The 57,671-nt window shown below is 68.5% G+C and carries 36 protein-coding genes (2 of these 36 only partly in view); 19 read left to right on the top strand and 17 right to left on the bottom strand.

Annotated features, from left to right (window positions below):
* From ACH4TG_RS09040 to ACH4TG_RS09060, 5 genes are all read right to left on the bottom strand, one after another.
* Positions 1 to 2,095, bottom strand: partial view of a glycoside hydrolase domain-containing protein gene (locus tag ACH4TG_RS09040; protein ID WP_398241505.1) — the 5' portion only. It extends 1,775 nt beyond the left edge of the window; the window shows 2,095 of its 3,870 coding nt (coding positions 1–2,095); it begins with the start codon at positions 2,093 to 2,095; its stop codon lies off the left edge, out of view.
* A gap of 413 nt (positions 2,096 to 2,508) precedes the next feature.
* Positions 2,509 to 6,480 carry a glycoside hydrolase domain-containing protein gene (locus tag ACH4TG_RS09045; RefSeq protein ID WP_398241506.1) on the bottom strand — a complete coding sequence of 1,324 codons (3,972 nt, stop codon included), beginning with the start codon at positions 6,478 to 6,480 and terminating at the stop codon, positions 2,509 to 2,511.
* Positions 6,481 to 6,758: 278 nt separating this feature from the next.
* Positions 6,759 to 7,739, bottom strand: coding sequence for a substrate-binding domain-containing protein (locus ACH4TG_RS09050; RefSeq protein WP_398241507.1), 981 nt, complete (start codon positions 7,737 to 7,739; stop codon positions 6,759 to 6,761).
* A gap of 73 nt (positions 7,740 to 7,812) precedes the next feature.
* Positions 7,813 to 8,859 carry an ABC transporter permease gene (locus ACH4TG_RS09055; RefSeq protein WP_398241508.1) on the bottom strand — a complete coding sequence of 349 codons (1,047 nt, stop codon included), beginning with the start codon at positions 8,857 to 8,859 and terminating at the stop codon, positions 7,813 to 7,815.
* On the bottom strand, positions 8,856 to 9,719 hold the full coding sequence (locus tag ACH4TG_RS09060) for an ATP-binding cassette domain-containing protein (protein ID WP_398241509.1): 864 nt from the start codon (positions 9,717 to 9,719) through the stop codon (positions 8,856 to 8,858). The genes ACH4TG_RS09055 and ACH4TG_RS09060 overlap by 4 nt, the downstream gene beginning before the upstream one ends.
* A 363-nt stretch (positions 9,720 to 10,082) precedes the next feature.
* On the opposite strand from ACH4TG_RS09060, the gene ACH4TG_RS09065 reads away from it, so the two are divergent.
* The 3 genes from ACH4TG_RS09065 to ACH4TG_RS09075 all read left to right on the top strand — a co-directional run bounded on the left by ACH4TG_RS09065 (position 10,083) and on the right by ACH4TG_RS09075 (position 13,865).
* Positions 10,083 to 11,717, top strand: coding sequence for a class I mannose-6-phosphate isomerase (locus ACH4TG_RS09065; RefSeq protein ID WP_398241510.1), 1,635 nt, complete (start codon positions 10,083 to 10,085; stop codon positions 11,715 to 11,717).
* On the top strand, positions 11,714 to 12,682 hold the full coding sequence (locus ACH4TG_RS09070) for an ROK family protein (protein ID WP_398241511.1): 969 nt from the start codon (positions 11,714 to 11,716) through the stop codon (positions 12,680 to 12,682). Before ACH4TG_RS09065 ends, ACH4TG_RS09070 begins: the two co-directional genes overlap by 4 nt.
* A gap of 124 nt (positions 12,683 to 12,806) precedes the next feature.
* Positions 12,807 to 13,865, top strand: coding sequence for a LacI family DNA-binding transcriptional regulator (locus tag ACH4TG_RS09075; RefSeq protein ID WP_398241512.1), 1,059 nt, complete (start codon positions 12,807 to 12,809; stop codon positions 13,863 to 13,865).
* Here the strand turns inward: ACH4TG_RS09075 and ACH4TG_RS09080 are convergent.
* Genes ACH4TG_RS09080 through ACH4TG_RS09090 form a run of 3 tightly spaced genes read right to left on the bottom strand, consistent with a single transcriptional unit; the run spans position 13,769 to position 16,486 of the window.
* Positions 13,769 to 14,791 carry an aldose 1-epimerase gene (locus ACH4TG_RS09080; RefSeq protein WP_398241513.1) on the bottom strand — a complete coding sequence of 341 codons (1,023 nt, stop codon included), beginning with the start codon at positions 14,789 to 14,791 and terminating at the stop codon, positions 13,769 to 13,771. The two genes, ACH4TG_RS09075 and ACH4TG_RS09080, sit on opposite strands and share 97 nt — an antisense overlap.
* 18 nt (positions 14,792 to 14,809) lie before the next feature.
* The gene (locus tag ACH4TG_RS09085; RefSeq protein ID WP_398241514.1) at positions 14,810 to 15,670 is read right to left on the bottom strand and encodes an SMP-30/gluconolactonase/LRE family protein; all 861 of its coding nucleotides are present in this window, start codon (positions 15,668 to 15,670) and stop codon (positions 14,810 to 14,812) included.
* Positions 15,671 to 15,718: 48 nt separating this feature from the next.
* Entirely contained in the window at positions 15,719 to 16,486 is a 768-nt protein-coding gene (locus tag ACH4TG_RS09090) for an SDR family oxidoreductase (protein ID WP_398241515.1), read from the bottom strand.
* An 86-nt stretch (positions 16,487 to 16,572) separates the two neighbouring features.
* Here ACH4TG_RS09090 and ACH4TG_RS09095 point away from each other — a divergent pair, with 86 nt between their 5' ends.
* The 6 genes from ACH4TG_RS09095 to ACH4TG_RS09120 are packed head-to-tail and all read left to right on the top strand — an operon-like array spanning position 16,573 to position 22,258.
* Positions 16,573 to 17,298, top strand: a complete 726-nt coding sequence (locus ACH4TG_RS09095) for a GntR family transcriptional regulator (RefSeq protein ID WP_398241516.1) — start codon at positions 16,573 to 16,575, stop codon at positions 17,296 to 17,298.
* Positions 17,285 to 18,301: a phosphotransferase family protein gene (locus ACH4TG_RS09100; protein ID WP_398241517.1), complete on the top strand. Its 1,017-nt coding sequence runs from the start codon at positions 17,285 to 17,287 to the stop codon at positions 18,299 to 18,301. Before ACH4TG_RS09095 ends, ACH4TG_RS09100 begins: the two co-directional genes overlap by 14 nt.
* Entirely contained in the window at positions 18,301 to 19,584 is a 1,284-nt protein-coding gene (gene eno, locus ACH4TG_RS09105) for a phosphopyruvate hydratase (protein WP_398241518.1), read from the top strand. The genes ACH4TG_RS09100 and eno overlap by 1 nt, the downstream gene beginning before the upstream one ends.
* Positions 19,581 to 20,318, top strand: a complete 738-nt coding sequence (locus tag ACH4TG_RS09110; RefSeq protein ID WP_398241519.1) for an SDR family NAD(P)-dependent oxidoreductase — start codon at positions 19,581 to 19,583, stop codon at positions 20,316 to 20,318. Before eno ends, ACH4TG_RS09110 begins: the two co-directional genes overlap by 4 nt.
* A gap of 57 nt (positions 20,319 to 20,375) precedes the next feature.
* Positions 20,376 to 21,227: a fumarylacetoacetate hydrolase family protein gene (locus ACH4TG_RS09115; protein ID WP_398241520.1), complete on the top strand. Its 852-nt coding sequence runs from the start codon at positions 20,376 to 20,378 to the stop codon at positions 21,225 to 21,227.
* A complete protein-coding gene (locus tag ACH4TG_RS09120) occupies positions 21,224 to 22,258 on the top strand; it encodes a mannonate dehydratase (protein WP_398241521.1) in 1,035 nt (344 codons plus the stop codon). The genes ACH4TG_RS09115 and ACH4TG_RS09120 overlap by 4 nt, the downstream gene beginning before the upstream one ends.
* Before the next feature lie 251 nt (positions 22,259 to 22,509).
* On the opposite strand, the gene ACH4TG_RS09125 is transcribed toward ACH4TG_RS09120, so the two are convergent.
* Together ACH4TG_RS09125 and ACH4TG_RS09130 are read right to left on the bottom strand one after the other, a co-directional pair.
* Positions 22,510 to 25,728: a family 20 glycosylhydrolase gene (locus ACH4TG_RS09125; RefSeq protein WP_398241522.1), complete on the bottom strand. Its 3,219-nt coding sequence runs from the start codon at positions 25,726 to 25,728 to the stop codon at positions 22,510 to 22,512.
* Positions 25,729 to 25,956: 228 nt separating this feature from the next.
* On the bottom strand, positions 25,957 to 28,488 hold the full coding sequence (locus tag ACH4TG_RS09130) for a CBM35 domain-containing protein (RefSeq protein WP_398241523.1): 2,532 nt from the start codon (positions 28,486 to 28,488) through the stop codon (positions 25,957 to 25,959).
* A 1,271-nt stretch (positions 28,489 to 29,759) separates the two neighbouring features.
* On the opposite strand from ACH4TG_RS09130, the gene ACH4TG_RS09135 reads away from it, so the two are divergent.
* Complete coding sequence (locus tag ACH4TG_RS09135; RefSeq protein WP_398241524.1) at positions 29,760 to 32,819, top strand: hypothetical protein; 3,060 nt, start codon at positions 29,760 to 29,762, stop codon at positions 32,817 to 32,819.
* A 260-nt stretch (positions 32,820 to 33,079) separates the two neighbouring features.
* On the opposite strand, the gene ACH4TG_RS09140 is transcribed toward ACH4TG_RS09135, so the two are convergent.
* From ACH4TG_RS09140 to ACH4TG_RS09155, 4 genes are all read right to left on the bottom strand, one after another.
* Entirely contained in the window at positions 33,080 to 35,488 is a 2,409-nt protein-coding gene (locus ACH4TG_RS09140) for a hypothetical protein (protein ID WP_398241525.1), read from the bottom strand.
* On the bottom strand, positions 35,485 to 36,390 hold the full coding sequence (locus ACH4TG_RS09145; RefSeq protein ID WP_398241526.1) for a carbohydrate ABC transporter permease: 906 nt from the start codon (positions 36,388 to 36,390) through the stop codon (positions 35,485 to 35,487). Before ACH4TG_RS09145 ends, ACH4TG_RS09140 begins: the two co-directional genes overlap by 4 nt.
* On the bottom strand, positions 36,387 to 37,277 hold the full coding sequence (locus ACH4TG_RS09150; protein WP_398241527.1) for a carbohydrate ABC transporter permease: 891 nt from the start codon (positions 37,275 to 37,277) through the stop codon (positions 36,387 to 36,389). Before ACH4TG_RS09150 ends, ACH4TG_RS09145 begins: the two co-directional genes overlap by 4 nt.
* Before the next feature lie 76 nt (positions 37,278 to 37,353).
* Positions 37,354 to 38,631, bottom strand: a complete 1,278-nt coding sequence (locus ACH4TG_RS09155) for an ABC transporter substrate-binding protein (protein WP_398241528.1) — start codon at positions 38,629 to 38,631, stop codon at positions 37,354 to 37,356.
* Positions 38,632 to 38,817: 186 nt separating this feature from the next.
* Here ACH4TG_RS09155 and ACH4TG_RS09160 point away from each other — a divergent pair, with 186 nt between their 5' ends.
* The 3 genes from ACH4TG_RS09160 (at position 38,818) to ACH4TG_RS09170 (ending at position 46,130) form a co-directional block, all read left to right on the top strand.
* Entirely contained in the window at positions 38,818 to 39,840 is a 1,023-nt protein-coding gene (locus tag ACH4TG_RS09160; protein WP_398241529.1) for a LacI family DNA-binding transcriptional regulator, read from the top strand.
* Positions 39,841 to 40,143: 303 nt separating this feature from the next.
* The gene (locus ACH4TG_RS09165; RefSeq protein ID WP_398241530.1) at positions 40,144 to 42,987 is read left to right on the top strand and encodes a glycosyl hydrolase family 95 catalytic domain-containing protein; all 2,844 of its coding nucleotides are present in this window, start codon (positions 40,144 to 40,146) and stop codon (positions 42,985 to 42,987) included.
* Positions 42,988 to 43,196: 209 nt separating this feature from the next.
* Entirely contained in the window at positions 43,197 to 46,130 is a 2,934-nt protein-coding gene (locus ACH4TG_RS09170; protein WP_398241531.1) for a glycosyl hydrolase family 95 catalytic domain-containing protein, read from the top strand.
* Between the two features lie 280 nt (positions 46,131 to 46,410).
* Here the strand turns inward: ACH4TG_RS09170 and ACH4TG_RS09175 are convergent, their stop codons facing one another.
* The 3 genes from ACH4TG_RS09175 to ACH4TG_RS09185 all read right to left on the bottom strand — a co-directional run bounded on the left by ACH4TG_RS09175 (position 46,411) and on the right by ACH4TG_RS09185 (position 51,515).
* Complete coding sequence (locus ACH4TG_RS09175) at positions 46,411 to 49,047, bottom strand: right-handed parallel beta-helix repeat-containing protein (protein ID WP_398241532.1); 2,637 nt, start codon at positions 49,045 to 49,047, stop codon at positions 46,411 to 46,413.
* Positions 49,048 to 49,446: 399 nt separating this feature from the next.
* Entirely contained in the window at positions 49,447 to 50,499 is a 1,053-nt protein-coding gene (locus ACH4TG_RS09180) for an alcohol dehydrogenase catalytic domain-containing protein (RefSeq protein ID WP_398241533.1), read from the bottom strand.
* Between the two features lie 182 nt (positions 50,500 to 50,681).
* Entirely contained in the window at positions 50,682 to 51,515 is an 834-nt protein-coding gene (locus ACH4TG_RS09185; RefSeq protein ID WP_398241534.1) for an SDR family NAD(P)-dependent oxidoreductase, read from the bottom strand.
* A gap of 73 nt (positions 51,516 to 51,588) precedes the next feature.
* On the opposite strand from ACH4TG_RS09185, the gene ACH4TG_RS09190 reads away from it, so the two are divergent.
* The 6 genes from ACH4TG_RS09190 to ACH4TG_RS09215 all read left to right on the top strand — a co-directional run.
* On the top strand, positions 51,589 to 52,389 hold the full coding sequence (locus tag ACH4TG_RS09190; RefSeq protein ID WP_398241535.1) for a FadR/GntR family transcriptional regulator: 801 nt from the start codon (positions 51,589 to 51,591) through the stop codon (positions 52,387 to 52,389).
* A gap of 41 nt (positions 52,390 to 52,430) precedes the next feature.
* Positions 52,431 to 53,243, top strand: a complete 813-nt coding sequence (locus ACH4TG_RS09195; protein WP_398241536.1) for an ATP-binding cassette domain-containing protein — start codon at positions 52,431 to 52,433, stop codon at positions 53,241 to 53,243.
* Entirely contained in the window at positions 53,240 to 54,250 is a 1,011-nt protein-coding gene (locus tag ACH4TG_RS09200; protein ID WP_398241537.1) for an ABC transporter permease, read from the top strand. Before ACH4TG_RS09195 ends, ACH4TG_RS09200 begins: the two co-directional genes overlap by 4 nt.
* A 160-nt stretch (positions 54,251 to 54,410) precedes the next feature.
* Positions 54,411 to 55,457, top strand: a complete 1,047-nt coding sequence (locus ACH4TG_RS09205) for a substrate-binding domain-containing protein (protein ID WP_398241538.1) — start codon at positions 54,411 to 54,413, stop codon at positions 55,455 to 55,457.
* A gap of 135 nt (positions 55,458 to 55,592) precedes the next feature.
* Positions 55,593 to 56,795: a mandelate racemase/muconate lactonizing enzyme family protein gene (locus ACH4TG_RS09210; RefSeq protein WP_398241539.1), complete on the top strand. Its 1,203-nt coding sequence runs from the start codon at positions 55,593 to 55,595 to the stop codon at positions 56,793 to 56,795.
* A gap of 29 nt (positions 56,796 to 56,824) precedes the next feature.
* A protein-coding gene (locus ACH4TG_RS09215) for a fumarylacetoacetate hydrolase family protein (RefSeq protein ID WP_398241540.1) crosses the window boundary here: on the top strand, positions 56,825 to 57,671 show its 5' portion. Its footprint extends 59 nt past the window's final position; only the first 847 of its 906 coding nucleotides appear in the window; the start codon lies at positions 56,825 to 56,827; its stop codon lies beyond the right edge, outside the window.

The raw sequence follows: 57,671 nt of genomic DNA on the forward strand, positions 1-57,671 counted from the left end.
ACCAGGTGGCCTGCCAGGCGTTGGCCTCCACGAAGTCGTTGTCGGAGAGCGGGTCGAAGCCTGCGAGCCACTTTCCGTCGGATGCCCTTGGCCGGATGAACCCGGTGGTCCGGTCGAACAGGTTCTGCCAGTTGCCGGACCGCTCGATCAGGTAGGCGCCAGTGTCGGTGTCGTCCCAGACCTCGATCTCGTTCAGCCCCACGTTCTCACCGGTGCCGCCGGTCACGTCGAACCGTACCCAGCTCACGCGCCTCGGCCGGAAGTGCACCACCTTGTTCGTGCCATCGGTGGGAATCCTGTCCACCGTGACCGTCGAACCGTCACTGAACGTCAGAACCCCGGAGTTCGCGTTCGACGTCGGATCCGCCCGATCGCTGATCACCACCATGCGGACACGCTTGTCCTCACGCCAACTCAGCTTGATCCACGGCCTCTGCTCCGTGGACGCCCACTCCACGCACTGCGCCGGCACGATACTTGAGCGGATCGGCCTTCCGTCCACCGCCCGGACAGCACCGAAATTCGTGGCGTTCACCTGCGAGGACGCCGACACCTCCGCGAACTGCGAGACATTGAGCCCCGACTTGCCCAACTTCCGGGCCAACCGCCCCAACGACCAGTCCTGGAATGCGAACTCCAGAGTCTCCCCGGCGCCACGCGACTTCCAACTCGTACTGTCCGGCATGTTGTGCGGCACATATCCGTGATCAAGGTACGGTCGTGCGGTCCAGCCGTCTCCCAGCCAGGACGCGTTCTCGTAGGGGGCCTTGTCGAAGAGGCCGCCGATCGAGTGGGCGTCGAGCATCGCCTCGTAGGCCAGGTCGACGTCGAAGTCGCGGATCCCCTTGTTCCAGGCACCTGTGATGAATGACGTCACCGGTGAGCTGGTCATCACGAACGAGTAGTCGCCAGCGCGTGGGCCACGCGGCAGCAGGCCACCATCCTTGTACATCTGCAGTTGCGAGTGGACGAAGCTGCTGTAGACGTCCGGATACGCCAGGCCGAACATCGTGTTGATGTTCCACTGGGTCAACCAGATCGCGTCGTAGTTGAACATCGCATACTTCGGCACGCCATGACGGTCCAGCGGAATCTGCTTGACCTTGCCGTTCCGCCAGGTGTTGTCCAGGTACTTGCCGTCCACGTCGCTGATCGTGCTGCGTCCGCACAGCAGGTGGAACAGGTCCGTGTAGAACTTCACCTGCTGCTGATCGGTGCCGCCCTCGACATCGATACGTCCCAACATCGCGTTCCAGCGCGCCTGGGACGCCTGCTTCACCGCCTCGAAGTCCCAGCCCGGCAACTCCGCTTCGAGGTTCTTGCGCGCCCCCGCCGCCCCGGTGAACGACAGCCCCACCTTCATCTGCACGACCGCGCCGGCAGCCAGCTGCTCGTAGCAGACGTACACGCCCATGGTGTCGCCGGACAACTCATCAATCGCCGCACCGCCGCTGGCCAGGCTCCCGCCCGCCCATCCACGCATCGCATCAAAGGGCTTGTCGAAGCGGATGGTGAAGAAGAGCCGGTTCTTCTCCGGCGGTGTCTCGGGCCAGTAGAGGCCGTCGGTGAGCATTCCGCCCTGGTCGACGTAGCCCTCGATCGTGTCGTTGGCGACCCTCGTGACGTGGGCGCCCTTCATCCTCGCTTCGCCCAGCACGCCTCCGAGGTTGACGATGATCTCACTCCGGCCGGCCTCGTCATAGGTGTAGCGGTGCATACCCACCCGGTCGGTGCACGTCAGCTCGGCCGTGATGCCATACCGGTCCAGATGCAACCGGTGGTAGCCGGGCTGGACGACCTCACTCGCATCGTGCTTCACATACGACTGCCAGCCGCTATCGCCCTGGAGCTTCGACACACCCGCGCCGGTGGTGGGCATCACCTGGACGCCGGCGATCTGCCAGCAATGCAGATGACTGAAACCCTTGACGTTGTTCTCCTTGTGGAGATAGCCCGTTCCCCACAGCGTGTTCGTGCTCGTGTCCGGCCGCAGCTTCACCAGGCCGAACGGGTTGCTCGCCGACTGGAAGAAGAAGAACCGGCCCCGATCCGCCTCCACCCACGGATTGACCAGGCCCACATAGTCCCGGCCCACGTTGACCGGGACCGCACCTTCCGGGGCCGCTGCCCGCGCGAGGCCGCCTGCGCCCACTGTCCCCACCACCTCTGCGGCCACTACTCCGCTGGCGGTCCACAGAAGTTGACGACGGGACAGACCACTCGAATTCGAGTCGTTCATTACGCACTTCCCTTCGTTCTTGATACGTGGCATCAGGGCGAGGCCAGGCCGCGTCACCCGCCGGGACGGTGCCGCCCCCAAGTTGCGACGCACGGTGCGCCTACTTGTACAGGGCGGCCTGCGACTGGAGATCGTTCAGATTTCCTTGGTGTTCACCACTGGGTGAGCGGCTGGACCTGGGGAATGCTCTTGTCCCCGCCGAGGTACTTGAAGCGCGGGTGCACCGTGCCGGTCGTCCTACCCTGCGCCGACCGGCGTGTGCGTGCTGGTCAGGAGGCGGTATCGCGGACGGCGATGGCGTCGTAGGCGAGCCATGAGCCGGTCTGGGTGGTGAGGGTGATGACGTTCTGACCGGTGCGGAGTTGGCCGGCGGGCAGGGCGAAGTCGACGGTGGTGGGGACGATGGCGGCGCTCTTTCCGTCACCCCAGTGGTAGCCGCCCCCGCCGCCCGCGGGGAGTTGGACGGTGGTGGCGGTCTGTCCGTTCAGGCTCAAGGCGAGCGCGGGGGGATTGGCCTGTTGGGTGTCGATCAACCATGCGGTCAGAGCGAGATCGCTCGTGGGGGCCTGGGGCAGGTCGAAGCGCAGGGTGAAGGTATGCGGCCGGCTCCCGCCCCAGGTGTCCGCGGGGCCGGGGTGGATGTAACTCCATGCGGTCGCGGGGTCGCTGCTGCCGACGGTGACGTCGACGTCGTCGGGAAAGGTGCTGGGGTAGCTGGTGTAGCGGTTGGGGCTGAGGGCGAATCCCGTGGTCGCCAGGTCGATGGCCCCGACGAGGGCGATCGCGTGGTGGACGGTGGCGGGGACGTCGTGGCCGGACGTGCCTGCCTCACTTGTGACCGCCATGGTGAGGGTCTGGGTTCCGGTGGCGTTCGCCGGCGGGGTGACGGTGAAGGTCGTGGTGGCGGTTGCGGAGCTGCCGAGTTGCACGGTTCGGGTGGCGGGGTCGACCTGCCAGCCCTGTGGGGCTTGCAGGGAGACGTCGGCGTTGTGGGTTTGGGTGTCGTTGTTGACGAGCGTGACCTGGAACGTGGCTGGGACACCCTGCAGCAGGCGCAGTTCGGCAGGTGCGGTCGTCACCGAGATGGCCGGCACGTCGCGGACGTAGAGGATGCCTTCGGGGAGTTCGGTTCCGTCGGCGGCGCTGGCGGTGAACGTGATGCGGTGCAGCTCTTCCGGGGTACCTTCGGCGACCGACAGGGTGAGTTGCTGGTCGGTGGTGCCGTTGGCCGGGACGCTCAGGGTGCCGCTGGCGGGTTCGGTGCGCAGACCGGCGGGGGCGTTGGCCCGCCACTTTACCGTGACTGCCTGGTCGGTGATGTTCTGCGCGGTCAATGTGACGGTGCCGGTCTCGCCGGGCCCCGTTCGAATCGTGTCCGGGGCGGCGTAGAGGACCGCGGGCGCCTGTGGCGAGTGGGAGAACGGCAGGTTCTTGACACCCCACGCCTTGTTCGGCTGCTCGCCCAGCCACAGCTCCAGCGTCCCGCCGCGGGTCAACTGGTCGTGGTAAAACCATGACTGGTCCAGCTCCTTGCCATTAAGGGTCGCGTGCTGGATGTAGATGTTGGCCGCGGAATTGTTGTGGGTGATGATGCGGAACTGCCGACCCTTGTAGTAGTCGGTGTCGAGATTGATCGTGACCTTGTCGAAGATCGGCGAGGTGATGTCGTAGAACGGCCGCGACAGACTCGCGCCGGTGACCTCGAACAGACCCATCGACATCAGGGCACTCAGCGACCCCATCTGCCCCTGGTCCTCGTCGTGGTGACCGTACCCGTCGGTGGTGGAGGTTGCGGAATAGACCTGTTCCTTCACCTGCCGTACCCAGTACTGGCTCAGCCACGGCTTGCCGACATAGTTGAACAGGTGCGCCATTTCCAGACCGGGCTGGTTGCCGTAGTTGATGTAGGCGCCCTGCTCGCCGTTTGCCCCCTCGCCGATGAAACCGGCGCTCTTGGAGTTTTCGAAGGCGTAGTTGAGTTTGTCGGCGTAGGCGGACGTGCCGCCCAGCCGGTTGGCCAGACCCATCACATCGTGCGGGGTGTAGAACGTGCCCTGCCAGGCGTTGCACTCCACGAAGCCATCGCCCGCCATCGGGTCGAACCCCGAGCGCCACCGCCCGTCCGATTGCCTTGGCCGCACGAACCCAGTGGTCCGGTCGAACAGGTTCTGCCAGTTGCCGGACCGCTCGATCAGGTAGGCGCCAGTGTCGGTGTCGTCCCAGACCTCGATCTCGTTCAGCCCCACGTTCTCACCGGTGCCGCCCGTCACGTCGAACCGTACCCAGCTGACCCGCCTCGGCCGGAAGTGCACCACCTTGTTCGTGCCATCGGTGGGAACCCTGTCCACCGTGACCGTCGAACCGTCACTGAACGTCAGAACCCCGGAGTTCGCGTTCGACGTCGGATCCGCCCGATCGCTGATCACCACCATGCGGACACGCTTGTCCTCACGCCAACGCAGCTTGATCCACGGCCTCTGCTCCGTAGACACCCACTCGACGCCTTGCGTCGGCACGGTAGCGGAACGGATCGGCCTGCCGTCCACCGCCCGAACAGCACCGAAATTCGTGGCGTTCACCTGCGAGGACGCCGACACCTCCGCGAACTGCGAGATGTTGAGCCCCGACTTGCGCAGCTTCTTGGCCAACTGCCCCAACGACCAGTCCTGGAACGCGAACTCCAGCGTCTGCCCAGCGCCACGCGAGTCAACCTGCATTGGCACATACCCGAAATCAAGGTATGGCCGGGCCCTCCCACCGTTGCCCGACCAAGTCGTCTCGTACTCGGCCTTGTCGAACAGGCCGCCGATGGAGTGGGCGTCGAGCATCGCCTCGTAGGCCAGGTCGATGTCGAAGTCGCGGATTCCCTTGTTCCAGGCGCCTGTGATGAATGACGTCACCGGTGAGCTGGTCATCACGAGCGTGTCGTCGCCAGCGCGTGGGCCACGCGGCAGCAGGCCACCATCCTTGTACATCTGCAGTTGCGAGTGGACGAAGCTGCTGTAGACGTCCGGGTACGCCAGACCGAACACGGTATTGATGTTCCACTGGGTCAACCAGATCGCGTCGTAGTTGAACATCGCGTACTTCGGCACACCATGACGGTCCAGCGGAATCTGTTTGACCTTGCCGTTCTCCCAGGTGTTGTCCAGGTACTTGCCATCCGCGTCGCTGATCGCGCTGCGCCCGCACAGCAGGTGGAACAGGTCCGTGTAGAACTTCACCTGCTGCTGATCGGTGCCGCCCTCGACATCGATACGTCCCAACATCGCGTTCCAGCGCGCCTGGGACGCCTGCTTCACCGCCTCGAAGTCCCAGCCCGGCAACTCCGCTTCGAGGTTCTTGCGCGCCCCCGCCGCCCCGGTGAACGACAGCCCCACCTTCATCTGCACGACCGCGCCGGCAGCCAGCTGCTCGTAGCAGACGTACGCCCCCATGCTGTTGCCGGACAACTCATCAATCGCCGCACCGCCGCTGGCCAGGCTCCCGCCCGCCCACCCGCGCAGCGAATCAAACGGCTTGTCGAACCGGATGCTGAAGAACAGCCGGTTCGTCGGGGTGGTGATGTGTGATCCGACTTGCTCGACGTAGCCCTCGATCGTGTCGTTACCGACCCTGGTGACGGAGGCGCCCTTCATCACCGCTTCGCCCATTGTGCCGCTGAGGTTGATGATGATCTCACTCCGGCCGGCCTCGTCGTAGGTATAGCGGTGCAGGCCCACGCGATCGGTGCACGTCAGCTCGGCCGTGATGCCGTACCGGTCCAGATGCAACCGGTGGTAGCCCGGCTGGACGACCTCAGTCGCGTCGTGGTTCACATGGGACTGCCAGCCGTTACTGCCCTGGACCTTCGGCACACCCGCGCCGGTGGTGGGCATCACCTGCACGCCGGCGATCTCCCAGTCATGCAGATGACTGAAACCCTTGACGTTGTTCTCCTTGTGGAGATAGCCGCAGCCCCACGGGCTGCCCGTGCTCGTGTCCGGCCGCAGCTTGATCATGCCGAAGGGGTTGCTCGCGGACTGGAAGAAGAAGAACCGGCCCCGGTCCGACTCCACCCACGGATTGACCAGGCCCACGTAGTCCCGGCCCGCAGGGGTTGAAGCCGCATCTCCCGGCGTGGCTGCCCAGGCGAGGCCACCGGAACCGCCGACTCCCGCAACGCCGGCGGCCAGAGCCCCGCCGGCCGACAACAGAAGACGACGACGGGCGAACCCACCACTTGCCTGTGACTCGGTCACTTAACGCTTCCCTTCGAGATTGACTCGGGTCATCACCGTGTGATCGGGGCCGCCCGCATTCAGCAGCAACCGCGCCAGGCAACCCGAACGCCTCAGCCATCGACTCGCCGTCTGACGGAATTGAGGAGAGATCCCTCGGCCGAGAAACCCTCGGCCGAGGAAAAGCCGACATCAGTGACCGCTGGTCGGGCACCGCAGCCCATCTGTCCGGGAGTGGATGCCGTGTTGCGTTGGGATCCCGGGGCCGGTGTCATCCCGGAACAACAGCCCGGATGCGGTTACTTGTACAGGGCGGTCTGCGACTGGGGGTCGTTCAGGTTCTCCTTGGTGATCACCAGCGGGGTGAGCGGCTGGTCGTGGGGGATGCTCTTGTCCCCGCTGAGGTACTTCTCGGCGTTCTGGACTGCGAGCTGGCCGATCTGGAAGGGGTTCTGCGAGACGAGCGCGGTAAGGGAGCCCGCCTGGAGGTCGGTGACCTCCTGCGGTCCGGCGTCGTAGCCGAGCACCGCGATCTTGCCCTGCTTACCTGCGGTCTGGACCGCGTTGGCGGCGCCTTCGGCAGTGATGACGTTCGAGGCGAAGATGGCCACAAGCTTGGGGTGCGCGGACAGGGTGGCCGAGACCAGGCTCGCGGCCTGGGTCGCGGAGTCGTTGCCGGCGTAGAGTTCGGGCAGCACGGTGTACTTGCTCTGGCCGTTCAGCGCCTGCTTGAAGCCCTTGTCGCGGTCGTCGATGGAGCTGATGCCGGGCTTGATGTGGACGAACACCACTTCACCACCCTGCGGGGCCTGCTTCATCAGTTCCTGGGCCCCGAGCTTGCCACCGTCGACCGAACTGGCCGCGATCGCGGTGAAGATCTTCTTGGTGTTGACATTGTTGCCCGTCGTCATCACCGGGATGCCCTGGGCGATGGCCGCCTCGATGGGGCCGGCGAGCGCGGTGGCGTCGGTCGGGTCGATGACGATCGCGTCGGGCTTCTTCTGAACGACGGCCTGCAGTACCGGTATCTGCTCGGAAGCCTGGAAGTTGGCCGGTCCCTGGACGATCGCGGTCACTCCTGCCGCCTTCGCGGCGGCCTTGAACCCTGCGGTCTCGGTGGAGTAGTACGGATCGCAGGTGCACCCGGGGATGAACGCGATCGTGTGGTGCTTCCCGCCCGAACCTGAGCCGGGGGAACCGGCGGACTTGGACGACGAGCAGGCCGACAGGGCCAGCGCGGCCGCGGCGAGCAGAACTACGGCGGTGTTTCTGCGTGACATGAGGGTGCTCCGTGTTTCACGAACTGAGAGGAGAGGGAGGGAAGGTGCCGAGCGGCGGGGATGGCCTGAGCGGTCAGGATCCGCGTATCTGCCGGCTGCGTTTGATGTTGTCCACGGCGACCGCGACGATGAGGATCGCTCCGATGGCGACGGTCTGCCAGAACGGCTGGACGTTGATGATGACCAGGCCGTTGTTCAGTACGGCGGGGATCAGGACGCCCAGAGCGGTGCCGACGATGGTGCCGCGGCCGCCGAACAGGCTGGCGCCGCCGATGATGACCGCGGCGATGGCGACGAGGTTGTCGCTGCTGTGGCCGCTGACTTCGGTGGTGGTGTAGCGGGCGACGTCGAGCATGCCTGCCAGGCCGGACAGCGCCCCCATCGCGGTGAACAGGATGATGATGTGCCGGTTGACCCGGATGCCGCTGCGCCGGGCGGCCTCGGAGTTGGAGCCGATGGCGTAGGTGTAGCGGCCGAATTCGGTCTTGGCCAGGATCAGGCCGGCGACCACTGCTACGGCAACGGCGATCCAGACCGGCAGGGGGAGGCCCAGGACCTGCTTGAGGCCGATGTCGGTGATCATCTTCGGCGGGATCCCGGTGACGTCGGTGCCTTTGGTGATCACCTGCGCCAGGCCCAGCGCCATGCCGAGCGTGCCGAGCGTGATGATGAAGGAGGGGATCTTCAGGCGTGTGACCAGGAGTCCGTTCACCGCGCCCCACGCCGCCCCGACCGCGATGCTGACGGCGAATCCGGCGACGATGGCGAGTGTGGCGTTGGGGAAGCCCTTCGCGGCCGGACCGCTCAGAGCAATGATGGCTTTGGCGCCGATGACTTCGCTGAAGACCAGGACCGAGCCGATGGACAGGTCCAGTTGGCCTCCGATGATCAGGAAGGCCGTGCCCACTGCGAGCAGCATCGTGCCTGAGGCGTTGAACGCGATGTTGCGGAAGTTGTCGACGTCGAAGAAGGTGGTGCCGGCCTTGACGGAGAAGAACACCACCAGCACGACCAGGGCCAGGAAGACCCAGTTGCCGGTCAGGCCGTCGGTGATCCGCCGCAAGCGGCCGGGCGCGTCGGGCTCGGCGAGCGGGGGCGGCGTGGTCAGGGTGGCTGTCATCGGGCACTCCCGGTGGTCGCGTTGGTCACCGCTGCGCCGGTGATGGCCGCGACGATCGATTCGTGTGTGGCCTCGGCGGGTGAGAGCGTCGCAGCGGTCGTACCCAGACGCAGCACCACGATCCGGTCGGCCACATCGCAGACGAACGGCACGCTGTGGCTGATGACGAGCACGGCGATCCCCTGGTCCCGGGTGCGCTTGATCAGCTGAGCGACCTGTTCGGTCTGCACCAGTCCGAGCGCCGCGGTGGGCTCGTCCATGATGATCAGTTCACGGGCCCAGATGCTGGCGCGGGCGATCGCCACACTCTGCCGCTGTCCGCCCGAGAACATGCGCACCGCCGCCCGGTAGTCCGGCACCCGTGCGCCCAGTGAGGCGATGTGCTCCTGAGCCTCGTTGTGCATCCGCTTGGCGTCGAGAACGCCGAGCCTGCCGAGCAGGCCCTTCCTGCGGTGCTCGCGGCCAAGGAAGAGGTTCGCCGGCGCTGACAGGTCATCAGCGAGTGCCAGGTCCTGGTAGACGGTTTCGATACCAGCGGCGCGCGCATCGGAGGGGGACGAGAAATGGACAGCCCGGCCGCGCACCTGCAACTCGCCCTGGTCGGGCGGGTGGACCCCCGACAGGATCTTGACGAGCGTGGACTTGCCGGCCCCGTTGTCGCCCATCAGAGCAACCACCTCCCCCGGCGCCACGCTGAGTGAGACGTCGCTCAGCGCCGTGACGTGCCCGAACTGCTTGGAGATGTTCTTCGCCGAGAGCACCGGGGGCGCCGCGGTCCCGCGATCCAACTGAAGTGCCGCCTCCGGCGGACTGCCTGGCACGCGCTGTGTCCCCTTCGCACCTGAGTCAGGCACGTTCATGGAGTACCTCCGGTGTGAGCCACTTTCTGGTGTGCGGGCAGCGATGCTATCGCTACCACATAGGTCGGCCCAGACCCCGTTGAGTAACGCTTGGGTAACGCGAGAGTCATATTGACGTCACAGAATAGCTACATAAGGGACAAATGACGTCGATCAATACCGCTTTCGGCGCACGCCAAGCCGTGCGTCGCGATGACCGATCTCCAGGCATTGTGCCCATCCGGCCTCGATGAACTATGGTAGCGATACCATCATGCAAGATCGTTTCAGGAGGATTGCGCGGTGCAGAACTCTGACTCTTACGCGTACGACGCGGAGCCTTGTTACCCGCCGGTGGGTAGTGACCTCGGAACGGGGTGGGCGATGGCCGCGGCGACCTTGCCGCCCGGTGGCTTCGTCCTGGCGGTGGACGGCCCGGCTGTCGCAGGGTGGGATCACATGGGGGCGGCGCTGTCACAGGCCCTCGAGGCGCAGGACAGGGAGGTGATCCTGCTGGACCTGCGCGCTCAGTTCATGCCGTGGGAGAAGGTTCTCGCCGCCACAGCCTGCGACCCGCTGGCCGAGGATCCCGACTTCGCCGCCCTGGAGACCCGGTCGATGGGCGACTTCTTCGACGAGATGCCGGTACCACCCAAGCAGCCGGGGTCGGTGCTGATTGTCCTCGGCCCGGGAGCGGCCCTCGTGGAGCACGATGTGCTGTGGTATGCGGACCTGCCCAAGCGGTACGCCGAGGCCGCGGTCACCGCCGGGCAGGGCCTGAACCTGGCCCAGCCCGCAGACAGGGGCCCCGGGACGACGCGGCGGTTGTTCTACATCGACTGGCCAGTCCTGGACCGGCACCGCGAGGCGATCGCGGGTGACATCGACCTGTGGATCGACACCCAGGTGCCCGACCGGCCGCGCTGGCTGAACGGGAACGCTTTGCGACGCACCTTGTCCGGACTCTCCGAACGGCCCTTCCGCACCCGACCAACGTTCAACTCGACTCCCTGGGGCGGGAACTGGGGGCAGAAGACACTCGGACACAACCGTGACCAGCCCAATTCGGCCCTGGGATATGAGCTGATCGCCCCCGAAAGCGGCGTCCTCATCGGCGAGCGCGGCGACCAGCCGCTCGAGGTCCCCTTCCAGATGCTGGTGGCCCAGCACCCCGAGCAGGTCATGGGCGAGCAGGTGCACGCGGTGTTCGGCACCTCGTTCCCGATCCGCTTCGACTACCTGGACACCCTGGGGGGCGGCGCCCTGTCCGTCCACTGCCATCCCCAGTCCGACTACATGAAAGAGGTCTTCGGCTGGCCCTACACCCAGCACGAGACCTACTACGTGATGGTCACCGAGCCCCAGCGCCGTATCTACCTGGGCCTGAGGGCCGACACCGACATCGACAAGTTCCAGCACGACGCCCACCGCGCCCACCACCACGGCCGCCCTTTCAGCATGGACGACCACGTGCAGAGCTTCCCGGCCGACCCGCACCAGCTGTTCCTGATACCCGCAGGCACCCCGCACGGCAGCGGCGAGGGGAACGTCGTACTGGAGGTCTCCGCCACCCCTTACCTCTACAGCCTGCGGTTCTACGACTGGCTCCGGCGCAGCAAGGACGGCACGCAACGCCCGGTGCACGTCGAGCACGCGTTCAAGAACCTCGACACCTCCCGGGCGGGTACGCAGGTGGCCCGGGACCTGGTCCAGCAGCCCCGTACGATGCGCCACGGCAACGGCTGGCGCGAGGAGGTCATCGGGAGCCTGCCGGAGATGTTCTTCGACGTGCGGCGTATCGTCGTGGAAACCGAGGACCCGGTCGACGACGACACTGCGGGCCGGTTCCATGTGATCAACGTCGTGGAGGGGGACGGGGTACTGGTGGAGACCGCCGCCGGCGACCGTCACGCCCTGTCCTACGCGGAGACCCTCACCATCCCGGCGGCTGTCGGTCCGTACACCCTTCACCGACTCGGGACAGCGCCGGTGCGCATCGTCAAGGCGCTGGTCCGATGAGCCTCCAGTCCGAAATCGCGCCGGGGGGCGTCAGCTCCTCCTGGATCCCCGCCCTCGACATAGGGGGAACCCATGTGACGGCCGGTGTGGTGGACCTGGGGGTCCAGGGGAAGTGCACCTCCGGCATCAGACGTCATCCCGTGCCCGCGGCTGGTTCCGCGGCCCAGATCGTGGACGCCATCGTCCACGGCGCCCTCGGACTGAACGTGGAGCCCGGCAAGCACTGGGGGGTCGCGGTTCCCGGCCCCTTCGACTACGCCCGCGGGATCGCCCTGTACCACGGGGTGGGGAAATTCGAGGCCCTGCACGGGCTGGACCTGCGTGCGGCATTGATGGCAGCGCTGCCCGAGCCGGCAGGCGTGACCTTCGTCAACGACGCCGACGCGTTCCTGCTCGGAGAGCACTGGGCCGGCGCTGCACGTGGGCACGAACGCGCTGTGGGAATTACGCTGGGTAGTGGCGTGGGCTCGTCGTTCCTGGTCGGAGGCACGGGGATTGTCGAACACGGGCCTTGCGTGCCCCCGCAGGGCCGGGCCGACCTGCTGACCTACGGTGGGCTTCCGCTGGAGGACACGGTCTCCCGGCGCGCCATCCGCGCCGCGTACGCACGCGCGACTGGCTCTGGGGGCGAGCCGCTTGCCGACGTCAAGGCGATCGCTGAACGGGCACGGGGCGGGGATCGGGTGGCGCAGGCCGTGCTGGCCGACGCCATGACCGCGCTGGGTCTGGTGATCGCACCCTGGCTCGCCCGGTTCGAGGCAAACGTCCTGGTCGTAGGGGGCTCCATCGCCGGCTCCTGGGACCTGCTCGCACACCCGCTGCACGCGGGGATCGCCACCGCCGAGCCGGACCTGCCGGCATCCCTCGCGCTGGTCCCGGCAGCCCTGCCGGCACAGGCACCACTGCTGGGAGCCGCGCTGTGCGTGGATCCCACCCGGCCACGCAAGGGCGCGTCACACCGTTGACCCGCGGCCGGGCCCAAGGATCTCATCACGGTCCACGGGTGCCGTCACAATAGGGATGGCTTGACGAAGTCGCAAACGAATGAGGAAGCAGATGCCAGGGCGGGCGCGAAAGACTCCACCGACGATGACCGACGTCGCCAAGCACGCCGGGGTGAGCCCGATGACGGTCTCCCGTACGCTCCACGACGACGACCGGGTCTCCCCGGCGACTCGTGACAAGGTGCTGGCTTCTGTCGAGGCGCTTGGGTACCGCCGCAACGAAGTCGCCCGCAGCCTCCGCAACGGCCAGAGCAACGACCTGCTGGGGCTGGTCGTCACGAACCTGGCCAACCCCTTCTACTCGCAATTGGCTCTCGGGGTGGAGGCGATCGCGGCCGAACACGGCATGACGTTGGTGCTGGGGAACACGGGGGAGGACGTCCGGCGCGAGAGGGAACTGGTCGACAGCCTTGTGGCACGCCGGGTCTCGGGCATGATCGTGGTGCCGGCGGGCAGCGACCACTCCCATCTGCGACCGGCACGGCTCGACGGGACCCCGGTGGTGCTGGCCGCCCGCCCGCCGTCGGGGGTCGAACTGGACTGCGTGCTGGTCGACGATTTCGGCGGGGCCCGGGCTGCTACGGATCTGCTGATCGCAGCAGGCAACCGCCGTATCGGCTTCCTGGGACAGCACCCCAACCTTTGGACCAGCGCCGAGCGGTTCCGCGGATACTGCACTGCCCTGGCCGAGGCCGGACTTGACCTCGACGAGCAGAGCATGCGCTTCAGCCTGCGCGACAGTGGTGCCGCCGAGCGGGCCGCTGACGACATCCTTGACCTGGCGGCACCCCCGAGCGCGCTGTTCGCCGCCAACAACCGCAACACCATCGGCGCGGTTCGCGCGATCACCCGCGCGCGGCCGGACACCGCACTCGCGGGATTCGACGACTTCGAACTTGCCGACATGGTCGGCATGCCCCTGTCCGTCGTCGCCTACGATCCGGCCGAAGTCGGCAAGCAGGCCGCACGGGTGCTCATCGACCGCATCGCCCACCTGCACGACCGCACGACACCACAGCGCATCGTCGTTCCCACCACCCTTGTGCACTACGGGCATCTGCCCGAAGGCTCTGAGCGGCAAGGCTCTTCACCAGCGGGGGTGAACCCCTCAGATCGGAAATCACCGTCCTTCTCTGGGAGTTGACGGACACTCATGGTGAGGTCGCTGGCCCAGGTGGTCCGCCCGGGCAGGAGTGGCGTCCGACCGCGCGCGGGCTCCTCCGGGGAGGGGGCGCCGGGCAACACGTTCGCGGGTTCGATCGCGACCACGTAAGCACGGCGATACCACGGGAAGCCGTCACCGGCGTGACACTCCTGCCAGAGCCAGGCATGCGGCAGGACGTCTGCGTCCCACTCGAACCGGATGCCGAACCCTGCGGTCGGGCTGTCGATCGTGAACCAGGCGGCCTCGAAGTCGGTCAGGCAGGCGAAGACGCTGCGTCCGCTGTCCGGGCCGGGCGCCACGCGCAGGTCGAGCGTGCCGCCATCGCGTGTGGGGACGTGAGGGAACGGCGCTCGGACGTCGGCGGGCAGCACATTGCCCGGCGTCTCCGCGTCGGTGAGCACGGTGCGGGCGCCGGTCGCGATCGAGCAATGCTCGTCGATGAACGGCGCGCCGAAGCCGGGGTGCTGAACCCACATCACGGGCGCGGGCTCATCGGAGGTGTTGTGGACGGTGTCGCGGACGTGCAGTGCAGGGCCGTCCAGCCGAAGGGTGCGGGTGAGACGGAGCGGGGCCGTGATCAGGTCGGTGCTCATCCGGGCGAACGTCTTCCCGGCGCCGTCGACGGCCCATCCGACCACAGCGGCCTCGCCGTGGTAGCCGCGCCGCACTCCGCCGACGGCCCGTTCGGCCCCGGCGTTGGGCACCAGTTGCTGCCAGCCGCCGCCGTATCGGGCCAGCCAGTCCACCTGGCTGTCACCGGTGGTCGGGGCCTCGGCCAGTTCCCGGCGACCCCACGGCGAGCGGAACAGGATGTCGACGCCGCTGCGGGCCTCGGTGATCGAGCTGATGTCGGCGCCCTTGCCAGGGCGTACCTCGACCGAGAGGTGCTCGTTGCGCAGCCACAAAGAGGAGGTCACGGGGCTTCAGCCGCCGAACCGTCGGCCGGGCAGGCCGCGGACGCCGAGGCCGGCGACGGCCAGGACGGAGCCGGACGGCCCGCAGGTCTGCGGGGCGAGTCCTTCGCGGGCGGTGGTCACGTACAGGACATCGAGGTCGGGGCCGCCGAAGGCGCACGAGGACGGCTGAACCACCGGCAGGTCCACCTGACTGACGATCTCTCCCGCCGGAGACACCCGCAGCAGACGTCCCCCGCCCCACATCGCGATCCACAGGTACCCTTCCGTGTCCACGGTCATGCCGTCGGGGTAGCCGAGTGCCTCGGGAAAGCGGGTCAGGACGCGGCGGTCTTCGGGCGCGAGCCGGCCGGGGACCACGTCACCGGCCGTCAGTTCGCGAGCCTGCGTGTCGATGAGGTAGAAGACCGATCCGTCAGGGCTCCAGTCCAAGCCGTTGGGCTGCGTCAGCCCAACGATGACGGTTTCGGTCGTCCAGTCGGGGCGCAGCACGTGCAATGCGCCGCGTCCCTCGTCGAAGTCCATCGCGCAACTGCCCGCCCACAGGCGCCCGGAGACGTCGCACTTGGCGTCGTTCATCCGGACGCCGGGCGGCAGAAAGGCCGCTCTCTGGGTCCACCTCCCATCTCGGTCGATGTCCGCGAACCCCTCGGCGTTGGCGGCGACGAACCCGCCTGACGTCTTGCGCACTGCCGCGCCGACGAGGGGTGGCAGCTGGATACGGGACCGGACGGCCGTCTGCGGATCGTCGTCATGGATCGTCCCGGAGAGGATGTCCACCCAGGACAGCCTTCCGGTTTCGGGGTCCCAGCAGGGTCCCTCCCCGACGCGCGCGGTGTCGGGTATGGCGACGGTGATCTCGATGGACATCTTCGCTACGCCTCTCGTCGGTGTGGGCCGGGCCGGATCGGACCTCGGTCAGTCGGGGAGCGCCACCGCCGCCTGGGCCAGCAGGCCGCCGTCGACCGGCAGGGCGATCCCGGTGACGAAGCTGGCTCGCTCGCCTGCCAGGAAGGCGATCGCCTCAGCCACCTCCTGCGGGCGGGCCACCCGGCCGAGCGGATGGCTGCGCCCCCACGAGGCGACGAGTTCATCGGCCTCGTCCGCACTGTGGGCGAAGTCGGCCGCTGCCTTGCGCAGCATGGGGGTGTCGACGGATCCGGGGCAGACGGTGTTGGCCCGCACACCGTTGCGCGCCTCGTCGACGGCGATCGACCGGGCCAGGGCGTTCAGCGCCCCCTTGCTCGCCGTGTAGGCGGCCACGTCGGCTTGGGTCACGAAGGCCTGTACCGAGGAGACGAGCACGATCGAGCCCCCTGTCGACTCGCGCAGCGCGGGGAGAGCGTGCTTGACGGCGAAGAAGGCTCCCCGCAGGTTCACGGCCATCACCTCGTCCCATGCCGCGGCCGACGTCTCTGCGGCCGAGCCGTAGCGCTGGATGCCGGCCGCGGTCACCAGGACGTCGAGGCGACCGTGGGTGCGAACCGTGAAGTCGACCGCAGCGGCGACCGAGGACTCGTCGGTGACATCGCACCGCAGGCCGTGAATCGTTCGCTGCCCCGGTTCGGACGCGGTCACGTCCGCGCAGACCACGCTCGCACCGCGTGCGGCGAGAAGGTCGGCGGCGGCCCGGCCGATCCCGCTCGAACCACCGGTGATCAGGACGGTTCTGCCGTCGAACTCCATGGGACGCATCACCTTTCTCGAAGCGGGTGCTCCCCCGGGGCCCCTCAACCTTGCATACAAGTGCTCCAGTATGCAACGCTCATTCCGTGACCAGCGAAGGAACTTTCCCGATCGGCACGCCGGTGCTGGGGTCCCTGCGGCGGAACCGGGTGCGGCAGCGCACATCCGACCGCGTCTACGACGAGCTCGCCGGCGCGATCCGCGACCTGCGCATCCCGCCGGGCGCCTCGCTCTCCGAGACCGATCTGGCCGAGCAACTGCAGGTCAGCCGCACGCCGTTGCGAGAGGCCCTCGCCAGACTGGTGGACGCCGGGCTGGTCTCGGTGGTCCCGAATGTCGGCACCCGCGTCGAGCTGATCCGGCTGAACGACGTCGAGCGGGCCCGCTTCGTGCGGGAGAGCCTGGAGATCGGCGCGTTCACCACGGCCTGTGAGAGTCCCGAGCGGGACGTCAGCGCCCTGCGCGAGCTGCTGGATCGTCAGACCCGGGCATGCGAGGCCCACGACCTCAGCGCCTTCTTCGCTGCCGACGAGGCACTGCACGAGTTGATCTTCGCCCTCAGCGGCCACCCCGACGCATGGCACCTCATGCAGCCGCTGAAGATGCACCTCGACCGGATGCGCTGGCTCAGCCTGCCGGAGCAGTCCACCGTCCGCTCTCTGATCGCCGAGCACACAGCGATCGTCGACGCCCTGGAAGCGGGAGACGTCGAGGGCGGGCGCACCCACCTCAGAAGCCACGCACGGCGGGCACTGGAGAAGGCACCCTCGCTGCAGGCCAGGTATCCGGAGTACTTCGATGAACACCACTGACGATCAGAACCGGGAGCCTGCGCTCGACGTGGTGGAGTACCTCCGCTCCCGCGGCCTGCTCCCGCGCCCTCGCGTGACACGCCTGTCGGGCGGCGTCTCGGCCGAGACGCTCCTGGTCGAGGGTGGCCGAGAGCGGCTGGTCGTGAAGCGCGCCCTGCGGTGCCTCCTGGTCGAGGGCGACTGGACGGCCAAACCGGAACGCGCGTTGACGGAGGCAGCCGCGATCCGGCTCCTGCACGGCCTGACACCCGATCAGACCCCCGAGCTCCGCGACCTTGACGCCCGGCTGAACACCCTGGTGATGACGGCCGCACCCGCGGACTGGGTGCCGTGGAAATCGGTCCTCTTCGGGGACGTGGACGACCCGACCCCGGGGGCCGTCGCGACCGCGGCCCGCCTCGGTGACGTCCTGGGCACCTGGCACGCCCGGACCTGGGGTGACGAGGGCGTGGCCGCCCGGTTCGCCGACTACGAGGCCTTCGACCAGCTGCGCATCACACCGTTCCACCGCGCGGTGGCCGCTGCGCACCCTGCCGTCGCGGTCCGCGTCGCCGAACTGGCCGACGAACTGCAGGCCCGCCGCGACTGCCTCGTCCACGGCGACTTCTCGCCGAAGAACGTGCTCGTCGGCGCGGATGGGCTGATGGTGCTCGACTTCGAGGTCGCGCACGTCGGCGCCGCCGTCTTCGACCTGGCGTTCCTGCAGTGCCATCTGATCCTCAAAGCGCTGCACCTGCCCGAGCGGTCGGCCGTGTTCGGCGAGGCGGCGGCCGCCTTCCTCGACGGCTACGACGGCGCCTGCCCCGACACCGGAGGGGCGCACGCGGAACGGCTGTCCTGGCACACCGCCTGCCTGCTGCTCGCCCGCGTGGACGGCCTCTCCCCCGCCGGCTACCTGTCGCCCGGGACCGCCCAGACCGTCCGCCGGCTCGCTCTCGATGTCCTGGGCGACCCCGACCTGCCCGTCGCGGAACTCTGGAACCGCGTGAAGGAGGCCCACTGATGGTCATCGCCAAGGTCGACGCCTGGGAGGCGCTCGATTCCCGGGGCCGACCCACCGTCGCCGCCCGGGTGGTCCTCCACGACGGCGCCGAAGGCGTCGCCATCGTCCCGTCCGGCGCTTCGGCCGGTTCGCACGAGGCCGTCGAACTACGGGACGGCGGCCACCGCTACGACGGGCGGGGCGTGCGCTCCGCGGTCGCCAACGTCCGTAAGAAGCTCGCTCCGCGCGTCATCGGACTGGAGCCGTCCGCGGTCGACCACGCGCTCGCCGCCACCGACCCCTCCCCAGGCTTCCAGGCCGTCGGCGCCAACGCCCTGCTGGCCGTCTCGCTGGCCGCGGCGCGCGCCGACGCGGACGCCCACGGCCGGTCACTGGCCCGGCACCTCGCCGGCGACGATGGGCCGCTGCTCCTGCCCATGCCGATGGTCAACATCCTGTCCGGCGGGGCGCATGCCGGTGCGATGCTCGACGTCCAGGACTTCCTGGTGATCCCGACGGGCGCGAGCAGCTTCGCCGAGGCCATCGAATGGGCCGGGGGCGTTCGCGAGGCCGCCCGGCGACTGGCTGTGGACCGGGGTCACGCGCAGGCCGTCCTGGTCGCCGACGAAGGCGGTCTGGGGCTGCCGCTCGCGACCAACCGCGCCGCCCTGGAGCTGCTGTTCGACGCCATCGAGGCAGCCGGTCTCACCCCTGGCTCCGAGGTGTCCATCGCCCTGGACGTCGCCGCGACGCAGTTCCAGCGGGGCGACGGCTACCGCTTCGCCCGCGAGGACCGCGACCTGCGTGCGGAGGAACTCGTCACCGAGATCGCCGAGTGGTGCTCCGCCTTCCCCGTCGTCTCGGTCGAGGACGTCCTCGGCGAGGACGACTGGTCCGGCTGGCGCCACGCCACGAAGGCCCTCGGAGACCGCGTCGAGCTGGTCGGTGACGACCTGTTCGTGACCTCGACCGACCTGCTGCAGCGCGGGATCGACGAGGGGATCGGCAACTCGGTGCTGGTCAAGGTCAACCAGAACGGGCTGCTCAGCGGCGCTGCCGAGGTGGTGGCGCTGGCCCGCTCGGCCGGCTACCGCACCGTGGTATCGGCGCGCTCCGGTGAGACGGAGGACGGCTGGCTCGCGGACCTCGCCGTCGGCTGGCGCGCCGGGCAGATCAAGGTCGGGTCCACCCACCGCTCGGAGCGCACCGCCAAGTGGAACCGCCTGCTCCAGCTGGAGGCGGTCGAGAACACCGTGTTCGCCGGTCCCTGGCCGGACGGACGGCCGGAAAGGAAGCTCGCATGACCAGCAGGTTCGACGGACAGACCGTCGTGGTGACCGGGGCCGGATCCGGCATCGGCTACGAGATGGCCCAGCGGTTCGCCGCCGAGGGCGCCCGCGTCTACGCCGCGGATCTCGAACCATCCGGCGTGCCGCACGGCACGGTCGCCGTCGAAGTGGACGTGACCGATCCCGACTCCGTCGCCGCCGCGTTGGCCCTGGCCGTGGAGCAGACCGGGCGGCTTGACGTGCTCTGCAACAATGCCGGGGCCTCGTCCACCACCGACCCGGTGGCATGCACCGTCGAGGAGTGGGAGCACACGTTCGCGGTGAACACCCGAGGTGTCTTCCTCGGCACCAAGTTCGCGCTGCCGACCATGCTCGCCCAGGGGCGCGGCGCAATCGTCAACACCGCGTCCGCCGCCGGGCTGGTCGGCCTCAAGGACCGCGCAGCGTACTGCGCGAGCAAGGGCGCCGTCATCGCCTTCACCCGGCAGGTCGCCGTCCAGTACGCGGGCACCGGGGTGCGCTGCAACTCGGTCTGCCCCGGCACCGTCGACTCGCCGTGGGTCGGCCGACTGCTGGACGCCGCGGACGACCCGGCGCAGGCTCGCGCCGCTCTCGTCGGCCGCCAGCCCATGGGCCGGCTCGGCCGGCCCGCCGAGATCGCCGAGGCCGCCCTGTACCTCGCCTCCGACGCCGCCGCCTTCATCACCGGCACCGAACTGGTCATCGACGGCGGACTGCTCGCCGGCTGACCGTGCGAAAGGACGAGTGATCAGATCAGACCCACACCTAGAAAGGTAGGACATTCCATGAGACTGATGCGCCTCGGACCCTCCGGTTGCGAGATACCCGTGGTGGTCACCGCCGACGGGGAACACCTCGACCTGCGTAGCATCACCGCCGACATCGACGGTCCCTTCCTGGCCGCCGACGGCCTCGACCGCGTCCGCGCCGCCGTCGACGGCCGCACCCTGCCCCGGATCGACGCGACCGGCCTGCGGATCGGCGCTCCGGTGGCCCGCCCAGGCGCCGTACTGTGCATCGGGATGAACTACGCGGCCCATGCCGCCGAGACCGGCGCGCTCCCGCCGGAGCATCCGGTGCTGTTCTACAAGGCACCCAACACGGTGGTCGGTCCCAACGACGAGGTGCTGCTGCCGCGCGGGTCGGAGAAGACGGACTGGGAGGTCGAACTCGCCGTCGTGATCGGCCGCCGGGCCCGCTACCTCGACTCGCCCGCCCAGGCCCTCGATCACGTGGCCGGATTCGCGATCTCCAACGACGTGTCGGAGCGGGCGTTCCAGCTGGAGGTCAGTGGGGGCCAGTGGTCGAAGGGCAAGAGCTGCGAGACCTTCAACCCGCTGGGGCCATGGCTGGTGACCCCCGACGAGATCACCGACCCCCAGGGCCTGCGCCTGCGGTCCACGGTGAACGGCGAACCGCGACAGGACTCGTCGACCGCCGACATGATCTTCGACGTCGCCACCCTGATCCACCATCTGAGCCAGTTCACCGTGCTGGAGCCCGGCGACGTCATCAACACCGGTACCCCCGAGGGCGTCGCCCTCTCCGGCCGCTTCCCCTACCTGCGCGACGGCGACCTCGTCGAGGTCGAGATCGAGGGGCTGGGTACCCAGCAGCAGAAGGTCGTGTCGGCGTGACGATCCGGCTCTCCCTCGGTCACATCGACGTCTACGACGACCGGACCGCGGCCTTCGCTCACCAACTGGGTCTCGCAAGCGTCCAGTTCCACACCCCTGACGTGCTGCCCGGTGAGAGGGGCTACTGGAGTCCGGAGGAGCTTCGCGCGCTGCGGGAACGCTGCGACGCCGACGGCCTGCGCATCGACGGGATCGAGAACGTCCCGGTGTCCCACATCTGGAAGATCCACCGCGGCCTCCCCGGGCGGGACGAGCAGATCGAGAACTACTGCCGGACCATCAGGAACATGGCAGCGGTCGGCATCGACATGCTCGGCTACAACTGGCTCCCGACCTTCGTCTGGCGCACCGGCATGGAGGTCGCGGGCCGCGGCGGTGCCAAGGTCACCTCCTTCGACCTTGGTCGTGTCGGTGCGGGCAACGCGCTGGCGTCCTACCGGCTTTCGCCCACCGCACCGCTTGACGAGCCGATATCCGCCGAGCAGATGTGGGCCAACCACCAGTACTTCCTCGACGCGGTCCTTCCCGTCGCGGAGGAGGCCGGCGTCCGCCTCGCGCTGCATCCCGACGACCCTCCGGTGGACGTCCCCCTGGGCGGCGCAGCCCGCATCTTCACCACGCCGGCCTCCCTGGCAGCCGCGCGCCTGCAGGCCGGCAACAGCCCGTCATGGGGGATCGACTTCTGCCTCGGCACCGTCTCGGAAATGGGCGGGGAAGAAGCGGTCAACGAGGTCATCGACACCCTCGGTCCGGTCGGCGCGATCTTCTACGTCCACTTCCGCGACGTGCAGGGCACGGTCCCCTCCTTCCGGGAGTGCTTCCTCGGGGAGGGCAACTACAACCCGGCCCGTGTCCTGCGACGACTGCACGACGTCGGCTTCGACGGCTTCGTCATCGACGACCACGTCCCGGCCATGGTGGGCGATCCCGCCACCTGGATGGACATCTCCTCAGAGGCCTACTGCAGCCGCGGACGGGCGCACGCCATCGGGTACCTCCAGGGCGTTCTCAACGGCCTGGCACTCGACTGATCAGCCCAAGGGACTTACGCAAGGATGGGCCGAGGTGCCGGGGACCGCAGTGGGGGCGAGAGCGAAGGCCTCTCGACGAGCCGGTATCCGTGCCCCTTGACGACCGGGCTCGCTGACCTGGCCGAATGCCAGCCCAGCGAGCCCTTCGCACCGTCGGCACGGCAGGATCCGACCCTGCACCCCCTTGCCCGTGCGCTTCGGTCGATGTGCGCCCATCGCTCATCGGCGCTCATGAGGTGCGGTCCGACGGCTCAGCTCGCCGATGCCGCTCCAGGTGAAGTCCCCTGCGCCGTCGCGATCGCGAAGACGTGCAGCCCGCCCGCGGTGGGCAGCACGATCCTGGAGACCGTCTTGGCGGGGTCCAACGGGACGGAGTTGACGTACAGGTAGGCGGTCTTGTTCCACTGGACGCCGGCGTAGTTCACGTAGGGCAGGGTGAGCGCCGGCTGCGGCCCGCCGGCCGCGGGTGCGACGTGCCAGTCCGGAACCGTGACGGTGAAGGGCGCGGCCGAGCCGTCGGTGTAGTAGACGGTGCCGCCGGCGTTGTTCTGCGCGCCGCCGCCGGCCAGGGTGAGCAGTCCCAGGGACGACGCCGCCCGGCCGACGCCGATGACCTGGCTGCCGGCGGAGACGTTGTCGGCGGTGTCGACCGGGACGTCGGGCCAGGTGAACGAGTATCCGCCGGAGTTGACCGTTCCGCCGGGCGTGACTCCGGCCGCGGCCAGGGTTTCGGCCGAGAGGGTGGATCCGTCTCCGTCGAGCCCGCCTCCCACGTTGGACGGCGACCGGTTGGCGTCGCTGGTGATCCCGACGCTGTTGAAGGCCTGCGCCAGGGTCGAGACGATCGGCGCGCCGACGTCCCACCTCTGCGAAGTGCGGCCGACCGGATCGGTGATGGTCAGGGGGATCTGGGCGAGACCGCCGCGCGGCTGGGCCAGGGTGAGGTGGACGGTGATCCTGCCGTGGGCCGGGATGGTGGCGGAGCCCGGGGAGAACGTCGCGACCGGGGAGTAGTCCGGGTTGGGCATGTCCCAGTGAACGGTCAGCCGAGTCGGCCAGCTGCTGTCGAGGGTCATGGTGGTGGAGATCGGGGCGCCGGGCTCGTCGGGCACGTTGCTCACCGGGATGGTGGCGACGACCGCCGGGTGGGTCAACTGGACCACGGCGGAGCCGCTTCCCTGCGCCCAGCCGGTACTCGACCCGACCGGAACGCTCGCCGTGGCCACGAGGCGGTAGTCGCCCGGCGCGGCGTTCACCGGCGCGGAGACCCGCCAGGTCGCGGTCACCGTGGCGCCCGGCGCGATCGAGGTCGGGTTGCCCTGCGTCGGTGACACGGTCAGCGGGGTGCTGTCGTCGACGGAGGTGCCGCTGAGGCCGGCCCTCAGGCCGTGGATCGTGCTGGTCCCGGTGTTCGTGATCGTGGCCGTGACCTGGTCCCGGCCGGTGAAGCCGAGCTGCGGCGGAGCGCTCACCGAGACCGCCAGCGGGGAGGCCGGTGCCGTCAGGAACTGGATCTCGCCGGTCTGGGCCGGTTGGCCGGGCGCCGCGACGTAGCGCAGCCACCGGTAGTGGGTCGTGCCTGCCACCGGCAGCACCTGCCAGTCGGCCGTGGGCCGGTACTTGACGGTCGCCAGTGTGTTGCATCCGGTGGTGGGGCCGGTGGTGCAGCCCTGGAACTGTCCGCCGACCATGGTCTTCTGCGCGGCGAGCTCGTGGCTGCTGTTGCCTGCTGTCATCGAGCTCATCGCGGGCAGGTAGCGCACGGCCGAGACCGGGGCCGCGTGGTCCGCCCCGAGGTCGAGACCGACGTAGGCCGGGGCTCCGGCGTTGCCGGATGCGACGTCCACTGAGGTCAGTCCGTTGCCGTCGAAGGCGTTCGCGGCCGGTGTGGCCGGGGACGAGGGTTCGGCGTAGGCGGTGCCGGTCAGCGCGGTGGCGCCGGGCGGGATCGTCTCGGGCATGCCGGGCGGGGCGCCGATCGCGTCGACCTGCGACTCGAAGGCCAGGAAGTCCTTTGCCCGGGGGCCGCCCCAGCCCACGGCAGCGAAGACCTGCGCCGGCCGGGTGGAGAAGGAGCGGTAGAAGCTGTCCGGGAAGGACGGGTTGGCCCGGTCGCCCCAGTTCGTCACTTCGAGGCCCAGGTAGCCGGCCTGGGTGGGCGGCGTCCAGGTGTAGTAGTAGCCGTCGTTGACGATCCAGGTGCTGCCGTTGCCCGGCAGGCTATCGGGCACGACGTACAGGTTGCTGCTCTGCGTGTCGATCACCTGGTGGCCCTGGTTGATGAAGCCGCCGGGGCCGCCGATCCAGGCGTCGATGACGATCGCGGGCTTGGCCAGGATGTCGGCGTCGCCGTTCCAGTTCCAGATGATCGGCGTCTTGCCCAGGCCGGTGACGACGTCGGCGAGTTTGTTCTGGAAGGTCGTGAAGACGTCCGTGGCGACCTTGTAGTTCTGGGCCTTGACGTACGAAGCGACCTCGGGGCAGCCGTTCAGGTCATGGGAGGACGGGGTCTCGTCGCCGCCCATGTGGAAGTAGCGCGAGTACTTGAACAGCGGCACGAACTCGTCCAGCAGCTTCGTCGCGAAGTCCAGCGTCGCCGGGTTGGTGACGTCCATGGTGGACCCGCCGCCCGCGTAGGCGGCCGTGCCGTGGAGCCCGAGCGTCGGACACGCGAAGGCGAGGTCCGTGTCGTAGTGCGTGAACACCTGGCCGTGGCCCGGGAGGTCTATCTCGGGGATCAGGTCCACGTGGTACTTGTGCGCGTAGTCGACGATCGCCGCGATGTCGGCGTGGCTGTACGACTGCACGTTGGCCAGGCCCGGGAAGGTCGTGCTCTGCATCCGGAACGCCTCGTTGTCGGACAGGTGCAGGTGCAGGCTGTCGAGCTTGAGCCACGCGGCGATGCGGATCTGCTGCTCGAGGTCGGCGACGGACTGGTAGTGGCGCGCGACGTCGATCTGCTCGCTGCGCAGCGTCTCGCGCGGCCAGTCCGACGCCGAGCCCTGCGGAAGAGTGCTGCGGGTTGGAGACAGCTTCAGCATCTGCTCCAAGGTCTGCTCACCGTAGAACGTGCCGGTGGCATCGCTGCCGCTCACCGTCGCCGTGGTGTCGATGGACAGCTTGTATCCCGTCGCGGCGGTCCCGGTCGCGCCCTCGGTCAGGAAGATGTCCCCCCTTCCGGCCTTGGCGGCCCTCACCACGGGGATGTGAGCTCCGGTCACATCGCGCAGATCCGCGGCGAAGGTGCGCGCGTCGGCCGAGAGGTCGTCGGCGTGCGAGGAGTCCACCACGATCCGCGCGGTGGCTTCCAGGACGAACGAGCCGGTGCCCCCCGTCCAGCTCTGCAGGCCGGGCTGCACCGCGGGAGCCGGATTGGCTGTGGCCGCCGAAGCGGGCGTCGGCGCGTGGAACGCCCCGAGCCCCAGGCAGACGCCCATGGCTGCGGCGAGTAATTGGCATACACGTTTCACGGACATCTCCCGGTGCGTAGTTAGTGCAGGACGGGAAAGATCGAGGTGAGCCAGCCACCCTCACCATATGGTCTAGACCTTAGAGGACTAGACCACTTCGGTGGACGCTACCACCACCACGACGTCGCCGTCGACACCTCGTGTCGCTTTCGGTGTGCTGCGGGGTGAGAGTGGCGTGGACCTCTTCCGGCCGGCGGACCAGCGCGGCCCCCATCGCGGGGGCGGCGGTCACGCCTTGATGATGACGACCGCGCGGTCGCCGGCTCCCGCGCTGACGGTGACACTGAACAGCTTGGTCGCCGCGTCGTAGCCGACGGTTCCCACGCTGCCGTGGGTGGCACTGGCACTGGGCTTGCGCGGCGCGTAGCCGTGCAGGGTGACCGGCCCCTCCCCCGCGGCGAACGCGACGGTGGCGTGCACGCTGCCGTGGTCACTCACGTGCTCCAGGCGCTTGCCGCCGTGCGCCACGAACTTGCCCTTGTCGCCGAGGAAGGCGATGCCCGACGGGCCGACCGGGGCGACCACCCAGTACGTTCCGTCGCTGACGCCGGCGCTGACCTGGCCGCCCTTCTTGACCAGGGTGCCGTTGCCGGCGAAGTAGTCGTAGACGTAGGCCGATCCGGTCTCGCCGATCTCGGCGAGGGTGAACGAGGCGTTCTGGTACAGGCCGTTGGGCACCGTGCCCTGGGTGACGCCGAGCCAGTCGATGTTGCTGCCACTGGCCCCGGTGGCGGTCGCCCGCACGGTGTTGGCGCCCGCCTCGAGGATGACCGGCACACCGGTCTGGCTCCAATTGGTCCATGAACCGGTCGAGGGGAACGACAGGCTGCTCGGGGCGCCGCCGTTGACGGAGATCGCCAGCGGGCGATCAGCGGAAGCGTTGGCGTACCGGAACTGCAGCGTGTAGGTGCCCGCCGCGGGCGCGTCCACGGTCCACTCGACGTAGTCGCCGTCCGCGTTCTGGTAGTCGGCGTATCCCGTTCCGGTGAATCCGGACTGGCCCGTGCCGACGACCGCACCCGAGAGCGCCGCGTCCTCCGCCTGGTAGATCTGCTGCGGCGCGGCGAACTGCCGTGCGTAGGCGAAGACGTAGCGGTACGTCAACCCCGGGTGCGCGGCGTGCGTGGAGGCCACCATCGCCGGCATCGTCCCGGCGCCCTCGCCGACGTAGGTCGAGTCGGTCGGCACGATCGGCACGTCCGGCTTGACGATGATGCCGTCGGGGCGCACCGCCTGGAACAGATGGCCGGCGTTGACCTTGCCGAGCGCGTCGCCGACGCCGACCGGTCCGGCCGAAAGCGTCGCCAGCAGGAGGTTGTCGAGCTCGCCGCTCATGAACACGTCCACCCACGGCCACACGCCCAGCGCGCCGGCGAACTGCGAGTCGTACAGGAACTCATCCCATTTTGCGCGGTTGAACCGGTCGTTGCTGACCCGGATGGTCGTGAGGTTGGGGTAGCGGACGGTCTGCAGGTAGTCGCGCGGCAGTGCCATGCAGTACTGCAGGTCCAAGCCGTCGACCGCGGCGTGGTGGGCCATGTTGTCGAAGAACTGGTCGGCGTCGGTGAGGTTCTCGGCAGGCTTGGCTTTCTGCGACAGCCAGTCCTGCTCGTAGACGACGACCCCGCCGTCCTTGAGGTAGTCCATGATGCTCTGCCAGTACGCCGGGTCGATGACAACGTCGTTCGAGAACTGGTACTGGCCGTGGTACGGGCTGGACTTGTCCATCCAGCGGGCGTGGGTGACCAGCGGCATCCCCAACTGCTTCTGGAATGCGGACAGTCCGTCCGGGAACAGCTGCTTGTCCGCCTCGTACAGGGACGTTCCGTCGGGCAGGTCGTTCCAGTCGGCGTTCGGGCCCTTGGGGTACCACCAGCTGTCGAGCTGCATGTAGCCCATCGGGATCTGCTGGGACGCCCACTCGTCGCGGACCGCCAGCAGCGTGCCGGTGTAGCCCTTGGACTGGTCGAACTTGTAGTAGTAGTCCGCGCCGTTGTCGGTCCAGTAGCCGAGGGTGCTGAGGATGACACCCGCGTCGTTGGCCGGCAGCGGCTTGCCCGCGAGCCGGGTCAGCACCGAGCCCCACGCGCGGTGGGCGGCGCCGACGCCGGCCTTGGCCGACAGGATCGTCTGCCGGGTGTAGCCGGCCGGCAGGGTGGCCACCGAGCTGATCACACCCGCGGTGATCGAGCCGTCCGACGCCTGCGAGGTCTGCGCCTCCTGGAAGTGGTTCGCCGCCGACAGGATGAAGGTGCCGCCCTGGTCGTCGAAGAACACCCACGGGCTGTCCGAGGCACCGGCGAAGGTGTTGAACTGGAACACGCCGAAGACGTCGTGGTGGCTCAGCTGGTGCGCGAGCTTCGGGTAGGCGGTGAAGGTCGGGAACGGGTTGCCGTTCGCGCCGGCCTTGACGTAGGTGTCGGTGAAGACGATGGAGGACGCGCCGTTGTACACGCGGATGCCGCCCTTGCGGGCGCCGGACTGGAAGGTGAACGTGGTCTCGGTGTATGCGCCGACGGCGTCGCTTCCGGCGTGGGTGGTGATGCCGGTGGCCGCGGAGCCGACCGACCCGCTGAAGGTCCAGCCCAGCACGGCCGCCTTCACCTGCCAGGCGCCCGACGCGTTCACTGTGGCCTTGAGGTCCTTCGGCCCGTTGGGCTCGGCACTGGCCTGGCCGACTGCTCCGGCCAGGGGCAGGGCCAGGGCCGCGGATCCGACGCCGGCGACCCGGAGGAAGTCGCGGCGGTTGATTCCGGTCATGAGTGGTGCTCCTCGTCTCGTTGCGGCGCAGCGGAACCGGCAGTGCTCCGCTGACGTGTCGTCGAAGCCGCGGCCGCGGGCGCGCCGGGGCGGCGGCAGGAGGCGGTGCTCGTCACGGAAGAGCCGGAAGAACGTTGGAACGGGCGGTCGGCCGTGCCCGGCGTGCCTGTCCGGCGCACGGAGATGCCCTTCGCCCAGCGAGGGGATGCGGGGCACAGTGTGCTGTCCTGCTTCTTTTGAGGTCAAGCCTCACAGCTTGAGAAGAGTGCTCAGGATCTCGGCTGTGCCGACAAGCCGCAGGCCGGGGGCCTTGCGTCGTCGGAAAGATCTTGACGGAACGCGCCGAGGATTCATCCATCTGAATCGCGGCCCGCAGGCAATTCCGGGCGGTATCACCGCAGTTGTGGCTGGGCAGCAGGGTTGACCGTCACCCCCCGTCGCGACTAGCGTCACCTCCCGTCACGGTTCAGAGTTCCGATTTGTGTTCGCGTATGTGACCCGGATGTCCTCGTCGTACCCGCGAAGACACGTGCCGTCCGGGATCACGCCCGCCGACCTGCCGACAGCGGTCACACGAGGAGGTGAGCACCCCAAGGCTCCCCTCCCGTCCCGTCAACGCGCCCACCCGGGCCGTCACAGAGGAACGACGAGAGGCGCCCGGCCAGACGAGCGCCAGGACTTGGGGGGTTGCCGCCGTCGGACTTTCGCGTGCCGGCGTACTGCCACTGGTTGACCGCGCCGCCGATCGCGGCGTAGCCGATGTCCGTCGCGACGAAGTCGACGCTCTGGCGGTCGACTGCCGCTCCATCGGCTTCGCCGGGGTGTCGAACTGGACGGGCTGGTGAGCTGGCGTGACCCCCGCACCGGAGGGACCGCCGAACGCGGCGCCTTGCCGACCTATTGCAGCGAGCCTAGGGCGGTGATAGCGTCCGCACCTCGATAGCTCCGATGTTTCATCGTAGTGGATTCACTGCGCGTCACACACTCCAACCTGGTCGCCTTTGTCGGCCAGGTTCATGTGCTGCCCCCGTACTGCATCCTTGGAGGTTTACTTGCGACGCCTCTGGAGCACATTCTTCTTCGCTGCTGCAGCCCTAGTCATCGGATGTATTGCCGCTCCACCAGGACTGGCCGCGCCCCCTGCCAAGTCGGTCACCCTGTACGCTGCGCCGCACGGCAAAGGCCACGGCTGCACGCCGGCCGCGCCATGCGGGCTGGACGGCGCCCAGCAGGCGGCGCGGGTCGCGGTTGCCCGGCACGCCGATGTGACCGTGCAACTGGCCGACGGTACCTACCGGCGCACGGCCACCTGGCGGTTCGGTGCGGCCGACTCCGGCACCTCCGGCCACCCGGTGACCTGGACCGCGGCACCTGGTGCGCATCCGGTGATCTCCGGCGGCAAGCGGATCACCCACTGGACCCAAGTACCGGGCAGCGACGTGTGGTCGGCACCGGTACCGGCCGGAACCCGTACCCGGCAGGTCTATATCAACGGCCTGGACACGCCCGTCGCGCAGGCGACCCCCTCCGCGCTGGGCCTCACGCTGTCCACGTGGGACAAGGCTGGATTCCATGTCACCGGGACGAGCGCGGCCTGGCTGCTGAAACTGGCAAGCGAATTGACCCCGACTCAACTGCACGAGCTGGAGTTCCACTGGAGGCCGATGCGGCCGACGGACTGGGCCGCGTCCTCGTGTCCGGTGGATGCCATCACGCCCGGCGCGGACGCGGGTACGGCGACAGTGGCCATGGCCCAGCCGTGCTGGAACAACCTGACCAACAAGTCGGCCACGGTGTACGGCGGGAACAGCAGCAACGTCACCCCGTACAACCTGGCCGCCAACACGGGCCCGACGCTGATCGAGGACGCCCGCACGCTGCTGCATCCCGGACAGTGGTTCCTGGACAACGACGAGAACGTGCTCTACTACCAGCCCACCGCCGGGCAGAGAATGTCCAAGCTGGATGTCGAGGTGCCGCAGGTCGAGTCGTTGGTGTCGGTGGCCGGCACGCTGGCCAAGCCGGTGCACGACCTCACGTTCAGCGGCATCCGGTTCACCACGGCCACCTGGAACCGCCCGTCCACGCCGACCGGTTTCCCCCAGGTGCAGGCCGGCCTGTACGCCGACCATCCGAACACTGTGGTCGACGGCGTGGTCCAGCCGGCCACCCAGGGCGAGTGCACGTTCGCCACACCGAACGCGGGCTCCTGCCCGTGGGGCGCGTACGCTCAGCCGCTTGCCAACGTGCAGCTCACCGCCGCTCACGACGTCAGCTTCCTGTCCGACCGGTTCGACGACCTCGGCGGCACCGGCCTGGGCATGCGCTACGGCAGTGACCACAACCTGGTGCGCGGCAGCATGTTCACCGAGATCGGCTCGAGCGCGGTCTGGCTGGGCTGCGGCAGCGACCCGAACCCGGGCGCCGCGGACGACCCGGCCGCCGCGGTGATCGCGGACTGCTCGGCCGACCCGGAGGCGTCCGCACACGACCCGATCGGCGAGAACGAGATCGCGACCGGCAACACGGTCGAGAACAACCTGATGTACCACGATGCCATCGACTACCTGGGCACCGCCGGCATCACCATGATGTTCACCCGGAACACGACCATCGCGCACAACGACGTCTTCGACATGCCGTACGACGGCCTGACCTCGGGCGCCTGGCAAGGCCATGTGGACAACGTGGACATCGGGCCGACGCACAACGACCAGACCACGACGAACATCAACTCCGACAACGCCATCAGCGACAACCACTTCCACAACAACATGCAGATCTTCACCGGTGACGGTGGCGAGATCTACACCGAGGGCCACCAGGGCGCGACCGTGCTGAACGCCGACGGCTCGGTGAACACGGCCGCGTCCTACGAGCACGGCCTGCAGATCACCGGCAACGTGTTCGACACCAACACACCCAACGGTGCCTACGGCACCGCGCCGGACGTGGGCTCGCAGTGGATCATGGAGTCCGGCAACGTGGAGTGGAACAACAGGCACTCGTTCTCCTGCCACTGGCCGAACCCGTCCATATCGCGGCTGACGTACACGCACAACTGGGCCGCCGATCCCGACGACAGCAGTTGCCCCACCGACACGGCCAACACCAGGATCCCGGCTCATCCCGGACCGGCGGACCTGCCGCACGACGTGCTCGCCAACGCCGGGCTGACCGCGGCCTACCGGACTCTCGAAGCGCAGCTGCCGGCCCGAATCGACTACACCGGCGCATCGTCGGCCACCGCCACGACCCCCGCGCAGGTCCTGGTGGTCGGCTCAGGCCTGACCGCGGCCACGCCGTTGACCATCGGCGGCATCCCGGTCCCCGCACACGACATCACCCTGCTCAACGCCGGTTTCCTGATCGCGGACGTGCCCGCCGGCGCCGGTTCGACGGTGACCACCATCGGGCCGCCCGCCCCGGCCGTGACCAGCCCGGTGGCCGGTTCCGTGTCGCCGCAACCGCCGACCGGCGTTGCCGGAACCGGCATTCCCGGCGACAAGGTCACGGTGACCGACGCCGGCCAGCCGGTGTGCACCGCGCAGGTCGCCGCCGACACAACCTGGGAGTGCCGACCCGCCGTCCCGTTCGGTGACGGCGAGCACTCCCTGTCGGTGACCCAGACCGGGGACGGCTACACCTCCGCACCGGCGACGGTTCCCTTCTACGTCGGCACCCAGAAGGTCACCTCGGTGGCCAAAATCGGCTTCAGCGGTTCCTTCGGCACGGACAACACGTACGTTCCAGGAGCCGGCGAGAGTGTGGTGGGCGCGATCAACCGGCGTGCCGGCACGGAGACCGTCCAGGCGGGCCAGGGCGTCGTGCTCACCGGCGGGAACCAGGCGGTCGGGTTCCAGCCGGCCACCGGCTGGGGCAGCACCGCGTTGACCCCGAGCTTCCTCGCCCGCATCACCTTCACCCCGAAGGCCGGCGCCAACCAGGCCCAACTCGGCACCCTCTTCGGCGTCGGCGGCAACCTGACCGTGCGCTACCGCGACGGGCAGTTGCAGTACGGCTTCTCGTCCAACACCACCGGAGACGACCACTTCCTCTCCGCCGCCGCGCCCACGGCCGGGCAGCAGCACGTGCTCGAGCTGGCCTGGGACGGTACGGCCGACGCTCTGCACGTGGTGCTGGACGGCACCGCGCTGCCCATGGTGTCCGGGGACGCCGCGCCGCCCACCCAGATCCTGGGCACCATGGTCGCGGTGGGCAACGACGTGCATCCCGCGGCACAGAGCCGCGGCTTCGTCGGCACGATCGGCGGGTTCGCCATGGGTACCTATGACGGGCCGTTCTCCGCGGCCCTGTTCGGCGGGCTCTGACGGCAAGTGCGGTCCCAGCAGGGGAAACTGAGGGAACGCTGGATCCAGCCAGCTTCCGGAAGCCCCTGCTGGGCCCGGCACCGTGGTTGCCTCCGGTCAATCGGGGCCGGCCGGCCGGCCGGCCGGCGAAGTGCTCACGCGTGTCGGCTTGCTTGGCAGGCGCCTCGCGGCCGACGCGTGAGCGACGTCGACCGCCAGGCACACATCCCCGTCGACGGCCGCCGGCCTCTCCGGTAGCCCACGGCGACGGGAGCCTTGGGCTACAGCCGGCCCTGCGACGGGCCGCGGCCCCCAGTCGTCACGGGCCAGGTGAGCACCGGGTTGCGGAACTTCGCGGCCTGCTCGGCGATCTCAGCCAAGTCGGCGCGGGGCAACGTGAGGAGCCCGTAGCGCACCTTGACCGGGCCGCTTTGGACTTGGGGATAGTTGGTGTCCCAGTAGTTGTTCGCGACCCAGCTCAGCATCAGCGGGTCGGCGTCGCGGTCGACGGCCTGCGGCGGGGGCCCGAAGTGGAACCCGCCGAACTGGACCAGCGGCGCGTCCGGGGTCAGCAGCGCCACGGCGCCGTGCTCGTCCCCCATGGCCGCGGCCGACTGCGCCGTCACCCAGCCGCGGGAGGAGCCGGGCAGCTGCTCATCGTCGAGAGCCACCATCCGGCCCGCCGTGTCGAACACGGCTCGCCAGCCCGACTCCAGCGCCAACGGCAGGGCAAGGTAGATCCCCGTCGGATGGTGATCGCCGGCGAGATCGATGTCGACGTCGATGCGGATCACCGGGTCGACCGCGTCGAAGGTGACGCGCTGGACCAGGGCGCGGGTGCCTGTCGCGGCGAAGCGGCGCTGGAAGATCACGCGTCCGGGCCGTTCTTCCACGGAACAGTCCAGTACCCGTTCGGCGGGCTCGCGGATCGGGGCCCAGGGCTCCCAGCAGGACTCGTCGCGCATCTCGCGGTCCAGGTTGCGCCGGTAGAAGGCGCGCCGGCTGCCGTCGGCGAGGGCGTCGGGCCGTTCCCGGATGAACGACAGCAGATCCATGCCCGGTCGCGGCCGCAGCACTTCGCGGCCGGTGGCCCGGTCCGTCAAGGAGGTGATGCGCCCGGAGTCCGGGTCGTAGGTCAGCACGTGGAACGGCGACTCGATACGGCCGGTGGACGCCACCCGGTCGATGGCGGCGGCGAAGTTCAGCTCGCGGGCCGAGCTGGGCTTGGCGATGACCTCGTGGGTGGGCCGGCCCGGGAACTCCGGGGCGGGCAGGTCGGCAACGGAGATGACCCGCCAGGCGCCGGGAGCCAGTTCGACGGTCCCGGTATCGCGGCGCTGCTCGCCGGGGGCGGGCACGCGCCAGGGCCGGTTCTCGTGGACGATCCGGCTGGCGCGGTAGGTCCGCTCGGTGGCCGGGCTCGGATCCGCGAACCAGGCGGCGGGCAGATCGAGGGCGACGGTGCGGTGGTACGGGGTGGGGTTGCAGACGAGTACCCCGGCGATCCCCTTGTCCGCGACCGGGTTCCCGGCCAGCCGCTCCAGCCCGTCCATGACCGCGAACGCGGCCAGTTCATGCCCCTGGTACGCGGCGGCCTGCTTCATCGTCTCGATCGCCCGGGCTTGCGGGTTGCCCGGGTCGGAGTCCCAGAAGCTGAAGGTGTGCTCGTCGAACACGTCGGCGTGCTCTGCGGCCTCGGCCAGCAGCGCCGGGTCGGCCCCCAGGGCTTGCGCGGTCTCGAGCAGCGGCTTGGTCTGCTGGTTCGTCGCGGTGGCCGCCGGGACGCTGCCGACGCCGAACGACCAGTAGTCGGTCCAGTCGCCCGACAGGACCGGGACTTCCCCATCGGGTATCCGCTGTATCCGCTCCCGGAGGTCGTCGAAGGTGGCATAGCGGATCCGGGGCCCGCGCCCCTGCTCGTTCCAGCGCCGGATGAGGTCGGGCAGATACGGGTTCGGCGGCGCGTTGTCCCACATAATCGGGGAACAGGTCGAGGTGAGGTAGACGAACGGCAGGTGGTAGTCGGCGCGGCGGAGCCGCTCGGCGAAGGCGTCCCAGCCGGCGGCCATCTGCTCGACGGAGTCGTCCCAGGCGTTCAGGATCTGGTCGAACATGGTGTAGTGGCTGCCGTTGAACACGCGCAGCCGCCGTCCCGAGGGGGCTTCCCAGGCGAACAGCCCGGGCCGGGGTTCCACGGGTCCGCCGAGATGCGGGTTGACCGCCATGACGAACAGATCCACGCCGGCGTCCAGGAGTTCGTCGGCGATCGGCCAGGGGATCCCGTTGACGTCGTGCTGACAGGCCACCGGGATCGGCCGGCCGACCGCGTCCTCCAGCTCCCGCTTGCCGGCCAGCAGCCGCCGGATCCCGGCCCGGTCGATCGTCGCGCTGACGTGCCAGCGCAGTGCGGACAGCCCGATGCGCCCGGAGTCGCACAGGTCCTTGAACCGGACGATCTGGTCGGCGGGGGCGTCGGCCAGCCAGCGCCGCACCGGCTCCGTGGCCTCGCAGGTCCACTTCGGCCGGTGGTCCTCCGGCAGGTCCGCGGTGGCCTCCAGCCAGTCCAGCGCCTGGGAGACGTACTCGGACTGGAGCCGCCACAGGATCGGCTGGGAGTGGGTGTAGCCGACGTCGAGGTGGCTGTGGTGCAGCACCAGGATCTCCTCGATCCCGGCGTCGAACTGGGTCACTTGGTGGCTCCCGTGGTGAGTCCGGCGATGAACTGCCGTTGCAGGGCGAGGTAGCCGGCGACGGGGATCACCGCGGCGAGGATCATCACGCCGAACAACTGGGCGTAGTTGGTGGAGTACTGGCCGACCGACAGGTAGATGCCGGTGGTGATGGTCTGTCCCCGGAGCGGGCCGAGGATGAACTGCGGGTTCATGAAGTCGTTCCAGATCCACAGCGACAGGAAGACGGCGACGGTCGCGGTGGCCGGGCGCAGCAGCGGCATGACGATCGTCCACCAGACCCGCAGGGTCCCGGCACCGTCCACGGTCGCGGCCTCGACGATCTCGCCGGGGATGGAACGCAGGAACCCGGAGTAGACGAAGACCGCGAACGACATGTACCCGCCGCCGACGTTGGCCAGCACCAGTCCGGCATAAGTGTGGTCCAGGTGGAGGTAGGTCAGGATCCTGATGGTGGGCAGCAGGATCACCGCGGGCGGGACCATCAGTCCTGCGGAGAAGCAGGCGAGGACGGCGCGCCGCAGCCGGGCCGGGCGGCGGCTGAGCCAGAAGCTGAAGGCGGCGCCGAGCGGGATGATCAGCAGCACCGAGGCGACCACCGTGACCGCCGAGTTGCTCAGGCCGATCTGGACGATCCGGTCGGGACGGGACAGGGCGTCGGTGAGGTTGTGCAGGGTCGGCGGTACGGGGGGCGCCGCCGGGTTCTTGATGATCTGGTCCTGCGACTTGAAGGCGTTGACGATCGTCAGGTAGATCGGGCTGACGAACGCCAGGGTCAGCAGTCCGGCGGCGACCAGGTGGCCCTTGGCCGCCCACCTGCGGCGGTGGGCGAGCGGTACGTGCGCGGGCGGCGGGGCGATCCGGCTCTGCGGTACCGCCCGTTGCGGGGTCGATGTGGTCACAGGTCCACCTCCCGGCGGCGCAGCAGGCCCGTCACGAACAGCGAGATGACCGCGCAGACCGCGAGCAGCAGCATGGCCACGGCGGAGGCGTAGCCGAACCGGTCGTCCGTGAAGGCGAGTTTGATGATGTAGAGGGCGGTGGACTGCGTGGAGTCGGCGGGGCCGCCGGAGGTCAGCACAGCGATGACGTCGTAGAGCTTGAGCATCGTGATCAGCGAGATGGTGACGCTGATGGTCGTACCCGGGGCCAGCATCGGAAAGGTGATCCGCCGGAACCGCTGCCAGCGGCCGGCCCCGTCCACCATCGCTGCCTGGTAAAGCTCGACCGGGATGGACTGCAGCGCCGCCAGGTGCACCACGGTGGTGAAGCCGGTGAGCACCCAGGCGGCGACCAGCCCGACGGAGAACATGGCCAGATGGGGGCTGCCGAGCCAGGTGACGGGGTGCCGGATGATCCCGAGCGAGGTCAGGACGCTGTTGAGGATGCCGTCCTGGGCCAGGATGTAGCGCCACACGAAACCGACGATCACTCCGGACAGCACCTGCGGGAGAAACGCGACGGTACGCATCATCCGGAAGCTCAGCGAGGTCTTGTTCAGGAGGATCGCGAAGGCGATGCCCAGCGCATTGGCGACGAGTGTGACGGCGGCGGCCAGCACCAGGGTGAAGGTCAGGCTCGAGGCCAGGGCGCCGTCGTGCACCATCTCCCGGTAGTTGTCGACTCCGATGAACCGGGCGTGGGCGCGGAGCGGGTTCTCGTTGGTCAGGCTCTTCCAGGCGCTCATGATCACCGGGACGAGGATGAACAGGGCGTACAGTCCCAGCACCAGCAGGGCGATGACGCCGAGGGCGGGGTCGCCGCGGCGCGGGCGGGCTCGGGTGGTCATGGCGGGTTCCCTTGGCGGAGTCGGTGGGTGTGCGTCCGGGCGCCGTGCCTGGTGTGCCCGGCGCCGGCGCCGTGGCTCACTTGGTCGCCGCGTCCCAGGCGGAGTCGAGCTTGGCCATCTGGCCGTGGACGTCGTCGGAGGTGAACAGGGCCTGGCTGGCGGCGTAGAAGGCGTCGTTGAGCCCGGAGGGCATGGAGTCGTCGTTGGTCGCCCAGCCGAACGCCGAGACCTTGGTGTTCTTGTCGGTGACGTAGGTGTAGGAGTCCTTGAACACCTGCGTGACGTTGACGCCGTAGTCAGCCAGCGACTTGCCCTTGAGCATCGGGAACGCGCCGTCGCCCTCGATCAGCGCCTTGTAGTTGGCCGGGTCCAGCGACCACGCCTGCGCGAACGCCGTCGCCTTGGCCGGATCCGCCGTCTTGGCGCTGATCGCCATCGACCCGCCGACCGCGAAGGGCACGACCAGCGACCCGTCGTCGGTGGGGGTCAGGAACGCCGCGAAGTCGTCGGCGTGGTCCTTGGGCACCGAGCCGAGGAACCAGCTGCCCATCATGTACATCGCGGCCTTGCCGGACGTGAAGTTGGTGATCGAGTCGGCGTACTTCACCCCCAGCGCGCCGTTCTCGAAGTACCCGTCCTTCACCATCGCGCGGTACTTGGTGACCGCCGCCACGACGTTGGCGTCGGTGAACTTGACCTTGCCGGCGTAGCGTTCCTGCAGCCAGCGCGGGTCCTTGCCCAGTACGTCCGCGGACAGGATGCCGACCAGCGGCATCGACGCCGCGAACGGATCACCACCCCCCAGTTCCATGGGGGTGATGCCGGCCGCCTTCAACTTGGCGCACACGGCCGTGAACTGCGCCCACGTCTTGGGCGCCGCGGTGATGCCCGCCTTCGCGAACAGCTTCTTGTTGTAGAAGACCTCGGGGATGATCTGCGAATTGGTCGGAGGGACGTAGACCTTGCCCTTGTACGCGTTGCCCTGCGGCAGCAGGAAGTTGGCGTTCACCCAGCTCTGGTCGTAGGGCTTCAGCAGCCCCGCCTCGACGAACGTCGACGGGGTGATCGACTGCAGCAGGTCGGGGAACTGTCCCGACGCCTGGAGCTGCTTGGCGTAGCCGTCGCGATCCGTGCTGGGGGCCACGATCTTCTTCACCGAGACGCCCTTGACCTGCTTCTCCGCGTTGGCGATCGAGGTGTCCCAGAACTTCGCGGTCAGGCTCGGGGTCTCGAACGTCAGGTAGGTGAGGGTGGAGTCGCCCTTCGCGCCCGCAGACGTGGAGGCCGCGGAACACCCGGTCACCAGCGCGAGCCCCACGGCCAGGCAGGCCGCGGTCAGAGTCTTGTGCCGCATGAACTCTCCTGAGGGTGGATGTGCCCGCGAGTGAGGGCGGCTCGCGGGGGGGATCGACGCTGGAGGAACAGCGAGATAACGTTATCGCGAGGATAGGTGCGGGTTACGGGAAGATGTCAAGAGCCAACCACCCAGTAACGACGCGGCGATACTGCAACCACACCCGACACGATGAGGGGAATGCCGATGAGCCGGGGACGGGGCGGGGACGGCGGACGGCCCAAGCGGCCGACCATGGTCGACGTCGCACGCGAGGCGGGGGTGGGGCTGCGCACCGTGTCGCGCGTGGTCAACAACGACCCGACGGTCGGGCCGGAGAACCTCGCCAAGGTCGAGGCGGCGATCAAGGCCCTGAACTTCCAGCCGGACGAGCGGGCCCGCCAGTTGCGCACCGGCGTCACGGGCGCCATCGGCGCTGCGGTGCGACGCATCGCCGAGACCAACCCGGTGCTGGCCGCCATCGAACAGACGGCCCGCGCGACCGGGCTGACTCTGCTGGCCTCCTCCACCGACTTCGACGAGGCCAGGGAGCGCGACATCCTGATCTCCATGTGCCGGCAACGCCTCGACGGCATCATCATCGAGCCGATCGGTGACAACCACGACTACCTGCAGCCCGAGGTGGCCGCCGGCATGCCGCTGGTGTCCGTGGACCAGCCGATCAACGGGATCGCGGCCGACTGCGTGATGTCCGACAACGCCGCAGGAATCGGCATGGCGTTCCACCATCTGCACCAGCACGGACACCGCCGCATCGCCTACATCGGCGACAGCGAGCGCGTCCTCGCGGGCCGCGAACGCGCCATGGCGTTCCGTGCCGCGCTCCTCGCCCACGGACTCCCGGTCGACGGCCTGGTGCACCCCGGTGACATCACCGCCGAGCAGGTGTCCACCGCCCTGGACACCGTGCTGCACGGCCCGGCCCCTGCCACCGCACTGATCACCGGCAACATGAACACCACCATCGCGGTCCTGCGCCGGCTCGGGCGGACCGCGGCCGCGCAGCTCGCGATCGTCGGCTTCGACGAGGTCCCGCTCGCCGACCTCATGCATCCCGCCCTCACCGTCATCGCGCAGGACACGGCCCAGATCGGCCGCACGGCAGTGGACCTGCTGCGTGCCCGCATCGCCGACCCGTCCCGGGAGGTGCAGACCATCGTGGTCCCGGTCGCGTTGCAGGTTCGCGGGCCCGGCGCCATGCCGGTCTGAGCCGACACCACGGTTACGGCGGCGTGACAGGCACTTGACAGACAGTGCCGGGCGCGCCACCCTCGCGATAACGTTTTCTCGCCATGTCGTCGCTACTGCGTCTCGGCCCGTTCCCACTTCGCCGCTGGGCGACCACGGATCGGAAGCGCTCGCGCCGGTGCGGGCGCCTTGGCGGACGGAGACAGGCGATTCGCTGCTCCGTCCGGCGCCACTGCGATCGTCGACCCTTACCGCCAGTCGAGAAAGGTCCGATTCATGAGACTCCGATCAAGGCCCAGACGGGCCGTCAGCACCGCCGCCGTCGTGGCACTCCTCTGTGCCACGGTGACCACCGCGTTGTCCCGCCCGGCCGTGGCGGACACCGTCACCGGCCATCAGGCGTCGCACGTCGTCGCGCACCAGGCGTCGCGCATCGTCGCGACGTACCAGGGCGTGTGGACGTCTCCGCCCAGTGTGCTGACCAACGGTGAGACCACGGACGCACCGCTGATGGGCAACGGCGACATCGGCGTCGCGGTCGGCGGGACGATCGACCACCAGACGATGTACATCGGCAAGAACGACTTCTGGTCGTCGTCCACGCACGCGATCAAACCGCTGGGCAGGATCGTCGTCAGTGCCGCCGGGCTGAAGGGCTCGTCGTACAACGTCGTCCAGGACATCCAGCACGCCGAGGTGCGCGGCACGTACACGCTCAACGGCCAGACGCTGAGCACGACCAGTTGGACGGATGCGAACTCCGGCACGTTCGTCACATCGTTCACGCTGACCGGCGGGAACGCGCAGCCCATCGGCATCACCTTGCAGAACGGTTCGGGCGGCGAGCCGAGCATCTCCACGACGGACACCACAAAGGGCGACGCCAGGAACGCCGACCTCGACGCCGATGTGTACGCCGACACCGGGACCGGCAGCGATCCGCACGCCCGGATCGCGGCACGGACCCTCGGCCGGAGCCAGTCGATCTCCGGCGACACGATCACCATGACGATACAGCCGGGCACCACCTCGACCCTGGTCGCCGGGATCGTCTCCAGCATCGACCAACCGTCGTCGTGGCAGTCGAGCGCCGACGCGCTGGTCTCCGGCCTGACCCAGTCCAAGGTGGACAAGCACAAGGCCGCGCACCGTTCCTGGTGGCAGCGCTACTGGTCGCAGTCCTACGTCGAGATCCCGGACAAGGCGGTCGAGAAGAGCTGGTACGGCTCCCTGTACCTGCTCGGCTGCGTCTCCCGGTCCGGCAAGTACGCCCCGGGCCTGTGGGGGAACTGGGTCACGGGGAAGGCGAACTGGAACGGCGACTACCACACCAATTACAACTACGAGGCCCCCTTCTACTCGGCACTGTCGACCAACCACATCGCCCAGATGGACTCCTACGACCAGCCGGTGCTCGACTGGCAGTCGGCGGGTGAGGCCCTGGCCGCGCAGAACGGGTTCACCGGCGTGCTCTACCCGGTCGGGTTGTCCCCCAAGGGCACCAGCAGCGACACGCATCTGTACAACCAGAAGTCCAACGCGGCATTCGTCGCCAGCGACATGGTGATGCGCTACGAGTACACACATGACCCGGCCTATGCCGCCAAGGTCTACCCGTTCCTGAAGCAGGTCGGGCGGTTCTGGCAGGACTACCTGGTCAAGGATTCCACCGGCACCTACAACGACTACAACGACGCCCCGCAGGAGGGTGCCGCCTACCCGCAGACCAATGCCATCCTGTCACTGGGCCTGATCCACCTGCTCATGCACGGCCTGGTCGACATGAGCACCGCCCTCGGTCAGGATGCCGCCCTCATTCCGACCTGGCAGGACATCGACACCCACCTGGCTCCGCTGCCCACCATGGCCCGCAACAACCAGACGGTCTTCCGCGAGACCTCGGTCGGCAACGACTGGGTCAACGACGAGAACGACATCGCCATCCAGGCGGTCTACCCCGGCCTGCAGGTCGGCCTGGACAGCGACCCGAACCTGCTGCAGACCGCCCGCAACACCGTCGGCCAACTGGCCCGCTGGCACGGCTACAACGCTCCGGCCACGTTCTACGCCGCAGCGGCGATGGTCGGGTACGACCCCCGGACCATCCTGAGCAACCTCAACAACGAGGCGACGGCCCAGAGCTACCGCAATCTGGCGGTCCACCACGGGGGCGGCGGCATCGAGAACCTGAACGTCACCACGTCCGGACTGGACGAGATGCTGCTGCAGTCCTTCCAGAACGACATCAAGGTGTTCCCCAACTGGCCCGCGAACACGAGCGCGAAGTTCGGTGACCTGCTCGCCTACGGCGACTTCCTGGTGTCCAGCAGCACGGCGAGCAACTCCGTTCAGTACATCCAGGCCGTCAGCCAGGCCGGTGGCACCTTCACCTTCACCAACCCGTGGCCGGGCAGCGTCGAGGTCTATCGCAACGGCCACGACAACGGGACCGTGACGGGCACGAAGATCACCCTCTCCACCTCGGCCGGCGACGTCCTCGACCTGGCTCCGGCCGGTACCTCCCTGGCCACGATCAGGACCGAGCTGAGCCAGCCGATGCAGCCCAGCCCGACGAGCAGCTTCTCCTCAGGCTTCGAGTCCACCGACCCGGCGCCGACCTGGGCCGACACCGTGGACACCACCGCAGGCGGCCTTGCGGGCGTCACCGGCATCTGCTGCGGGCTCACCGGCCCTCAAGCCGGGACCCGCACCAACGAGAAGTCGCACACCGGCAGCAGCGCCCTGATGTACTCCGGTTCCGCACAGGGCGGGGACTCGGTTCACGCGTACACGAAGATCTACGACCTCACCAGCAGTCCGCTGGCCATCGGAGCCGGCAAGACCTTGAGCTACTGGATCTACCCGCAGAGCAACGCCACGACTTCGTGGGTACCCGCCGGGTCGACCGAGAGCGAATGCGTCGCCGTGGACCTGGTCTTCACCGACGGCAGCACCCTGAGTGATTCCGGTGCCGTGGACCAGAACGGCCAACGCATCCACCCCGCCTACCAATGCGGCCACCTGACCCTCGACACCTGGAACCACGTGACCGTCAACCTGGGCACCGACAACGCCGACAAGCAGATCGACCGGATCACCGTCGCCTACGACCACCCCGCAGGCACCGGCGGCTACCGCGGCTACATCGACGACCTGACCATCAGCTGACCTCGCCACCCACCAGAACACAATGCCGAACTTGCGGCGCCATGCCGGGTGCTCGACCCCTCCCTGTGGCGGGGCGAGCACCCGGCATGGCGCCGGCCGGAATGCCATCGCCCGGCAGCACCCGACCGCACTTACCGCCCGGACATCCCGGTCATGGCCGTTTCGCTTGCTCCCTTCCAGCGCTGTTTTCAGGATGAGAGGTCCACTCCATGAGAGCCGCAGTCCAGTGCACGCATCTCAGAGCACGGCCCAGACGGGCCCTCGGCAGCACCGCGGTCGTGGCGATCGTCTGCGCCACGCTGACGACGGCGCTGTCCGGACCGGCCCTGGCCGATCAGGCCACCCCGCTGTCCCGGCCGACCTCGCCCGGCTCGACGTGGAACCCCTCGGCCATGTCCTCCTCGGCCACCGCCGGCCAGGCCTGGCGCACCGTGCAGCAGTACGCCGGCGAGTGGAGCAGCCCGCCGTCCCAGCTACTCAACGGCGAGACCGTCGACGCGCCACTGGTGGGCAACGGCGATTTCGGGGCCACGGTCGGCGGGACCATCGACAACCAGACTTTCTACCTGGGCAAGAACGACTTCTTCTCGACCCCGACCAACAACAATTCCGTGCGGCCGCTGGGCCGTGTCGTGCTGGCGGTTCCGGGCCTCGCCGGGTCGAGCTATCACGTGGTCCAGGACATCGCGCACGCCCGGATCCAGGGCACGTACTCCCTCGACGGGGAGACGCTGACGGCCACAAGCTGGATGTCGGCCACCGAGAACGCGCTCGTCACCTCCTTGCGCCTGTCCGGCTCGGCGTGCCAGAACGCGAAGATCACTGTCGAGAACGGCTCGGGCGGCACTCCGGCCGTGTCCGGCAGCAGCAGTGTCCTTGACGCTGACGTCGTGGCCGACACCAGCGGGATGAACAACCCGCAGGCCCGCATGGCCACCACGGTGGTCGGGGGTGGGTCGGCCATCTCGTCCAACACCCTCTCGCTGACCCTCACCCCCGGCACCACCTCCACCATCGTCACCGGGTTCGGCGCCAGCACCGAGACCGCCGACTGGCAGGGCGCCGCCGACGCCCTGGTCTCCTCCCTGACACCGGCCGATGTGTCGAAGCTCGACCGTGCGCATCAGGCATGGTGGCGACGCTACTGGTCGAAGTCGTACGTCGAGATCCCGGACAAGGCGGTCGAGAGGAGCTGGTACGGCTCGCTGTACCTGCTGGGCAGCGCCGAGCACGGCAACTCCTACTCCCCAGGGCTGTGGGGCCCCTGGATCACCAGGAACATGAACTGGAACGGCGGCTACTTCACCAACTACAACGACGAGGCGGCGTTCTACCCGGGGCTCTCCACCAACCACATCGATCAGGTCTCCGCCTTCGACCAGCCGGTACTGGACTTCGTACCGGCCGGGCTGTCCCGCGCGGCCAGCAACGGGTACAAGGGTGTCCTGTTCCCGGTTTCACTGGCTCCCAGGGGAGGCACCTCGGCCAATACCTACCAGGCCCAGAAGTCGGACGCCGTCTACATGGCCAGCACCATGGTGATGCACTACGAGTACACCCATGACGCTAAGTACGCGGCCAAGGTCTACCCCTTCCTGAAGCAGGTCGGGCTGTTCTGGCAGGACTACCTGGTCAAGGACTCCACCGGCACCTACAACGACTACAACGACGCCTCGCAGGAGAACGCCCCCTACCCGGCGTCCAACCCGAACCACGTCCTTGGCCTGATCCACTTGCTCATGGGAGGCCTGATCGACATGAGCGGGGCCCTGGGGCAGGACACGTCCCTGGTCCCGACCTGGAACGACATCAACACGCACCTGGCACCGCTGCCCACCATGGCCCGCAACAACCAGACGGTGTTCCGCGAGACGTCGGAAGGACTGGGCTGGGTCGACGACGGCAACGACGTCGCTCTCCAGGCCGTGTACCCGGGCCTTCGCGTCGGCCTGGACTCCCCCGCGGACCTTCAGCAGACTGCGCGCAACACCATCGGCCAACTGGCCCGCTGGCACGACTACAACGCCCCGGCCACCTTCTACGCTGCGGCCGCAATGGTCGGCTACAACCCCGACACGATCATGGCCAACCTGCACCAGGAAGCCACCACCTACAGCTACAACAACCTCGCCGTCCACCACGGAGGCGGCGGCCTGGAGAACCTGAACGTCACTACCTCCGGGCTCGACGAGATGCTGCTGCAGTCGCACCAGGACGACATCAAGGTGTTCGCGGACTGGCCGAGCAACACCAGCGCCAAGTTCGGCGACCTGCGGGCCTGGGGCGGCTTCCTGATCTCCAGCAGCATCTCGAACAACAAGGTCCAGTACATCCGCGCGGAAAGCCAGGCCGGCGGCTCCTTCACCTTCACCAACCCCTGGCCCGGGCAGAAGGTCGAGGTCTACCGCAACGGCAAGGACACCGGCACCGTGTCCGGTTCGAAGATCACCATCCCCACCTCGCGCCACCACACTCTCGAACTCGCCCCCGCCGGGACCGCGCTCAAGACGATCCGGACCAAGCTCGCCGAACCGCTGCACGTCACCCCCATCAGCAGCTTCAGCACCGGCTTCGAGTCCACCGACCCGGCCCCGGACTGGGCCGACGCCGTCGACACCACCGGCGGCGGGCTCGCGGGCGTCACGGGCATCTGCTGCGGCCTGACCGGCCCCCAGAACTCGACCCGCAACGAGACCTCGCACACCGGCAGCGGCGCCCTGATGTACTCCGGGTCCGGGCAGGGCGGTAGCGCCGTGCACGCCTTCATGAAGACCTTCGACCTCGCCGGCCGCCCGCTGGCGATCGGCACGGGCACGACCCTGAGCTACTGGATCTACCCGCAGAGCAATGCCACCACTACCTGGGTGCCGGCCGATTCGATCAACAGCACCTGCGTCGCCGTCGACATGGTCTTCACCGACGGCAGCCCCCTGCGGGACTCCGGTGCCGTCGACCAGAACGGCAACAGCATCAGTCCCGCCCAGCAGTGCGGGCACCTGACCCTCGACACTTGGAACCACGTCACCGTCAACCTGGGCGCCAGCAACGCCGGCAAGCAGATCAGCCGGCTCCTGATCGGCTACGACAACCCCAACTCCACCGGCGGCTACCGCGGCTACGTCGACGACCTGACCATCGGCTGACCTCGCCGCCCCCCAGAGGACATCGCCGAACTTGGGGCGCCATGCCGGGTGCTCGACCCCGCCCTGTGGCGGGGCGAGCACCCGGCATGGCGCCGGCCGGAATGCCATCGCTTGGCAGCACGGCCGCTGATCACCTGGAGACTTCTGCCGTCGCTGTCACTACTGGCGAGGGCGTCGCAGGTTCGGGCGGCTGTCTCTGTGAGACCGCCGCCCGACCAATCTACTTACCCGCTACACCCCACCTGCTCAGCGGGTGTCCTTCTCCAGGGATGTGCGGCGGTTAGCCGAAAACGGCTCCGAGTGAACTCCAGTCGGTCCAGCCTCTCGTGGCGGTCCAGGTGCGCTGCCACAGTTGGTTGCGGGTGCCGCGGACGAAGACGTCGGTACGGCCGTTGGTCATGGTCACGGCCGGCGCACCGGTGAACGTGCCGGTGTTCGGCCGGCCCAGTCCAGCCCAGTCGGTCCATGAGGTGCCGTCGAACGTACGTCGATACAGCTGGTCGTCGGTACCGTGGACGACAACGGTGATGTTGCCGTCGGTGTCGGTCGCGGCGCCGAGATTGGCGACGGTGATTCCGCCGAGTCGGGTCCAGTTGTTGGTCCAGCCGCTGGTGGCGGACCAGGTCCGCTGCCACAGCTGGTCGTCCGTGCCGCGGACGAAGACATCGGTACGGCCGTTGGCCATGGTCACGGCCGGCGCCCCGGCGAAGGTGCCGGCGTTTGGTCCGCCCCACGCACCCCATTCGCTCCACGACGTGCCGTCGAAAGCCCGCCGATACAGCTGGTCGTCGGTACCGTGGACGACAACGGTGATGTTGCCGCCGGTGTCGGTCGCGGCGCATGGATCGTCGACGAGGATTCCGCCGAGTGGGGTCCAGCCGGTCCAGCCGCTTGCGGCGGTCCAGGTCCGCTGCCACAGCTGGTCGTCCGTGCCGCGGACGAAGACATCGGTACGGCCGTTGGCCGTGGTCACGGCCGGCGCCCCGGCGAAGGTGCCGGCGTTTGGTCCGCCCCACGCACCCCATTCGCTCCACGACGTGCCGTCGAAAGCCCGCCGATACAGTTGGTCGCCCTTGCCGCGGGCCAGGACGGTGATGTTGCCGTCGGTGTCGGTCGCAGCGCCCGGGCCGCTCGGACTCGGCGTCCGGCCCCAGGCGTCGGTGGTCGGCACGACTCGCGACCACACCTTGAACGGCTCTCCACCGCCGGCGGTCTCGAACGGGCCGGGGAACGGGACAGTCGTGTTTCGCGAGACTCCAAGGAAGTCCGTCGATACCGACATGTCCGATCCATCAGCATTCGTGAACGCCTGGTTCGGGGTCGGCGCCTTGGCGAGCGATGCGGTGCTGACGAGTGATTGAGTCGATCGCCAGGAGTCGTCGCGTGGCACCTGGAGGTACCAACCGTGCGAGGTCTTCGTGAGCGCCGGTGAGTATGCCACCGCGGCAGCGTCCACTCCGCCCTGTTCCCTTGCGGACTTCTTCGCACCCTGCGTGTAGACGTTCGCCTTCATCGTGATCGGGTAGGACGCGCTCGCGGAATCCCAGGCCGAGAGGTCGGTCGAACTGCCGAGGACGTTGTTCATCCACTGCTGCGCGCCGAGCGGGAGGGTCGCCAGGCCGACTGTTGCCGTCGAGTGGGGCTGCATGTAAGGCGTGCGTCGCGTGTCCGAGTTCGCGCTCACCGACCCGGTCACCAGGTTGTGCGCCCAGGCCAACCCCTCAGAGGCCGACCAGAGCCCTCTGGCTGACAGCATGACGTTGTTCGCGATGAAGAGCGGGCCGTGGTCGACCTCGGCGAAGAGGTCGCGGGAGTTGTCGTGGAAGAGGTTCCCCACGATCCGGGTGCCCTGCGCCATCCAGTCCAACCAGATCCCCGCGTTATCGCCGGTGTGGTAGATGTGGTTCCCGGAAATGACCACATCGATGGCGGCATGGAGCTTGATGCCGGCCATTTCCGCTCCGGACCAGATCCCTTGAGTGTTGCAGTGGTAGATCTCATTCCCGGTGATCTTGCTGCCGATCCCGCCGAGAGAGCCCACCACGCCGGTCTGGCCGCAGTGGTGGATCGTGTTGTTGCGGACGACGTGGCTGCCGATGTTCGCGAACGACCAACCGCCGGAACTCTGCGCGTCAGAGATCGTCAGGTAGTAGCCGTCAGTCGTCCCGCGGGTTCCGTCGTACTGGTCCGAGTACTTCCCCAGGGCGATGCCACAGCACCGGGAGTAGGCGATCTCGTTGTCCTCGATGATCCATCCTTTGCACCAGTAGGCACTCACGAGCCCCCACTGGCCCATCGTCGGTGCGGCCCAGTTCGTCGCGGCGTTCCGGAGGTTGAAGCCGCGGATCGTGATGTAGTCGTAGTTGGTGGCGGCCGGCTTGAACACCGTGCCTCGAATGCCGACCTCGACCGCCCCGTTGTTCGGGTCGATCCCGGGGAACTTCGCGGTGAGTGTCGTGTAGCCGTTCGGGTCGTAGCTCGGCTTGTAACTCGGTGCGGTGCCTTCCACCAGACCGTCCACCGTCGACCACCAGGACGCGCTCGCGTGCGAGCTCACCGCGGCCAGGCTTGTCGCTTCCGGCAGCCAGGCACCGTCGAGGTACACCATGCCCGGGCGATGGGTTCGACCGCCCGTGAACCAGTCGCCGTGCACCTGTTCCGCGTACGGGTTGAACCCGTTGAAGTACGCGTTCGCAATTCTGAGCTGCCAGACGTCGCCCGAGACCTGGGTCCAACTCGTGAAGGGATCGGAGCCGGTCACCGTCACCGAAGCCCCGGGGTGGGCCGCGTACGTGATCCGCATGTCGTCGCTCGTACCGCCGCGCGGGAAGACGACCTCCTCCCGGTAGATCCCGCTACGGACCAGGACGACGTCGCCGGGCTGGGCCTTCCTTGCCGCGGCGCTGATCGTCAGCAAGGGTGAGGCGCTCGTCCCCGCCGCGCTGTCACTCCCGTTCTTGGAGACGTGATAGGTGGTCCCCGTCGCCGCGGCTGCGGGCGATGCCGCCCCGAGCCCCAAGGCGACCCCGGCCGAGGCTCCGGCGCCGATGGCGAGGAACGCCCGACGTGAGACATCCCGGCGTGTGGCGGACTCTGACTGCCGCTCGATCATGTTGAACCCTCCCGTAGTGGGCTCTGCACCCCCGGTGCTCCCGATCGACGGGTCGCCCGAGGCGGATGATTTGTTAGACCGGTCTGACCAGTATTACTGATGCGAATTCAGGGCTGTCAACGGTTGCGACAGGAGAGGTCCAGTGGCGCGCGGGCGCCGGTGCACCGCTGATCCGCTCGCCGCACGCGCGCGGGCGCCGGGCGGTCAGCGGCAGTCGATGGCGATCTTCACGACCTCGGGGTCCGGCTGCGAAAGCAGGGGAAGTGCGACGGTCACCAGATCGTGCAGCGGGATCCGATGGGTGACCAGGTCGGCGGCGTCGAATCGCCCGTCAGTCAGCATCCGCACCGCTTGGGCGACATCGGCATCCCAGAGGTGGGCCGCGGATCCGACGAGCCGACGCTCACCGAGGACGAGGGCCGGGAGCGAGATGAGCTGCGTGCCGGAGCCGAGTCCCACGGCCACGACGACACCGCCGGGCCGCACGAGGTCCACTGACCGCGTCAACTGTCCAGCGGCGCCACTGCACTCGAACACGACGTCAGCGCCTGGCGCGCCGAGGCCGGCCACGACGTCGGCTATGTCTTCAGGTGCGCAGGTACGGACGTGGGAGTGGGCCTGCGCGAATCGGCGCCGGTAGTCCGACGGGTCGACCAGCCAGCAGTCGGCGGCGCCCGCGGCGAGCACGGCTTGAGCCGTGAGTTGGCCGATCGTCCCCCCGCCGACGATCACGGCGACGGCGCCGATGATCTCGGGCACCTTACGGACGGCGCGAACCGCCACCGCGGCGGGTTCGGCGAGCACCGCGGTCTCCATCGGCAATCCCGCCGGGATCGGAACGCAGGTCCGAGCCTTCGCGACCATGAACTCGGCCAGCCCCCCGTCGTCCTGTTGGCCCGGCACGCAAACGCTCGGGCACAGGCCCTCTTCGTGGCGGAGACACCACCAGCACTGCCCGCAGCCGTTCACCACGTCAGGAACCACATAAGTCCCCACGGCGGGACCGGTTCCGTCCTGGGCGGCCCGGACGACCTCGCCGACGATCTCGTGTCCGAGCGTCAGCGGCGCCATGCGTCCGCTCAGCGAATGCGGCTTGCCGGTCGGGATGAGGAGCGGTCCGGAACGGTACTCCTCCAGGTCGGTGCCGCAGATACCACACCAGTGGACCTTGACCAGCACCTCGTCGCCAAGGGGTTCTCGTGGCGGGACATCATCGATGCGGATGTCGTCACGACCGTGCCATCGGGCAGCGAGCATTGCTTGAATCCTTTCGACAAGGGATCGGCGATCACGAGGCATTGGTCCTGCGTGCCGCCGGCGTCGCCTACGTGGGAAGAACCGGGCGGCCTGCGTTGGTCGCGGCGCAAGAGGTCGACCCGGGGATGTGGACCTCGCGCACATCAGAAGACTCGCCGGTTGAACTGGTAGGGCTGGCCGGTCTATTCATCCATCGGATACAGGCTCGCCCCGCCGTCGACCAGCAGTGTGGCACCGGTCATGTACGCAGACAGCGGCGAGGCCAGGAAGAGCACCGCATTGGCCACCGACTCCGGTGTCTGCAGCCGGCCGAGGGGGATCGCGCGCTGCGCGCGGGACCGGTACGCAGGATCGGAGTCCCATTGGCGTCTTGCCATGCCGACGCCGACGATGCCGGGAGCAACGGCGTTGCTGCGAACGCCGCGCGGAGCGAGTTCGCGGGCGAAGGTGCGCATCAGCGACCGGACGGCGGCCTTGCTGGCCGAGTAGGGGCCGATCTCCGGCCAGGGCACGTCCTGCACCCAGCTGGTGGTGAAGATCAGGACTCCCGGCGCCTCGGCCGCGAGCCAGCGCCGGGCGGCCTCCGAGGCGACGAGGAACGAGCCGCGCAAGTTCACCGTCATCAGGTCGTCGAAGGCGTCGACGGGGTACTCCGTGAGGGGATGCGAGCCGACGACCCCGGCGTGCGCGCACACGATGTCGGCCGGACCCCCGAAGAACTCCGCTGCCCGGTCGAACAGTGTCCGGACATCACCCGCGGAGGTGATGTCACAGGCCACGTACGCGCTCCGCGCGAAGCCTGAAACCGCCAGGGACTCGCCGGCTGTGCTCGCGTCGGGCAGGTCGGTGAGCAGGACGTTCGCACCTGCTCCCCGGAACGCCGCGGCGATGGTCTGCCCGATCCCGCCGAGCGCGCCCGTGAGGATCACGCGACGTCCTGTCAGGCCCCAGGGGCCTTCGTGCGAAGCCACTTCCATGCCAACCTCCGGATCGCCCTGAACCAGGTCGCGTTCCAAGCGGCCGCTCGGGCAGAAGAACCTGTCAGTGGACGCTTGACGCTGCCGAACGGCGGCGAGTATACCTATCGGCATGACCGGTCTTACCAGTTCGCAGCCGAATGCTCCGCTCTCGGGTGCGGACGTCGCAGCGGCCATGGAAACGCGGTTGCTCTCGGGAGAATGGGGAGTCGGCACTCGGCTCCCGTCCGAGCGGCTGCTGGCCCTCGAGTACCAGGTGAGCCGCCCCGTGATCCGGGAGGCACTGCGGGCACTCCAGGAACGGGGCCTGATCACGGTCTCAGCGGGCCGTGGAAGTTTCGTCCGGGATCTTCGCCCGAGCAGCCACGGCGGCGATGCGACGCTACTCGCCCGCCGCGGCGAGGTGACGGCCCGGGACCTGGTCGTGGCCCGCGTCATGCTGGAGGGGCAGACCGCGGCGCTCGCCGCCCAGAACCGCACCGAGGACGACCTCACCGACATGCGCCGGATCCTCGCGGCGTTCGACCGGGAGAAGTCGCTCGCCGCGACCGCCGACCTGGACGTCGCCTTCCACGAGTCGATCGCCGTAGCCTCGCGGAACCCGGTCATCCAGTTGATGTTCGGGTCGATCCGGCCCCTGACCCACGGCGTCGTGCTCCGCAGTCTGACCGACCGCGCCGTACGCGGGATCGCGGTCCCGTTGCACGACGTGGTCTTCGAGGCGATCGCCGACCAGGACCCGGACGCCGCCCGCGCCGCGATGACCGACCACATCGAAACGGCCCAGCACTTCTACGGACCGGACCTGGACGCCCCGCTCACCGACGTCCTCATCCGGCGCGCCACCAGCAGCCCGGACCTCGCGGAGGTGCTGCGAACGCACCGCGCGATTCTCCCTGACCACAACGACTGAACGGCCGCCCCCGGAACCCGACCGAGAGGACACCGAGGTCAATGCCGCTTCTGGAAGTAGCAGACATCCGCAAGAGATTCGGCGGCGTGGAGGCATTGCGCGGCGTCAGTCTGACCATCGCCGATGGAGAGGTCGTCGGCCTCATGGGGGACAACGGTGCCGGCAAGTCGACCCTGATGAAGGTGCTCTGCGGAGCGATACGCCCCGACTCGGGCACCATCACCATGGCCGGCCGGCCTCTGTCGATGCGAAGCCCGCGGGACGCCACCGCGCACGGGATCTCGGTCGTCTACCAGGACTTGGCCCTGGTGAACCAGAGGGACGTGGCGACCAACGTGTTCCTCGGGCAAGAACCCCGACGCGGGTTCGTCGTGGACCGCCGCCGTATGCGCCGTGAGGCGCGCGCCGTTCTTGACGAGCTCAGCATCCGGATATCCTCCGTGCGCCTGCCGGTCGGCGGCCTGTCGGGCGGGCAGCGCCAGTGCATCGCCATCGCCCGGGCCGTCCACCAGGGCGGCAAGGTCGTCCTGCTCGACGAACCGACCGCCGCGTTGGGCCCCGAGCAGCAGGCGAACGTCCTGAAGCTGATCACGGGGCTCAGGGAGCGGGGAACCGCGGTCGTGGTGGTGAGCCACAACGTCGACCATGTGCTCGCCGTGGCCGACCGCGTGGTGGTGATGCGCGCCGGGCAGGTGCAGGGCATCCGCGACGTGCACTCCACGAGCGCGGCCGATGTCGTCGGTCTGATCCTTGGTGACACCGCCGCCGGCGCCGTTTCCCACATCCTCGGCCCGTCCACGGAGGCACCCACCGCATCCACGACGGGCACCAGTGCACCCAGGAGCGCCCAGTGACCGTCACCACTCCTGCCGTCGAGAGACAGGACCGCGACGCCGAATCGCGGATCATGCGCCGGATGCTCGGCGCCCACGAGTTCGGCGTCCTGGTAGCCACCACCGCCATCTTCCTTTACTGCGCGTTCTTCGTGAACAACTTCCTGACCAGTGAGAACCTGCTCTCGGTGGCGCAGCAGATCGCGTTCATCGGCATCATCGGCACTGGTATGACGCTGGTCGTCGTCGCCGGCGAGATCGACCTGTCGGTCGGCTCGCAGTACGGCCTACTGACCGTCGTGATGGCCCAGTCGCTGACCGACTGGTCGCTGCCGACGGGCGTGGCAGCCGCGGTCGTCATCGCCCTCGGTGCGGGCATCGGGTTGGTCCAGGGCCTGGTGACCACGGTCTTCCAGGTCCCGTCGTTCGTCGTGACCCTGGCGGGGCTGGCGATCCTCCGCGGCTTCGCCCTGTTGCTCACCGCCGGCGAGCCCGTCATGGCCAACGTCAGCAAGCAGTATCACGGCCTCGTCGGAGGCAGCAGCGTCGGATCTCTGGCGGCGCAGACGGTGTGGATGGCCGGCGTCATGCTGGTCCTCGGCTGGATGCTGAGCCGGACCAAGTTCGGTTACGACATATACGCCACCGGCGGCAACATGAAGGCCGCAGTCAACGCCGGTATCCGCGCGAACCGGGTCAAGGTTCTGTGCTTCAGCCTGACCGGCGCACTGTGCGGCCTGGCCGCCGTCGTTCTCGTCGGCTGGCTCGGCAGTGCCAACCCGCTGACGGGAAACGGCTTCGAACTGAGCGTCATCGCCGCGGTCGTCGTCGGCGGGGCGAGCCTCAGCGGCGGCGTGGGCAGCGTGACCGGGACACTGTTCGGCGCCCTGGTCGCCGGCCTCATCGCCAATGCCCTGGTGCTGCTCGGAGTCGACGGCAACTGGCAGCAGGTGGCCACCGGCGGGCTGATCCTCGCCGCGGTTCTGGTCAACCGGCTGGTCGCAACCCGTCAGACGGCGATGCGCTGACAGCGCCCCGCCCTCTCCTCACCTCCTGACGCGTCGGAACCGGATCCGGTCCCCGCGACGCGGGCACCACACTCCAGCACTCCCCCCTGGCCCCTTGTGCCCATTTTGCTCCGCTCTGTCCCGTCTCCGGAGCGGCCTTCCCCGAAGAGAGATGAGTTGGATGTCCGACACCACCTCGACCGGTCCCTCCGGCAGAATCAGTCGCCGGGGCATCCTCGGCGGCGGCCTCACCGTAGTCGCCGCGGGCGCGCTCTCCGCGTGCCAGCCCCACTCCTCGTCGGCTCAGGCCGGCGACGGCGGGGGATCGCAGAAGGGCAAGAAGGTCATCTTCGTCGTCCATGAGAAGAACAGCTTCTTCCCGCCTGTCCAGAAGGGTTTCGAGGCCTTCGGCAGCGCGATGGGGTGGCGGACCCAATTCATCGGCCCAGCCACATTCGATCAGTTGACCGTCGTCAACATGATGCAGAACGCGGTCAACGCCAAGCCGAACGGCCTCATTCTCACTCGCATCGACGACAAGTCCTACGACGGCGTCATCAAGTCGGCGCAGGCCGCCGACATCCCGGTCATCCTGTCAAATGTCGCCAGCAAGGACTACCAGAAGCTCGGCGTCGGCTTCGTGGGTCAGGACTTCGTTCCCGCCGGGGTCACCGCCGGGAACCAGATCCTCAAGCACATCACCAAGCACACCGGCCGCACCAGCGGTGCGATCGTCATCGGCAAGATCCAGGCCGGCAATTCGGCCCTCGAACAGCGAGGCGACGGCATCCGCCAGGCAGTGTCGGAATACAACGACACGCACGGGACGAAGTTCACCACCGAGGTCCTCATCGTCGGAACGGACGAGGCCGGGGCGGTTTCGAAGATCGACGGCCGCTACCGTCGCGACCCGCACTCTGTCGCGGGGTGGGCCGGCACGGCCTTCGAGTGCCAGTTCGTGGCCACGTGGGCCAAGAGCAAGAACCTCGTCGGCAAGTTCGCCAACGGCGGATTCGACATGACTGCCCCGGTACTGGCCGGGATCAAGGACGGCAGCATCGACTACACCATCGGCCAGAATCCCTGGGCCCAGGGCTGGGTCGCTGCGGCTCTGCTGGCCCAGCAGATAGACCCGGGTTACCCGTCCTTCACCTACGACACCGGAGCGGAAGTGGTCGACTCCTCCAACATCGCTGCGGTGAGCGCGCGCGAAGCGAAGGTCGCCTGATCACGGGAGGTAGGGCGCGTCGGTGGCACGGACCAGCGCAGCGACCGCTCAGCCGGCAGGCCGTCCTGCCCACTGTCTCTCGCGGGACGGGCACGTCTACGCCCTGACAGCGAATGAACGAAAGGCATGTCTCGCGTGCGAATCGTAGCCTTGGAAACCCTGCGACCCCGGTTCCAGAACAACTTGTGCGTCCTCGTGCTGCACACCGACGAGGGCGAAGTGGGCCTCGGTGACGCCTTCTTCCAGTCGGCCGCAGTCGAGGCCTATCTGCACAGCCATGTCGCGCCGCTGCTCCTCGGCCGGGAGGATCCGGCTCCCGAAGCGACCGCGACGCTACTCGCCCCCTACGTGGGATTCCAGGGTGGCGGCGTGGAAACACGCGCGAACGGCGCGGTTGACATCGCTCTGTGGGATCTGCTGGGCAAGCGAACCGGCAAGTCGGTCGCCAGGCTGCTCGGCGGCCCGGTCCGGGACAGCATCGACGTCTACAACACCTGTGCCGGCCCCGACTACATCCAGCGGACCTCGCGGCAGACCTCTTCCAACTGGGGGGAGTCGGCGGCCGGTGTCCACGAGGATCTGCGCGCGTTCCTCTCCAGCCCCGGTGCCCTGGCCAAGGAGCTCTACGAAGAGGGTCTGCGCGGCATGAAGATCTGGCCCTTCGACCGGGCGGCCGAAGCCTCGGCGGGTACCCGTATCCGTCCGCAGAATCTGAGCGCTGCCCTGGGCATCGTCAGCGAGATCCGCGAGGCCGTGGGCATGGACATGGACCTGATGATCGAGCTGCACGGCCTATGGTCGCGCCGGGCCGCAGTCGAGATCTGCCGCGCGCTCGAGCCGTTCAGGCCCTTCTGGGTCGAGGACCCGATCCGGCCGGACGCGACCGACTCGCTCGGCGCTCTGTGCGATGAAGTCGGCGTGCCGATCGCGCTCGGCGAGACGGCTGTGGGGCGTCGCGGCTTCCTCCCGCTGCTGCAGCAGGGCAAGATCTCCTACGCGACACTGGACGTGCAGTGGACCGGCGGGATCACCGAGGCCCGCAAGGTCGCCACCAGTGCGGACACCTTCGCGATACCCATCGCGCCGCACGACTGCACCGGCCCGATCACCCTGGCAGCGTGCTTCCATCTGTCGATGTCCCAGCCCAACGCCCTGTTCCAGGAGACCGTCCGCGCGTTTCTGCGGACGTGGTACCCCCGGATCGTCACCGGCCTGCCGCAGATCCGCGAGGGAAAGGCGATCACGTCCGACGAGCCCGGGCTGGGCGTACAACTCGTGGCGGAACTCCGCGACGGCGACGCGACCCGACGACGGGTCAGCCAGCTCGAAACCAGGTGAGCGTCCCGTACTTGAGACAAGGAGCCATGATGAGTTTTGTTCGTTGGCGCGCATCGGACGGGACGACGAAGGTCGGCCTCCGCGACAGTGAGCACCTCTACGAACTTCCGTTTCCCACCCTGGCGGAGCTACTTCACCACACGGTCGCCGACATCCGGCGGGTCGCGGAGGAGGCCGTGTCGAGCGGGCTCCGCGTGGATCCCGCTGAAGTGCGGCTGCTCGCGCCGATCGATGGCCGTACCGAGGTGTGGGGCGCCGGAGTCACCTACCAGCACTCGCGAGAGGCCCGGGCCGAGGAATCCGGTTTCGAGAAGGTCTACCTGGACGTCTACGACGCCGAGCGACCCGAGCTGTTCTTCAAGTCCGCCGCCTGGCGTGTGCTCACCGACGGTGATCCCGGTGGCCTGCACCCGGACTGCACCGATCCGGTGTGCGAACCGGAACTGGCACTGGTCCTGAACCGGCACGCGGAGATCGTGGGTGCGCTCGTATGCAACGACCTCACGTCGCGCAGCATCGAGGCCGTGAACCCGATCTATCTGCCGCAGGCGAAGATGTTCCCGGGCAGCTGCCAGCTGTCCACCTCGATCGTGCCGTGGTGGACGATCGGCAATCCCGAGGACCTGCTCATCACGATGACCGTCCATCGGGGTTCCGAGACCGTGTTCTCCGGCGAGGCCAGAACTTCCTCCATGAAACGCGGCTATGCCGAACTGGTCCACTGGCTGTTCCGAGGTGAGCTGTTCCCCGACGGCGCCGTCCTGACCACCGGAACCGGCATCGTGCCCCCGCTCGGCGAGGGACTGCGGCCAGGGGACCGGGCCACCGTCACCATCGACCAGGTCGGGGTGCTGTCCAGCGTCATGACGGACGACC

This window comes from Streptomyces sp. NPDC020917 (assembly GCF_044333795.1).
GTDB lineage: Bacteria > Actinomycetota > Actinomycetes > Streptomycetales > Streptomycetaceae > Actinacidiphila.

Coding starts and splice junctions, on each gene's coding strand:
- eno (WP_398241518.1), top strand. CDS start 18,301: ATGGTCATCGCCAAGGTCGACGCCTGGGAGGCGCTCGATTCCCGGGGC.
- ACH4TG_RS09155 (WP_398241528.1), bottom strand. CDS start 38,631: ATGCGGCACAAGACTCTGACCGCGGCCTGCCTGGCCGTGGGGCTCGCG.
- ACH4TG_RS09085 (WP_398241514.1), bottom strand. CDS start 15,670: ATGTCCATCGAGATCACCGTCGCCATACCCGACACCGCGCGCGTCGGG.
- ACH4TG_RS09100 (WP_398241517.1), top strand. CDS start 17,285: ATGAACACCACTGACGATCAGAACCGGGAGCCTGCGCTCGACGTGGTG.
- ACH4TG_RS09050 (WP_398241507.1), bottom strand. CDS start 7,739: ATGTCACGCAGAAACACCGCCGTAGTTCTGCTCGCCGCGGCCGCGCTG.
- ACH4TG_RS09190 (WP_398241535.1), top strand. CDS start 51,589: ATGACCGGTCTTACCAGTTCGCAGCCGAATGCTCCGCTCTCGGGTGCG.
- ACH4TG_RS09065 (WP_398241510.1), top strand. CDS start 10,083: ATGGCCGCGGCGACCTTGCCGCCCGGTGGCTTCGTCCTGGCGGTGGAC.
- ACH4TG_RS09170 (WP_398241531.1), top strand. CDS start 43,197: ATGAGAGCCGCAGTCCAGTGCACGCATCTCAGAGCACGGCCCAGACGG.
- ACH4TG_RS09160 (WP_398241529.1), top strand. CDS start 38,818: ATGAGCCGGGGACGGGGCGGGGACGGCGGACGGCCCAAGCGGCCGACC.
- ACH4TG_RS09090 (WP_398241515.1), bottom strand. CDS start 16,486: ATGGAGTTCGACGGCAGAACCGTCCTGATCACCGGTGGTTCGAGCGGG.
- ACH4TG_RS09055 (WP_398241508.1), bottom strand. CDS start 8,859: ATGACAGCCACCCTGACCACGCCGCCCCCGCTCGCCGAGCCCGACGCG.
- ACH4TG_RS09060 (WP_398241509.1), bottom strand. CDS start 9,719: ATGAACGTGCCTGACTCAGGTGCGAAGGGGACACAGCGCGTGCCAGGC.
- ACH4TG_RS09110 (WP_398241519.1), top strand. CDS start 19,581: ATGACCAGCAGGTTCGACGGACAGACCGTCGTGGTGACCGGGGCCGGA.
- ACH4TG_RS09075 (WP_398241512.1), top strand. CDS start 12,807: ATGACCGACGTCGCCAAGCACGCCGGGGTGAGCCCGATGACGGTCTCC.
- ACH4TG_RS09205 (WP_398241538.1), top strand. CDS start 54,411: ATGTCCGACACCACCTCGACCGGTCCCTCCGGCAGAATCAGTCGCCGG.
- ACH4TG_RS09130 (WP_398241523.1), bottom strand. CDS start 28,488: ATGACCGGAATCAACCGCCGCGACTTCCTCCGGGTCGCCGGCGTCGGA.
- ACH4TG_RS09070 (WP_398241511.1), top strand. CDS start 11,714: ATGAGCCTCCAGTCCGAAATCGCGCCGGGGGGCGTCAGCTCCTCCTGG.
- ACH4TG_RS09180 (WP_398241533.1), bottom strand. CDS start 50,499: ATGCTCGCTGCCCGATGGCACGGTCGTGACGACATCCGCATCGATGAT.
- ACH4TG_RS09115 (WP_398241520.1), top strand. CDS start 20,376: ATGAGACTGATGCGCCTCGGACCCTCCGGTTGCGAGATACCCGTGGTG.
- ACH4TG_RS09150 (WP_398241527.1), bottom strand. CDS start 37,277: ATGACCACCCGAGCCCGCCCGCGCCGCGGCGACCCCGCCCTCGGCGTC.
- ACH4TG_RS09195 (WP_398241536.1), top strand. CDS start 52,431: ATGCCGCTTCTGGAAGTAGCAGACATCCGCAAGAGATTCGGCGGCGTG.